Source organism: Methylocystis parvus (genome assembly GCF_049675845.1).
Classification (GTDB): Bacteria; Pseudomonadota; Alphaproteobacteria; order Rhizobiales; family Beijerinckiaceae; genus Methylocystis; species Methylocystis parvus_A.
Genome location: NZ_CP187161.1, coordinates 1,452,638 through 1,508,114, shown reverse-complemented (window position 1 = coordinate 1,508,114; position 55,477 = coordinate 1,452,638). Strand labels below are relative to the sequence as shown.

The window sequence follows — 55,477 nt, the reverse complement described above, 5'->3', positions numbered from 1 at the left end:
AGATCGACCAGGGAGATTGGGCGAAATACATCGACGCCGAGAACCGCATATTCGACTCCGTTCGGGAAAACGTAAGCCTCAAGCTCCCCGTCGAGGAACGCGTTCCCTTCAACCGATATTTTGACGGAAGTCCGGTCAATCCGGATCACTTCGTTCAGAACTGGAATCGTTCGTATCGGCTCGAGCCCCAAACAAAGCCGGTGGGCGCGGTCGTCCTGCTGCATGGACTGACGGACTCGCCCTATAGCCTGCGCCATCTCGCGCAGTTCTATTTGCAACGGGGATTCGCCGTCGTCGCGATACGCATTCCCGCCCATGGCACGACGCCGGCCGCACTGGCGGATGTCGATTGGAGCCTCTGGCTTGCGGCGACAAGACTGGCCGTCCGCGAGGCCCGTCGATTGGCTCCAGATCCCGCGCCTCTCCAAATCGTCGGTTTCTCGAATGGCGGATCGCTCGCGCTCAAATATGCGCTGGACGCGAGCGAAGATACGCGCCTTCCTCAAGCGAGCCGTCTGATCCTGATCTCCCCGATGGTGGGGATCACCGCGTTCGCGCGCTTTGCGGGCCTGGCCGGATTGCCGGCCATTCTGCCTGCTTTTGCAAAGGCCGCCTGGCTGAGCGTTCTCCCGGAGTTCAATCCGTTCAAGTACAACTCCTTCCCTGTTAACGGCGCGCGACAATCCTGGCGGCTGACAGACGCGTTGCAGAGGCAGATCGGGCGGTTGCAGCGCGAAGGCCGGCTGTCGTCGCTCCCGCCGATCCTCACTTTCCAATCCGTGCTGGATTTCACGGTCAGCACGCGCGCGATCCTCGCCGGACTTTACGATCAAATCCCCGCCAACGGCTCGGAACTGGTGCTGTTCGACATAAATCGGAGCATGAAATTCGGGCCTCTCTTTCGTGCCTCCTCTGTCGAAAAGCTTTCTGATATCGCGCCGCCGCAGGTCAGACGCTTCAGGCTGTCGATCGTCGAAAATGTCGGCGAAGGAACAGATGACGCGCAGGAGCGCGTCACAGAGACCGGCGAGTCTTCAGCGCGCATCCGCCCGCTCGGACTCAGCTATCCGAAGGGGGTTTACTCGCTTTCGCATGTCGCCCTGCCGTTTCCGCTGAACGATTCCCTGTACGGCCTCGAGCCAGATGGCGCCGAAGATTACGGCGTGCATCTGGGGGCGCTTCCATTGCGCGGCGAGCGGGGCGCGCTCGTCGTGCCGCTCGAAGCGCTGGTCCGGATGTCGTCGAATCCGTTTTTTTCGTTCCTGCTCGCCCGTGTCGGGGAGCTATTGCCGCCGCCGCAATCGAACGCGGAGGGATCCGCAGGCGCCGGCGCGCAAGCGGATCCTTTGGCTGCCGGAAAGGTCGCGCAGCCACAAGCCGATGTCGCAAAACCTCCGGCGAAAGCTGGCGCAAAGTATTGGCGGAGAACTGATCAAAAGGTGAAAAAATAGAAATTGGGATAGGTCATTGAAATTACAATATTCTGCGTCATGCGCGCCTCCCGCGGTCCAGTCTTCTCGCTGCCTGCGAACATTTGCGAGCGACGGATATCAATGCTAGAAGTGCAGGGCTAGCACTGTTCAAGCTATTGAGTTGATTGGGAGGAGAATACAAATGGACAATGAAGAAAACAGCGTCAAGATGTCCCGCCGCTCGTTCGTCGCCGCGCTCTTCGCCGCTGCGACGATCGTCCCGGTGGTCGCACTGGATGCGTCCGATGCAGAGGCTGCGGAATCCGTAGAGCGCCAGTTCACCGGCGTCCGTCACCAGCCGCGCGTGTCGCGCCCGCGCAGCCCGACGAGAGGCTCGCGCCGTCACCGTCGCGTGGCTCGCGTTCGGCATACCGGCAAGCCGCAGCCGCGCCCTGACGCCCCGGCCGCTCAGTAACCTTTTGCATCGCGCCGCCCTGCATGAGTGTGGGGGCGGCGCGATTTTTTTACCTCGCTTGGAGAAAAAAGCGCACGGGAAACGCACCGCCTGTGTCTTTTCCGGCGTCGCCAATTACGGATAAGGGCGATTATTTCGGTTGGGCGCGCGGCGCCGCTGGCGCCGTATGATGCGGCGGGTGGACCTTCAGATAGTTGTTGAGTTTTTCTTCGAGGGGCGGATCCTGTAGCAGGCCGCTCTGCACGAGGAATTCGATATTCTCCGCCTTCTTGTTCGGGTCTTCAGGCTTGATTGCTTGCATGATCAACTCGCCCTCATATTTCATATGTTCTATTTTTTGGGCGTCGCGAGCTTTTGCATTTTCGAGCTGTTCCGCGTTCCTCGTTTTTTCCTGCTCGATCTGAGCCGCCTGTTCTGAGGAGATTTTCGTTATCATGCCGCCGGCTGCGGTTATCAGCCCTGCGACAAGTGTGGCCAACACGGGTGGTTGCGCGAGAAGCGAGATCAGGTAGCTCGGCCTTCTGGCGATCTCCTCTTCCTTGATCTTTAGTTCAAGCTTCGCGGCGGCGAGTTTGACGCATTTGATTTCGGTTTCCAAATCTTCGTCGTCGGCCATCAATGTGCTCTTGTCACGGGGCGCAAGTGGAACGCGCCATAAGGGATGATCTTCCGCAGAACATAGACGGCAATCGGCGGATTGTGGAGACGAGGTTTCCCGCACTTCGGAGCGATCAGGCTGTAGTTTGAAGAATTCGTGGTTGCTCAGAAAGACCCGAACGTCGCCCCGAGCGCGATGACGGCTGCGAGCGCGATGATGGCGCCGAGGATGGCCACGACGACGATATCCAGATAGCTTTCGCTGTGCTTGCATCCGCAAATGGCGAGCAATGTTACGATCGCGCCGTTGTGCGGAAGGCTGTCGAGCGTTCCCGCGCCGATCACGGCGACACGGTGCAGCAGCGCTGGATCAATTCCCTGCTTTTCGGCAAGGCGCAGATAAGTTTCGCCGAGCGTGTCGAGAGCGATCGTCAAGCCGCCCGACGCGGAGCCGGTGAGAGAGGCGAGGATGTTTGTCGCGATCGCGAGCGAGACGAGCGGGCCGCCCTCGATCCCGAGCACCCAGTTTCGAACAGTCGCGAAAGCCGGCATGGCGGCGACGACAGCGCCGAAGCCGACGAGGCTCGCGACGCTGACGAGCGGCAGCACGGACGCTGTAACGCCGGCGTCGACACTGTCGCGAAACGCGACGAGGCGCTCCCGGTTCAGGAGGACCAGCGCGACGATCGCCACGCTGAGTGCGATGATGACCGACCACACGCCGCCAACGGCTGAGAGCGTCGTCGGACCCCAGCGCTCTTCCGAGAGGAACGAGTCGTCCATGCGCGGAATGATGCGCAGGGACATCAGCAGATTGACAGCGACGACGACGATCAAGGGCAGCGATGCGACGACGATGTTTGGTCCTGCCGCGCGCTTGCCATGCGGGAGTTCCGCAAGGTCGAACTCGCGCGCCATCGCTGCGCGCTCTCGAATGGCCTGATCCTCGGTGACGTCCACGGGCGTCGCGGCGTCGTCGCCGAAGCCTTCGCCGCGTCGGCGGGCCGACGCTTCGGCGCGCAAGAGCCACCACATGCCGAAACCGAGCATGATGAGCGAGGCGATGACGCCGAGGCCGGGAGCGGCGAAGGCGGTCGTGCCGAAGAACGGCATGGGAATCGCGTTTTGAATCGCAGGCGTCCCGGGTAGCGCCGACATGGTGAAGGTCGACGTTCCGAGCGCGATCGCCGCTGGAGCCAGGCGCCTGGGCGTTCCGGCCTTGCGGAACAATTCCTGCGCCATGGGCGCCAGAACGAAAAAGGCGACGAAAAGACTAACGCCGCCATATGTCACGAAGGCCCCTGCGAGGACGACCGAGAGAATGGCGCGCCGGGCGCCGAATTTCTCGGCCATGAAATTGGCGATGACGGTCACCGAGCCGCTATCGTCCATCAATTTGCCGAAGAGCGCGCCGAGCAGGAAGATCGGAAAGAACTGCGCCATGAAACGCGCGGCGCCGTTCATGAATGTGACCGTCCAGTGCGCGAGCAGCGGCTCGCCGGAGAAGAGCGCCGCGACGAGCGCGGCCGCCGGCGCCAGCAGCAAGACGCTCCAGCCGCGGTAGGCGAACCAGATGAGAACGGCAAGCGCGATCAATATGCCCAGGAGACCCATCGGTCATATCCCTTCAAGGAGGTTGTCCAGGTCGAGCGTCGATCGGCGCCCCAGATCGTCTCCGTGCGTCGATAGAAAGGCTTCCGCCGAGCGGCGCCCTTCGTCGCGCAGCATGCAAAGGAAATTCCATTCCGATAGGAGTTTCGACGACGCGTTGAGATCCGTCATCATTTGCGAGGCAATACGGTGGATGCGCATGTTCGCCCATCGCGCGCCCTCGCGACAGCCCGGATCGGACGCCTGACGCAGCATCGCGATCATTCGGAGTTCCTTCAGCAGAACGGCGTTGAAGGACACTTCGTTCAGCCGGTTCAAAATGCTCATCGCCGAACGCGGCTTTTCCCTACGTTCCACGGGATTGATCTGCACGAGAATGGTGTCTTGCGACTCGCATTCCCGCACGAGCGGCGTAATCGTGGGATTGCCAGAATATCCGCCGTCCCAATATTCCTCGCCATCGATTTCGATCGCCCGGAAGAAGGTCGGCAGGCAAGCGGAGGCGAGTATCGCGTCGGGCGTCAGGTCGCGGTTGCGAAACACGCGGGCGCGTCCGGTGGAAACGTTGGTCGCCGTGACGAAAATTTTTATCGGCGCGTCCGGCAGCAGCTCGAAGTCCACGACGTCGGCCAGAATTTGTCGAAGCGGGTTCCCGCTCGTCGCCACGAAGTCGTAGGGCGACACGAAGCGAGACATCATGTCCATTGCGATGAAGGCGGGCGACGAGTCGAGCGTCCAGCGTCCCAGCAAAATATCCATCGGGCTGCGCTGCAAGGGGCTGAGACGTCCTGCCTCCGAGACCCGCCGCCAGAAAAACTCCAGCGCCTCTCGCGCGCCCGAACTGCCTGCCTTCGCGTGGCCGCTGATCAGCACGGCTGCGTTCATGGCGCCGGCGGACGTCCCGGATATCCCCTCGATTTTGAGGCGTTCCTCCTGCAGCAGCCGATCGAGAACGCCCCAGGTATATGCGCCATGAGCCCCGCCGCCCTGCAGCGCGAGATCTACCGAGATGACGTCGGCTGGCATTTTTCTCCCTTCGATCGCGTCGAGGAGGTCGGTTGTCTTTCGGCAACCGGGAGGAGAGAAAATCTGACGCGGAGCGCTCCAGTCAGAACAAGCTTCCTTCGGAAATTGCGCGAAGCGCCAATCCGAGAGCGATAAGCCCCCAACCCTTGAACAGCAGGTCCACGCCAAGGAGCGTGCCGATCAGCCACGCGCCCGTGAACGGCCATCCAGAGAGGAGGAAGCCGCCAAGCATGAGCGCCAATACGCCCTGGGTCGCGTAGATCCAGAAATTGTCGATATGGGAGGCATAGGCGAAGCCGAGGATCAATATGCCCTCTACGATGAAATAAAAGGCGGCCAGCAGGGCAAGCGTTTCGGCGCCGACCATGGGCCGGGTCAACAGCATGACGCCGATGACGAAGACAAGGGCGGCCCACAGAAGATGGATTGCGAAATCGGTCCAGAAGCCCGCGGCCGCTATGGCGAACAGGAAGATGGCGATCGCGCTGGTGATCAGTATGACCCCAAGGAAACCGACAGCGACGACCGTCGCCGCACGCGCGCGAACAATGGCGAGAATGCCGAGCGCGCCAATCAGGACGCCCAGTGCGACAACCCACCCCCAGTGAATCGCGAGCAAGTCAGGAGCTTCGGAAACGAAAACGTCGAACTGGCGCTGCATATGAGTTTCCCGGATTTATTACTGTGCGATTGTTCCCCATGTAAATTACGATTACAAGTTGTTGTTCTCTATTTTTCGTTGAAGCTGATGGAAATAAGAAAGCGGCTCCTAGGCAAGTCCGCCGCGCTACCCGTCGGCGTCGAATGAAACATGCGCCGTTCTATGCGCACTCGGCGATGGCTGGGGGGGCGCGCTCAAGGCGGGTATCCAACCCCAGCCTTCGGTCCGCGTTTCTCGTAATAAAGCTCGATTTCCAGCTTCAGTATTTCCTGAAGAGCCTTCGTCATCGCGCGCGCAAAAATGGGACTTGATCCGGTCCCCAGGACGATCTCCGGCGGGAAACGTCCATCAAGAAACGCCAGCCTGGGCGGTATGTCCTGTATGATCCAATTTATGGCGTCGTCGGGGAGCTCCCTTTCCTTCAACATCTGTTGAACGGCTCCGATCAACATCGCCAACTCTGCGCTCCGCTTCATAGGTCGACCCTTGCCTGGCATGCTTGCAACTTTTCACGGGGCCGTGGCCACACACGCCCGCACAGCCTGAAGGTTCTGGTTATCAAGGCCATCCATGACGGGGGCGGAACTTTCGGGGGCGCCTTTGGCGTCGGGAAGCGAGCGGACGAGGTCCACGAGGCGGCAAGGCGCCGGCCGCCTCAACAGGCCGTCGTAAAGGGCGCGCAACTGAAGGTCGATCGCGGCCTGCTCGGGCGGCGTGCGCCCTCGAACAATGACTGTCGATGGCGGTAGAGGATCGCCTGCGTGAACAGCCGGACCGAGTGAGTAGCCGTAAGCAATCAATGGTGTTACGCGCATCGAACTTGCCCATGGAGGTATTTGACGCAAACAAGCTCGGGCGCGCTCATGGTTAAAATGTGATTAAGCTAAAATTCGAGCGTTAATTATTCTGAAACATGGTTAACGGTCCGCGCCCGATCCTGATGCCGCGATCTGCGCGCCATTAGGCGGATTGATGGGACACGCCGCAGCCAGGGCGTGGTTCATATTCGTTCGAGATGTCGACGGTCCACGCTCCAGCCCAGCGTCATCCGCCTGGCCGTCCAATATGAGCGCGGAGGCCATGAAAAAGGCCGCTACGGTCCTGCGCCCAGCATCACGCGCAGGATAAGCACAGTTCCTATGACAAGGCCGGCAAGGGCGATCGTGTGTTCGATCATTGGCGCGCACTCAACTCCATCGCCACGGCGGGTGATGAGAGAGGAAACGCAAAAGCCCGAGTAAAGTTGCGCGGCAAGCGCCGGCAAGAGCGATGGGCGCCGCCGATTTCGCCTTTGGCCGTCGGCTCCAAGCGCGGGCTTGAGCAGTCTTTAGCTCTATATGTGGGGAGATCGGATAGCTAGGAACAAAGACGCTTGCCGTGGCGATCGCATGGCGCGCCTACGAAGCAACGCTGGCCTGTCCGGCTTTTATCTTCTTGATTTTTTTTTTGGTGGAGCCAGACGGAATCGAACCGACGACCTCTTCAATGCCATTGAAGCGCTCTCCCAACTGAGCTATGGCCCCATCCTTTTTACCGGCCTCTTGGGGGAGGCTTCGGCCGACGCGCTGTCGACGGGCGGTGTATAGTTCAGGCCGGCTCGGCCTGCAAGCCCGACTTTCGATTTTATGTTGAAAAGATCACAAGCTAGGCGGCGGCCGCCGTCACGCGGTTTCTCCCCGAGGATTTCGAGGCGTAGAGCGCCTTATCGGCCCGGCGAAGCAGCGCGTCCGCATTGGCGTCGGCGCCGCGTTCGGCGAGGCCGATCGAGGTCGTGATCGGAATGGTGCGCGTCGCTTTGGCGTCGATGGGAAACTTCTCCCACTCGACCGCGGCGCGCACGCGCTCGGCCACGCGCTCCGCGACCTCGAGAGGCGTGTCCGGCATCACCACGACGAATTCCTCGCCGCCGAGGCGGCAGACCAGATCCGCGCCGCGCAGGACGCGCTTGATTCGCTGGGCGAAGGTCTTGAGCACCTCGTCGCCCGCATCGTGGCCATAGGTGTCGTTGACCGATTTGAAGTGGTCGATGTCGAGGATCATCAGCGACAAGGGCCGACCCTTGTGCGCCGCCTGATCCAGCGCATTGGCGAGATGGGTTTCGAGGAAGCGGCGGTTGTTGAGGCCGGTGAGCGCATCGACCACGGCGAGTTCGATCGCCGCCTGGACATTGTCTCGCAGGCTGTCGGTGTAGCGCTTGCGGCGCAATTGCGTGCGCACGCGCGCGACCAGTTCGTTCCTGTCGATCGGGCGCATGATGTAGTCGTTCACGCCGAGATCGAGGCCGCGCAGAACGCGCTGGCGGTCTTCCAGATCGGCGAGAATCAGGATCGGAATAGAGCGGGTCCGCTCGAGCGAGCGTAACTGGCTGCACAAGCGCAGCCCGTCGAAATCCGTAAGGTTCAGGCTCACGATCACGAGCTCGTAATTGTTCTCCGCCGCGCGGAACAGCGCCTCCTGCGGATGGCTCTCGATCTCGATATTGTGGTAGTCGCGCAGACCGGCCACGATGCGGTCGGACGAGCTGGGACGATCCTCGACGAGGAGGATGCGGCCGCGCTCGCCGTCATTGGGCTCGCGCGACGAGAGGCCGAGATTGGCGGATGTGTTGGCGCGGGCGCGCAACTCGTCGAGCATGATCTTGAGGCGCGTCAGCGACCGCACGCGGGCGATGAGGGCCATCTCGTCGACGGGCTTGGTGAGGAAGTCGTCGGCGCCGCATTCGAGGCCCCGCACGCGGTCGGCCGGCTGGTCGAGCGCCGTGACCATGACGACCGGCAGGTGCATCGTCGTCGGGTCGGCTTTCAGGCGCGTGCAGACCTCGAACCCGTCCATGCCCGGCATCATCACGTCGAGCAGGACGATGTCGCATTTCCCGTCGCGGCACAGCTCCAGCGCTTCGGGGCCGTTCGTCGCGGAGACGACGTCGAAATATTCGGCGGAAAGGCGCGCTTCCAGCAGTTTGATGTTTGGCAGCAGATCGTCAACGATCAGGACGCGTGCGGTCATATTGCTGACGTCTCCTACTTCTTTTCCGCAAGGAAAGAATTCACCGTCTCGAGGAATTTGGCCACGGAGATCGGCTTCGAGAGGTAGGCCTCGCAGCCGCCCTGGCGGATCTTTTCCTCGTCGCCCTTCATGGCGAAAGCTGTGATGGCGATGACCGGGATGTGCTTGAGCTCGTCGTCGTCCTTCAGCCAGCGCGTGACTTCGAGTCCGCTGACCTCGGGCAACTGGATATCCATAAGGATCAGGTCAGGCCGATGCTCGCGCGCCAGCGAGATCGCCTCTACGCCGCTCTTTGTGCGAAGCGTCGCGTGGCCGTTCGCCTCCAACAGATCGTTGAAGAGCTTCATATTGAGTTCGTTATCCTCTACGATGAGGACCGTCTTTTTCATGGAGCCAACTCTAGGAACGCGGCGCCTTTGAAGCGGCAAGGGGATCAAAGTCTGAGCCGTTTCATTGATCGATACCATGGGAATATTAATGAAAATCAGTCGCGAATTGCATGACTTTCATCGTCCGAAGGCGGATGAGCCGCCTGCGGACGAACTCGCCTTGCGCGCGCTCGCCTTTCTGGCGAGTGACGACGAGCGCGTCGCGCGCTTCCTTGCCCTGACCGGGCTCGACGCGGGCGACGTGCGCGACATGCTTGGCGAGCGTGGCTTTCATCTTGCGGTTCTCGATCATGTGGCGGGCGACGAAGCCATGCTTGTCGAATTCGCCGCGTCGGAGTCGCTGCCGCCCGAGTCCGTGGGACGCGCCCGGCGGGCTCTCGGCGGCGGCGACGTTTAAGCTACCGCATTCACGGTCGTTTCATTACGCTCAGGATGACGCTTCCCCGTTCTTTTGCGTGCATTCTAAATAGATCCTTAAATTCCGGCGGCGAGAGCGTCGGCTCCAGCCTTGGCGACCATGCCGTCCTCGAAGGATTGCACCCCGGAGACGCCGATCGCGCCGACGACCTGGCCTTCGTGGATGAGCGGCAACCCGCCTTCCACAGGCGTGATATGGGGCAGGCTGAGCAGCGCCACGCGGCCGCCGGCGACGGTTTCCTCCAGCGACTTGGTCGGTCGTTTGAACAGCGCCGCGGACCGAGCCTTCGCCTGGGCGATGTCGCAGGAGGCCGGCTGCACGCCGTCGAGGCGCTCCAGATAGATGGGCAATCCGGCGTCGTCGACGATCGCGATGACCACGCTCCAACCGTTCCGCTGCGCTTCCTGGGCGGCGGCCGCCGCGACGCGCTTGGCGTCGGCGAGCGTGAGGACGAACTTCATTTTCATTGTTTCTCCTTGGCGATCGACGCCGGACTTGCGCCCATTCCACGCCTCGACTAGGGAAAATTTGCGAGGCCGGGAGGGACTTCCCACGGCTGGACGGCGAGCGCAACGTGCGCCGTCAGCGCTGGGAGGCGCAAGAACGATGCTCACCATGCCCGCGCCGGAGCCGGACATTCTCGCGCGGCGGGAGGAGTTGATCGGGCGGCTGCGCGACATCCTCCCGGCGGGCAATCTCATTGTCGACGAGACGGCGCGGCGCGCCTATGAGTGTGACGCCTTCACCATGTATCGCGCGCTGCCCCTCGTTGTTGCGCTCCCCGAGACCGTGCCGCAAGTCAGCGCCATTCTCGCGCTTGCGGCCGAGATGAACGTCAAGATCGTGCCGCGCGGTGCCGGCACGTCGCTCTCCGGCGGCTCCATGCCGCTCGAAGACGGCATTCTGCTTGGCATGTCGAAGTTCAACCGCATCCTCGAGGTCGACTACGAGAATCGCTGCGCGCGCGTGCAGCCGGGCGTCCAGAACCTCGCCATTTCCAAGGCCGTGGAGGGCAGGGGCTTCTATTACGCGCCGGATCCGTCCTCGCAGATCGCCTGCTCCATCGGCGGCAATGTCGCGGAGAACGCCGGCGGCGTGCATTGCCTGAAATACGGGCTGACGACAAATAACATTCTTGGCCTCGAGGTCGTCCTGATGGGCGGCGAGGTCATTCGGCTCGGCGGCAAGCATCTCGACAGCGAAGCTTACGACGTTCTGGGGTTGATGACCGGCTCCGAGGGCCTGCTCGGCGTCGTCACGGAGGTCACTGTCCGCATCCTGCAAAAGCCGGCCGTGGCGCGCGGCCTTCTCGTCGGCTTTCCCAGCGTCACGGCCGGCGCGCGCTTCGTCGGCGCGGTGATTGCGCGGGGGATCATTCCCGGCGGCATGGAGATGATGGACAAGAAGACCATCCACGCGGTCGAGCGCTTCCAGCCCTGCGGCTATCCGCTCGACGCCGAGGCGATCGTCATCGTCGAGCTCGACGGCACGCAGGCGGAGGTCGATCATCTCGTCGGCGTGGTGGAGGACATCGCCCGCGCGGAAGGCGCGACGACGACCAAGGTCTCGCACAGCGAGGCCGAGCGTCTGCAGTTCTGGGCGGGCCGCAAGAACGCTTTTCCGGCGGTCTCCTGCATCAAGCCCGACTATCTCTGCATGGACGGCACCATTCCGCGCGCGCGCCTCCCCGAGGTGCTGGAAGGCATGGATGCGATCGCGAAACGCGAGGGGTTGCAAGTCGCCAATGTCTTCCATGCGGGCGACGGCAATCTGCATCCGTTGATCCTCTACGACGCGTCCATTGAAGGTGACGTGGAGCGCGCCGAGCGCGTGGGCTTCGACATCCTGCGCCTCTGCGTCGCCGTCGGCGGCGTGCTCACCGGCGAGCATGGCGTCGGCGTCGAAAAGCGCGACCTGATGGGCGAGATGTTCAACGAGACGGATCTGGAGCAGCAGATGCGCGTCAAATGCGCCTTCGACTCCATGAACCGGCTCAATCCGGGCAAGGTCTTCCCCACGCTGCATCGCTGCGCCGAATTCGGCATGATGCATGTCTCGGGCGGCAAGACGCCTTTCCCCGATTTGCCGAGATTTTGATGAGCGCCGCCACCCACGAGATACGCGACGCCACTGACGCGGCCGAAGCGCTGGAAGGCGCCAATGCGCGCAAGACGCCCTTCGCCATTGTCGGCGCCGGCACGAAGAAACGGCTTGGCCGACATGCGCCGCATCCGCAGGAATTGTCGACGCGCGCGCTTACGGGCGTCACGCTTTACGAGCCGGAGGAGCTTGTTATTTCCGCGCGCGCCGGCACGCCCTTGCGCGAAATCGAGACGCTGCTCGATGCGCACAATCAGCAGCTCGCCTTCGAGCCGATGGATTACGCGCCGCTCCTCGGCGGCGCGATAAAAAGCGCCACGATCGGCGGAGTCATCGCCGTGAACGCATCCGGACCGCGCCGCATCAAGGCCGGCGCCGCGCGCGACCATCTCCTGGGCTTCCACTGCGTCACGGGGCGCGGCGAGATCGTGAAGTCGGGCGGACGCGTGATGAAGAACGTCACGGGCTACGATCTCTCCAAGCTCGTCTGCGGGTCATATGGCACGCTCGCGCTTCTGACCGAGGTGACTCTGAAAGTGTTGCCCAAGGCCGAGACCGAGCAGACGCTGTTGGTTCTCGGCCTCGACGAAGCGCAAAGCCTCGCGGCCCTGCGCCGCGCCTCCGGCACGTCAAACGAAGTCTCGTCGCTCGCCCTGCTGCCGGCCGGGCGCGAACCGCTCGGCTATGGCGAGAACGCCGCCTTGCTGCGTCTCGAAGGCCCTGAGATTTCCGTCGCCACGCGCCGCGACGCGCTCATCGCCGAACTTGGCGAAACCGGCGCGCATTTCGAAACCTTGCCGCACGCAGAGTCTGTCGCGCTCTGGGCCTCGCTGCGCGACGCGGCGCCGATCGCGTCTCTGACGGGCAAGGTCTGGCGCATCTCCGTCGCGCCGACGGACGGATATAAGGTCATCGAAAAACTGCGCCGCGCAGGCGCGCCAATCCTCGCGCATTTCTACGACTGGGCGGGGGGGCTGATCTGGCTCTGCCTCGAGAGCGAAGCGGATGCTCATGAGGCGGCTGTCCGCGCCGCCATCGACGCCCATGGCGGACACGCAACGCTCATCCGCGCGTCGGACGAGGTGCGGGCGCGCGTGGAGGTGTTTCATCCGCAGCCCGCGCCGCTCGCCGCGCTCACGAAGCGCGTGAAGGAGAGTTTCGATCCCGCTCATATTCTGGAGCGCGGCCGCATGCGCGAGGCCTTCTGATGCAGACGCATTTCTCGCTCGCCGCGCTCGCCGATCCGGACATGGCGCAATCGCAGAAGATCCTGCGCGCCTGCGTCCATTGCGGCTTCTGCACCGCGACCTGTCCGACCTATCTGCTTACCGGCGACGAGCTCGACAGCCCGCGCGGCCGCATCTATCTCATCAAGGAGATGCTGGAGAATGAGCGTCCGGCCGATGCGCGCACGGCGCGGCACATTGACCGCTGCCTCTCCTGCCTCTCTTGCATGACGACCTGTCCGTCGAGCGTGCATTACATGCATCTCGTCGATCACGCGCGGGCGCATATCGAGAAGACCTATCAGCGCCCCTTCGCGGACAAAGCGCTGCGCGGCTTGCTCGCCTTCGTGCTGCCGCGTCCGGCTCTGTTCCGGGTGGCGTTGCGCGCTGCGAAACTCGTCGCTCCATTCGCCGGATTCCTGCCGCCCCGCCTGCGCGCGCTCTTCGCGCTCGCGCCCAAGACGTTGCCCGCGCCTTCTGATGTGGATAGCCCGCAGGTCTTTCCGGCGCAGGGCGAGCGCAAAATGCGCGTCGCCTTGCTGAACGGCTGCGCGCAGACGGTGCTGGACACGCGCATCAACGAAGCGACCGTGCGACTGCTGACGCGGCATGGCGTGGAGGTCGTGGTGGCGGAAGGCGCGGGCTGTTGCGGGGCGCTGCCGCATCATCTCGGCAAGGTCGACCAGTCCCACGCCTTCGCGCGCAGGAATATCGAAGCCTGGACGCGGGAGATCGAGTCAAGCGGGCTCGACCACATCGTCGTCAACACCTCGGGCTGCGGAACGAGCGTAAAGGATTACGGCTTCATGTTCCGCAACGATTCGGCGCTTGCTGAAAAAGCCGCGCGCATTTCAACGCTGACCTGCGATGTGAGCGAAATCATCGAGAAGCTCGATCTGCAATCGGGGTCGGCCCCGCGCCTCAAGGTCGCCTACCACTCCGCTTGCTCGCTCCAGCATGGCCAGAAAATCACGCGCCAGCCGGTCGAAGCCCTCGCGCGCGCGGGCTTCGAGGTCGTCGCCGTGCCGGAGGGGCACATCTGTTGCGGCTCGGCGGGAACCTACAACCTGCTTCAGTCCGAGATGGCCGACCAGCTTCGCGCGCGAAAGGTCGCCAATATAGAGAGCGTCGCGCCCGATGTGATCGCCGCCGGCAATCTCGGCTGCATGGTGCAGATCGGCGCCGGGACGGCGGTGCCGATCGTTCACACGGTCGAGCTTCTGGACTGGGCGACGGGCGGGGCGAAGCCGCAGGGGCTTCGCGGCTGAGTTGCTGCGATCGGCGGCGCCAAAACTAAGGTCCGGTTGGCGACAGACGACCGAGGCGGCCTCGTCCTTCGAGACGCGAGCTTCGCTCGCTCCTCAGGATGAGGCCTGAGTGCTCTTCGCGGAATAAGAAGCCCCTCGTGTTGGGGAGCTTGCACAGCAAGCGTCTCGAAGCAGGAGGGGCGTCTACATGATGTTGTCGGCAGACAACAATTAGCGCTTACCTCAAGAACCCCACAATATCCTTCACCGCGTTCATGTTCTCACGCGCAATCGCCCGGGCGCGTTCGGAGCCGTCGCGCAGCACCTGGTCGATATAGCCTTCGTCCGCGCGGATGCGGCGCATCTGGGCGGTGATGGGGGACAGCTTCGCGACGGCAAGATCGACGAGCGCGTTCTTGAAGGTCGAGAAATTCGAGCCGCCGAATTCGTTGAGAATGTCCGCCTTGCTGCGCCCGGAGAGCGCGGCGAATATGCCGACGAGATTGTCGGCCTCGGGGCGTCCTTCGAGACCCTTTTCCTCGGAGGGCAGGGGCTCGGGATCGGTCTTCGCCTTCTTCACCTTCTGCGCGATCTGGTCCGCGTCGTCGGAGAGATTGATGCGCGAATAGTCGGAGGCGTCGGATTTCGACATTTTCTTCGTGCCGTCGCGCAGGCTCATGACGCGCGTCGCCGGGCCGGAGATCAGCGGCTCGGGCAGGGGGAAGAAGGCGCCGCCGAAGCCGTTGCGCTCGATCGAGGCGCCGAAGTCGTTGTTGAACTTCTGCGCAATGTCGCGCGCCAGCTCCAGATGCTGCTTCTGGTCGTCGCCGACCGGCACGTGAGTCGCGCGATAAATGAGGATGTCGGCCGCCATCAGCACGGGATAGTCGAGCAGGCCCACGGAAGCGTTCTCGCGGTCCTTGCCGGCCTTGTCCTTGAACTGCGTCATGCGGTTCAGCCAGCCGATGCGGGCGACGCAGTTCAGAACCCAGGCAAGCTCGGCGTGCTCGGGCACCTGGCTCTGGTTGAAAACAATGTTCTGCTTGGGGTCGATGCCGCAGGCGAGAAAGGCCGCCGCGATCTCGCGGGTGTTGTTTCGCAGCTCGATCGGGTCCTGCGGCACGGTGATGGCGTGCAGGTCGACGACGCAATAAAGGCACTCGAAAGCCTTCTGCAATTCGACGAATTTGACGATGGCGCCGAGATAATTGCCGAGGTGCAGATTGCCGGTGGATTGCACGCCGGAAAAGACGCGCTGCGGGAAAGTGGACATGGGATGCGCCGTCGAGGTTGAGGAACTTTGGCCGGGGTTATGACAATGCCGGGCCGTCGGCGCAAGAGGCCCCTATTTGGGAGAGCCGCTCATTTCGGGCCTCCAGTACTGTTTAATCGCGGTGAGTAACTGAGCTGACGTCAGCCCAAGCAAGAACTCCGACAGAAATACGGGGGTCCCGTACATTGCAAGATTGGCCCGCAGCGCAGGCCGTTTCAGTGGGCTTGCAGCGCTGATCAACGTTTCCGGGTCTGAAACATGAATCGCCAACATGCCTTGACCGTTGACCTCGGCCCGGCTGAATCCATTTATCTGCGACCATCTTATGAGGCCGACGCCGAGCGCCGACGAATTGTCGTGAATGCCGTATTCGTCCACAACGAGGAGCGGTCGTTTGTCGCGCAGCTTATACAACGCAAACAAGCCGCAGACGCCGAAAAACGGGACGCCGACATAAGCCGCGAACTCACCCTTCAAACCGACTTAACCGTAGGGCAAAGTTCCTACCCAGAGGCATGTGGCGGCAAGTAAAAGCGAGCCGAGCGCCAGCAGAGCTAACTTCATGCGATTTTGTTGGATGACAAGAGCCATGCAATCCCCCTCTGAAATAACTCCCTCAAATTAGCGGGAGAGAGCGGGTTCGTCACGGCTCTTGCCTGTTACAGAATAAACCGGCTCAAATCCCGGTTTTTCGCCAGATCGCCAATATGCTTCTCGACAAAGGCGCCGTCGATGACGATCGTCTCGCCCGCGCGGTCGGAGGCGGTGAAGCTGATGTCGTCCAGGACGCGCTCCATCACCGTCTGCAGGCGGCGCGCGCCGATATTTTCGACGGAGGTGTTCACCGCCACAGCCACCTTTGCGATCGCGTCGATGGCCGAGGGCGCGAATTCCAGCGTTACGCCTTCCGTGCCCATCAGCGCCACATATTGCTTGGTGAGGCACGCTTCCGTTTCGGTGAGAATGCGGCGGAAATCTTCCTCGTTCAGCGAGGCGAGCTCGACGCGGATCGGCAGGCGGCCCTGCAGCTCGGGCAGCAGGTCCGAGGGCTTCGCGACGTGGAAGGCGCCCGAGGCGATGAAGAGCATGTGGTCGGTCTTCACCGGCCCGTGCTTCGTCGCGACGGTGGTGCCCTCGATCAGCGGCAGCAGGTCGCGCTGAACGCCCTCGCGCGACACGTCGGCGCCGCCGCGGCCGTCGCGCGCGCAGATCTTGTCCATCTCGTCGATGAAGACGATGCCGTTGTTCTCGACCTCATGGATCGCTTCACGGACGCTGGCCTCCTGGTCGATGAGCTTGTCGCTCTCTTCCGCGATCAGCGGCGTGCGCGCTTCCTGCACGGTGAGCTTGCGCGGCTTGCCGCGCTGCATCTTGCCGAAAATGTCGCCGAGCGAGAAGGCCGAGACGCTGCCGCCGCCGGGCATGTTCGGCAATTCGAACATGGGCATGTTGCCGCTTGACTGCTGCAGTTCGACCTCGACTTCCTTGTCCTCCAGTTCGCCGTCGCGCAGTCGTTTGCGGAAGGTCTCACGGGTATTGGGCGATGCGGCGGGGCCGACCAGCGCGTCGAGCAGGCGTTCCTCGGCGGCCTTTTCGGCGCGCGCCTGCACGTCCTTGCGGCGGCGCTCCTTCACCATGACGAGCGCGACCTCGATGAGATCGCGCACGATCTGTTCAACGTCGCGGCCGACATAGCCGACCTCGGTGAATTTCGTCGCTTCGACCTTGAGGAACGGCGCATTGGCAAGCCGCGCGAGACGCCGCGCGATCTCGGTTTTGCCGCAGCCCGTCGGGCCGATCATGAGGATGTTCTTGGGCATCACCTCTTCGCGCATCTGCCCTTCGAGCTGCAGACGGCGCCAGCGGTTGCGCAGCGCAATGGCGACCGCGCGCTTGGCGTCCTGCTGCCCGACGATGAAGCGGTCAAGTTCGGAGACGATTTCGCGGGGAGAGAAGTCGGCCATTTAGATTTTCTCCACCACGATGTTGTGGTTCGTATAGACGCAGATGTCGGCGGCGATGTTCATGGCGCGGCGCGCGATGGTCTCCGCGTCCGCGTCGGTGTCGATCAGCGCGCGGCCGGCGGCGAGCGCGTAATTGCCGCCCGACCCGATGGCCGCGACCGCTCCGCCTTCCCAGGCTTCCGGCTCCAGCACGTCGCCCGAGCCTGTCAGCACGAGCCCAACCTGCCTGTCGGCGACAAGCATCATCGCCTCCAGCCGGCGCAGATAGCGGTCCATGCGCCAGTCCTTGGCGAGTTCCACGCAGGCGCGGGTGAGCTGCCCCGGATATTGCTCGAGCTTGGTTTCCAGCCGCTCGAAAAGCGTGAAGGCGTCGGCGGTGGCGCCGGCGAAGCCTGCAATGACCTCTCCCTTGCCGAGCCGGCGCACCTTCTTGGCGTTGCCCTTCATGATCGTCTGGCCGAGGCTGACCTGCCCGTCGCCGGCGATGACGGTTTCGCCCTGTTTCTTCACCAGAATGATGGTCGTCGCATGCATGAGGGGCGACTTCTCGCGTTCGCTTTCCATTCGTGCCTTCCCGCAAATATGTCAGGCGGATGTAGGAGCTTGGCGCCGCTTGAGCAAGGGCGGGGAGGGGAGGGGCGCTCCAGCGTGAGCGTTACGGCGTGGCATGGACGAAGCCGCGCGGGGCGCTACTCTGAATTGCAGAGCCGCGGCGCGATCACGAACCAAGAATATCGCCGCGAATAAAGGAAACGCGACATGCGTAAGATCTCCATCTTCATCGCAGCGTCCATGCTGGCGACGACTGCGCCCGCGATGGCGCAAAGCGAAGAGCGCCGTGAACATAGCGCCATGCAGCATATCGGCGGCCACTGGCGTCATTCGCATCGGGACTGGAGCGAGCAGGAAGGACGCCACGTTCACAGCGTCTGCTGGGATTGGGACGCCGCGCAGGGCTGGGTCTGGACCTGCAACCGCTGATAGACGGGCCCGCCGGAAGTCGGCGGGCCGCCTCCGGCGAACCGGCGTCGCTCACTTGCCGGCAAACCTGTCCGCGATTTCCTGCGCCTCCTTCACAAGCTCGGGGAAGAAAGCCTCTTTCGGCGCGCGCTCGCCGATGCAGGCGCGATAGTCGCGATCGCCCTTCTCCTGTTCGGCGGTATAGGAATTGAAGACGTTCTCGTCCTTGGCGCCGCTCGCCTGATATTTCTTGAAGAGGGCGTCGGCCTTCTTCTCCGATTCCTTCCACACCGCGTCGCAGGCCGCGACAGGCTTGAATTTTTTGGCCTGCTCTTCGGCGATGTAGATCTTTCCGTCCTTGCGGATGGCGACGATGATTTCCTGATTGGGATTGGGGCCGATATCCTGCGCCCAGCCGCCGACGAGGGCGGCGGCGAAGGTCGCGCCCTCGGGCTTCGTTATCGGCAAAGCGGCGGTCTTGCTGAACGCGGCATCCTCCCCGACGGCGGCGGTGATGAAATCGTCGTCCGCCAGCGCCTCGTCGATCGTGGGCGGCGCCTTGCGCTTTTCCTTCCACCAATCTTCCCTGGCGAGCCATTTCGTCGTGAGCCCGTCGGTCGTCACATAGACCTGCGGGCCCTCGTCGCCGTTCATGAAGCGCAGCCCGTCGAGGCCGCCGGAGCCCACCTCATTGTCGGAGAGGCTCTCAAAGCCGATCTTCCCCTTGGCCGGGTAGGGCTTGACCGAGAGGTCGCCTATAATGGCCTGAAGCCGCTTCTCCAGATCGGCCAGCGCCTTCTGGTCGATCTTGCTCACGTCTGCGTCGGGCTTCTTCTCCTCGATCTTCTTGATCTTGGCGATAGCCGCGTCGCGGGCCGCCACGTAGTCCTCCTCGGGGGTCCCGGCGACGGCCGAAAGGCCCAGCAGGAGCGCGGGCAGGGCAAGAAGCGCTGGTCTCATATTATCCCCCCTGAAAACGGTCCATTCGCTGGACCTTTGGCGCGATCATAGGACGCGCCGCGAAAAAGTGGGAACCGGTTTTTCGCCCAGGGCGCGCGCTCGGAATCCGGCGCGCCCGCCAAATGGCCAGCGGCCCGCAGGGGCCATCCAGACGGGTGGCGCGGTTGCGACGAAATTGCTACAAGCGGCGCGCGCCCGGCTGGATCGGGCCGTGTCCTTCGGAAGGCCTTTTCTCGATGCGCAGCGCCAAAATCGAGCGCAACACCAAGGAAACCGCGATCACCGTCGTCGTCGACCTCGACGGCGCGGGGAAATCCGACATTTCGACGGGCATCGGCTTTTTCGACCATATGCTCGACCAGATCGCCCGCCACGCGCCGCTCGATCTGACGGTGCTCGCCAAGGGCGACCTGCACATTGACGGCCACCACACGGTGGAGGATGTCGGCCTCGCTCTCGGGCAGGCGGTGGACAAGGCGCTGGGCGACCGCAAGGGAATCGCCCGCTACGGCGACGCCCATGTTCCGCTCGACGAGGCGCTGACCCGCGTCGTTATCGACGTCTCGGGCCGGCCCTTCCTCGTCTACGACGTCAATTTCCCGGCCGAGCGAATCGGCGAGTTCGACACCGAGCTGATGCGCGAATTCTTCCAGGCTTTCGCCGTGCAGGCGCGGATCGGGCTGCACATCGACAGTCTGAAAGGCGTCAACAGCCATCATATCGCCGAAAGCGCCTTCAAGGGTTTCGCCCGCGCCTTCGGCAAAGCGGTCGCGATCGACCCGCGCCGCGTTCAGGGCGAGGCGCCCTCCACCAAGGGCACGCTGACCGCCTGATCGGCGGTCGGCTCGAGCGTCCAGACGAGGAGGGGAGGCCATGGCCGTTTTCACCGTTCATCTGCCGCCGGCCGGCGAGGCCGAGCCGGAGAAGATCAGGTTCTTGCGCGAAGGTTATTCCTGGCCGGCTTTCATCTTCGGCCCCTTCTGGCTGCTCTGGAAGCGCGCCTGGGTCGCCGCCATTGGCTGGACGCTGCTCCTCGTCGCCATCGGCGCCGCGGGCTATGTGTTCAAGATGCCGAAGGACGCGACGTCCTTCATCGGTTTGGCCGCCGCCCTGATTCTCGGCTTCGAGGGCGACCGCGTCATTGCATGGTCCTTGCGTCGGCACGGCTATGAGGAGACGGACGTGGTGATCGCCGACAATGTGGAGGAGGCCGAGGAGGTCTATTTCGGCCGCCGGCGCGCATCCTCGCCCCAAACGCTTCCCGCGGAGAGCGGCGCTTGACGACAGTCGTCATCGATTACGGTTCCGGCAATCTGCATTCGGCGCAGAAGGCCTTCGAGCGCGCCGCCCGCGAGGCGGGTCTCGACGGCGCCATCAATGTCACGAACGACCCCGACGCGGTGCGTAAGGCCGAGCGCGTCGTGCTGCCGGGCGTCGGCGCCTTCGCGGATTGCCGCGGAGGTCTGCTCGCTCTGCCGGGTCTCTATGACGCGCTTCAGGAAGCGACGATCCAGCGCGGCCGGCCGTTCCTCGGCATTTGCGTCGGCATGCAGCTCTTGGCCGCGCGCGGCCTTGAGCATGGCGAGACGCCGGGCATGGACTGGATCGGCGGCGACGTCGTCGCGATCGAGCCGAAAGACCCGTCGCTCAAAATCCCGCATATGGGCTGGAACACGCTGTCGCTGACGCGCGCGCATCCGGTTTTCGACGGCATCCCGACGGGCGAGACGGGCCTGCACGCCTATTTCGTCCATTCCTATCATCTGACGCCGGCGGACCCCGCCCATGTGCTCGCGACGACCGATTACGGCGCGCCGCTCACGGCGTCCGTCGCGCGCGACAATCTCGTCGGCGTGCAGTTCCATCCCGAAAAGAGCCAGAGGCTCGGCCTCGCGCTCATCGCCAATTTCCTGAGGTGGCGCCCGTGATTCTGTTTCCCGCGATCGATCTGAAAGAAGGCCAGTGCGTCCGTCTCGCGCAAGGCGACATGGACCGCGCCACGGTCTTCAACGACGATCCCGCCGAGCAGGCCCGCGCCTTCGAGCGCCAGGGCTTCGAATATCTGCATGTGGTCGATCTCGATGGCGCCTTCGCCGGCGCGCCGCGCAACGCGGCGGCCGTCGAGGCCATTCTCGGCGCGCTGACCATTCCGGTGCAGCTCGGGGGCGGCATTCGCGACATGCGCACGCTCTCCGGCTGGCTCGACAAGGGCGTCACCCGCGTCATCATCGGCACGGCGGCGGTGAAGGACCCGTCCTTCGTGCGCGAGGCCGCGCGGCTTTATCCAGGCCGCGTCGCGGTCGGCATCGACGCCAAGGACGGCATGGTCGCCGTCGACGGTTGGGCGAAGACGACGCGCATGTCGGCGCTCGATCTCGGCAAGAGCTTCGAGGATGCTGGCGTCGCGGCCATCATCTACACCGACATCGCGCGCGACGGGATTCTGACGGGCCTGAACATCGAGCAGACGCTCGCGCTCGCCAATGCGCTGACGATCCCCGTCATCGCCTCCGGCGGCCTCGCGTCCCTCGCGGATATCGAGCGCCTCGTGCAGCCGGACTGCGCCAAGCTCGCCGGCGCCATTACGGGCCGCGCGCTTTATGACGGGCGGCTCGATCCGGCGGAAGCGCTGGCGTTGATCAAGAAGGCGCGCGCGTGATGAGTCCAACCGCCAAGATCGTGGTTGACGCCCCTCGCGCTTCGAGACGCTTGCTGCGCAAGCTCCTCAGCATGAGGGGCTCCTTTGACCTGCGTCGCACGCTTAGGCCTCATCCTGAGGAGCGAGCGAAGCTCGCGTCTCGAAGGACGAGGCCGCCTCGGGCGTTGACTCGCGACCTGCGGGCCACTCGCATAACGCGTGAGGTCGCCTGATGCTCAAAGCACGCGTCATTCCCTGCCTCGACGTGAAGGAAGGCCGCGTCGTCAAGGGCGTCAATTTCGTCGATCTGCGCGACGCCGGCGACCCGGTCGAATGCGCCATCGCCTATGACGCCGCCGGCGCCGACGAACTCTGCTTCCTCGACATCACCGCCAGTCATGAAAATCGCGGCATCCTGCTCGACGTCGTGCAGCGCACGGCGGAAGCCTGCTTCATGCCGCTCACCGTCGGCGGCGGCGTGCGGACGCTGGACGACATTCGCAATCTGCTCCTCGCCGGCGCAGACAAGGCGTCGATCAACACGGCCGCCGTGTCAAACCGGCAGTTCGTGCGCGAGGCGGCGGAGAAGTTCGGCGCGCAATGCATCGTCGTCGCCATCGACGCGAAGCAGGTCGGCCCCGGCAAATGGGAAATCTTCACCCATGGCGGCCGCCGTCCCACCGGCATCGACGCGGTGGAATACGCGCGCGAAGTGACGGCGCTGGGCGCGGGCGAAATCCTGCTCACCTCGATGGATCGAGACGGCGCGAAGATCGGCTTCGACATTGCGCTGACGCGCGCCGTGGCGGACGCCGTGACCGTGCCGGTGATCGCCTCGGGCGGCGTCGGCAATCTCGATCACCTCGTCGCCGGCATTCGCGAGGGCCATGCGACGGCGGTGCTGGCCGCATCGATTTTCCACTTCGGCGAATATACGATCCCGCAAGCGAAGCGGCACATGGCGGCGGCGGGACTGCCGATGCGGCTCGATGGTTTGGAGGCGGCGTGATGATTGAATGTGTTGCCACGGGACACGCCCCCTCCCTGTCCCTCCCCCGCAAGCGGGAGAGGGAACGCTCGCGATTAACGCTGTCGATGAAGGCCGCGCTGTGCTCCCTCTCCCGCAGAGCGGGGGAGGGTTGGGGAGGGGGCCAATGACCTTCACCCTCGACGACCTCGCCGCGCTCATCAAATCGCGCCGCAGCGACAGCGCCTCCAATTCCTACACCAAGCAGCTCTTCGATGCGGGCGTGCCGCGTATTTCGAAGAAGTTCGGCGAGGAAGCGTTCGAGGCCGTCATCGCGGCGATGGAAGGCGACAACAAGGCCCTCACCAGCGAAGCCGCGGACGTGCTTTATCATCTGCTGGTGCTGCTTGAAGCCCGCGATGTCGCGCTGACAGACGTCATCGCCGAGCTCGGCCGCCGCACCTCGCAATCCGGCCTTGCGGAGAAGGCGTCGCGCGGAGCGCCGAAATGAGCGATTTCGGCGCACAGGAAAACGGCTTGATCTCCCCCTATCGCCGTTTCACGCGCGCCGAATGGGCCTCGCTTCGCGCCGATACGCCGCTGACGCTGACCATCGACGATCTGACGCGCCTCAAATCCGTGGGCGACCCGATCTCGCTGGAAGAAGTCATCGAAATCTATCTGCCGCTCTCGCGCCTGCTCGCGCTTTACGTCGCGGCGACGCAGGGGCTCTTCAAGGCGACGCAGCGCTTCCTGGACGCCGAGGACGGCAAGGTGCCCTACATCATCGGCGTCGCGGGTCCGTCGCCGTCGGCAAATCCACGACGGCGCGCATCCTCAAGGCGATGCTCTCGCGCTGGCCCAATACGCCGAAAGTCGAGCTCATCACGACCGACGGTTTTCTTCTCCCGAACGCCGTTCTCGAGCGCGAAGGCCTGATGGAGAAGAAGGGTTTTCCCGAAAGCTACGACAATCGCGCGCTGCTGCGATTTCTCTCCGCCGTGAAGGCGGGCCAGCGTCATGTCTGCGCGCCGGTCTATTCGCATCTCGTCTATGACGTGGTGCCGAACGAAACGACCTGCGTCGACGGCCCGGACATTCTCATTGTGGAGGGGGTCAACGTCCTCGCCGCGCGGCCGTCGCGCCAGCCGCGCGACATTCCTTTCGTCTCCGACTTCTTCGACTTCTCCGTCTATCTCGACGCGAGCGAAGAGCAGTTGGAGCGCTGGTATGTCGAGCGTTTCCTTCGTCTGCGCGAGACGGCCTTCAAGGACCCGCGCTCCTATTTCCGCAAATACGCCGATCTTTCCGACAAAGAGACGGTGCGTGTCGCCAAGGACATCTGGACGCGCATCAATCTCGAAAACCTGCGCAGCAACATCGCCCCTACGCGCCCGCGCGCAAGCCTGATTTTGACGAAGGGCGCTGATCACAAGATCGAGGAAGTGGCGCTGCGGAAGCTTTAACCTTTCGGCGCTTGCGCAAGTCGTCGCCCGCAACCCGCGTTTACCCTAACGATTAGCTGTCTTGCCTAAAAGGCAAACTGCTCAGCTGTTTGAAGCGGCGCCGGCTCCATAGGATGTCCGCGGCAATTCTTACGCGGGGGGCAGCCCGATATGAAGAAGTTATTCCACCTGATCCTGTTTGCAGCGCAAGCGGTCGGCGTCACGTCCGCGATGGCGGATTTTTCGCACAAGGCGGCTCCCTCGGAGGCGCTGATCGCCCGCACCTCGAAAACATTTATCTTCACTTTCAATGACAACGTTCCAGCGTATCTGGTCGAGTTCAAAGCCGCGCAGATCGCCGCCCGCCACAATGCGAATATCGCTTTTGTTTACAAGAACGCGCTGAAGGGCTTCGCCGCCGAGATCAGCGATGTCGAAGCGGCGAAAGTTCCCCAGAACTTTCCAGATGTCGTCTCGTTCGAGCGCGATGCAATCGTGACGACGGCGGCGACGGTTGCCGGGACGACGGCGTCGACCTGGGGCGTCACGCGCGTCGGCGGCTCGCAGCCTGCCACGGCGTATGCAAAAGCCTGGGTCATCGATACGGGCGTGCAATATAAGCATCCTGCGCTCGTCGTCGACGAGGCGAACGCCTATTCGGCCATAGCGGGAAAAAATGCCGACGATGAAAACGGACACGGAACGCATGTTTCGGGCACCATCGCCGCCAACGGCTGGGCCAATGCCGCGGGCGTCGCGATTTATGGCGTCGCTGCGGGCGCGGCCATCGTGCCGGTCCGCGTCCTCGACGCCACGGGCTCAGGCTCGCTTTCCGCGGTGGTGGCTGGCGTCGATTATGTGACGGGCAAGCGAAAGACACTTTGTCCAAAAGGCTATGCGCCCGGCCCCTGCGCGGCCGAGGGATGGGTCGTCAATATGAGCCTCGAGCTTCCTGCGAACATTTTCACCAAGTCCCTCGATACAGCTGTGACGAACGCGGCGAATGTCGGCGTCAGATTCGCTGTTGCGGCGGGTAATTCTGCGCTGAAGGCGACTACAGCGACGCCTGCGCGAGTGAACCACGCCAATGTCTTCACAGTCTCGGCCTCCTGGAACAAAAAACGCCTCTCCCCGCGTTCGGGGAGCGAGCGCGTTCCCGACGGTTCGGCGAGCGTCGGTCGTCGATGGTGCCTTCGGCGGAAATCTCCACCGTCGCCCCATCCACGACGCGCTTCGAGCGCGCCGCGCGCCACGCGCTTCAGCGGACGGGCGCCATAGGCCGGGTCGTAGCCCTTCGCGGCGAGCCAATCGCGCGCCTTCGTATCCAGATGCAGGGTGATCTTGCGATCCTCCAGCAGCTTCTGGAGGCGCTCGACCTGGATATCGACGATCGCGCCCATGTCCTCGCGCGCTGCAGGCGGTGGAACAGGATGATCTCGTCGACGCGGTTCAGGAACTCCGGCCGGAAGTGCGAGCGCACCACCGACATGACCTCTTCATGTACCGCCCGTCTCTTCGCCTTCCTTCTGCTCGACGAGGTACTGCGCGCCGATGTTCGACGTCATGCACGATCAGCGTGTTCTTGAAGTCGACCGTGCGGCCCTGGCCGTCGGTCAGCCGACCGTCGTCGAGCACCTGCAGCAGCACGTTGAAGACGTCCGGATGCGCCTTCTCGATCTCGTCGAACAGCACGACCTGATAGGGCCGGCGACGAACCGCTTCCGTCAGCGCGCCGCCTTCCTCATAGCCGACATAGCCGGGAGGCGCGCCGATGAGGCGGGCGACCGAGTGCTTCTCCATGTATTCCGACATGTCGATGCGCACCATCGCCGTCTCGTCGTCGAAGATGAAGTTCGCGAGCGCCTTGGTCAGCTCGGTCTTGCCGACGCCCGTCGGGCCAAGGAACATGAACGAGCCGATCGGCCGGTTCGGATCCTGAAGCCGGCGCGCGCGCGGCGCACCGCGGTCGAAACCGCGATCCACCGCCTCCTTCTGCCCGACGACGCGCTTGCCGAGTTCGTCTTCCATCTTCAGCAGCTTCTCGCGCTCGCCTTCGAGCATCTTGTCGACCGGCACGCCCGTCCAGCGCGACACGACCGCCGCGATGTGTTCGGCGTCACGGCCTCCTCGACGAGCGCGCCCTTGCCCTCGGCCGCCTCCACGTCGCTGAGCTTCTTTTCGAGGTCCGGGATGACGCCATAGGTCAGTTCGCCCGCGCGCTGATATTCGCCGCGGCGCTGCGCCTGGGCGAGTTCGTTGCGCGCATGCTCCAGCTGCTCCTTCAGCTTCTGCGCTGCCGAGCTTGTCCTTCTCCGCCTGCCAGCGCGCGGTCAGCGCCTCGGATTTCTCCTTGAGATCCGCCAGCTCGCCTTCGAGTTTCGCGAGACGATCCTTGGACGCCTGATCGGTCTCCTTCTTCAAGGCCTCCTGCTCGATCTTGAGCTGCATGATGCGCGATCGAGTTCGTCCAGCTCCTCGGGCTTCGAGTCGATCTGCATGCGCAGGCGCGACGCCGCCTCGTCGACAAGATCGATCGCCTTGTCGGGCAGGAAGCGGTCGGAGATGTAGCGGTTCGACAGCGTCGCCGCCGAGACGAGCGCGCTATCGGTGATGCGCACGCCGTGGTGCAGCTCGTATTTCTCTTTCAGCCCGCGCAGGATCGAGATCGTGTCCTCGACCGTCGGCTCGTCGACGAAGACCGGCTGGAAGCGACGGGCGAGCGCCGCGTCCTTCTCGACATGCTTGCGATATTCGTCGAGCGTGGTCGCGCCGACGCAATGCAGCTCGCCGCGCGCGAGCGCAGGCTTCAGCAGGTTCGCCGGCGTCCATCGCGCCGTCCGCCTTGCCGGCGCCGACGAGCGTGTGCATCTCGTCGATGAACAGGATGACATTGCCTTCGCCGCCGTGACCTCATTCAGCACGGCCTTCAGGCGCTCCTCGAACTCGCCGCGATATTTCGCGCCGGCGATGAGCGCGCCCATGTCGAGCGCAAGCAGCTTCTTGTCTTCGAGGCTTTCCGGCACGTCGCCATTGACGATGCGCAGGGCGAGGCCTTCGACGATCGCCGTCTTGCCGACGCCGGGTTCGCCGATCAGCACGGGATTGTTCTTCGTGCGGCGCGACAGCACCTGCACGGTGCGGCGAATTTCTTCGTCGCGGCCGATGACCGGATCGAGCTTGCCTTCGCGCGCCGCTTCCGTCAGATCGCGGGCATATTTCTTCAGCGCGTCATACTGGTTCTCTGCGTTGAAGCGCTGTCGGCCGTGCGGCCCTTGCGCAGATCCTCGATGGCGGCGTTGAGCGTCTGCGGCGTCACGCCCGCGTCGCGCAGGATCTTCGCGGCCTCCGTATCCTTCTCCATCGCGAGCGCCAGCAGCAGGCGCTCGACGGTGACGTAAGAATCGCCCGCCTTCTGCGCGATCTGCTCGGCATTGGCGAAAAGCCGCGCCGTCGCGGGCGCGAGATAAAGCTGCCCGGCGCCGGCGCCGCCGACCTTGGGGAGCTTGGCGAGCGCGGCTTCGACCTTCGCCAGCGCCTCGCGCGAGCGCCCGCCCGCGCGGTCGATCAGACCGGCGGAGAGACCCTGCTCGTCGTCGAGCAGCACCTTGAGAATATGCTCGGGCGTAAATTGCTGATGGCCTTCGCGGGTGGCGAGGCTCTGCGCGCTCTGCACGAATCCGCGCGCGCGTTCGGTATATTTCTCGAAATTCATTCTTTCCCCTCTCGACCTTCGGGGCGCGTCCTCATCAAGAGCGATGCGCCCAGCGTCATGGATTTGCGGTCCCTTTCGGCGACCCTCATGGGCGATATGGGGAGGGCGCCCCGGAGTTGAAGGGGGTATGGCGCGCAAGCGTGGCAGGGTAGGGTGCGGCGAACCGGCGCGGGATAAAGCTCAGGGCACTCAAGTTGAACGAACTCGAAATCGCGAAAGCCAAGGCGGCCGCCGCCTACAACGCGGCGGCCGATTATTTCGACCACCCCGTCAGCTCCTTCTGGCATCGTTTCGGCCGCCGCACGGTCGAGCGCCTTGGGCTCCGGCCGGGCGAGGCCGTCCTCGACGTCTGCTGCGGCAGCGGCGGCTCCGCTCTGCCCGCCGCCGAGGCCGTCGGGCCGGATGGGAAGGTCGTCGCGGTCGATCTCGCCGAGCGGCTCGTCGCCCTCGGGGCGGCGAAGGCGCGCGAGAAGGGCCTCGCCAATCTCGACTTCCGCACGGGCGACATGCTGGCGCTCGGTTATCCCGACGCGAGCTTCAACGCCCTCATCTGCGTCTTCGGCATCTTCTTCGTGCCGGACATGGTCGCCGCGACGAAAGAACTCTGGCGCATGCTGCGCCCCGGCGGGCGCCTCGCCATCACCACCTGGGGGCCGGACCTCTTCGAGCCCGCCAACGGCGCCTTCTGGGAAGCCATCAAGGAGGAGCGCCCCGACCTTGTGAAAGGCTTCAACCCCTGGGAGCGGATTTCGACGCCCGCGGGCCTGCGCGAGATGCTCGGGCAGGCGGGGATCGCGGAAGCGGAGATCGTCGCGGAAGAAGGGAGCCACGCCATCGCGTCGCCGGAGGATTGGTGGCTGGTCGCCATGGGGAGCGGCTATCGCGGGACGCTCGCGCAGCTCGACGCGGAGACGTTCAAGCGGGTGCGCGAGAGGAATTTGGCGCGGCTCGGGGGGTGCGAAGCGATTGCGACGAGCGTGGTTTATGCCGTGGCTGAGAAGTAAATCTGCCAGCCGGGGTTCGGCGACCGGGATTTTTGTGTTGGGGGATTTGCTGGAGAAGTTTGCTGTTGCTGCATCGCCCCCCACCCCTGCCCCTCCCCGCCACTTCGTGGGGGGAGGGAGGGATGCGGCGCCATTGGGGATCGCGATCGAGCAATATCATCCGTCTCGATCGTGAGCCGCCTCCCTCCCCCCTTGCGGGGAGGGATTAAGGGTGGGGGGCGGCGCGGTGATGTGGGCGCCGTCCGCGAGCCGGCACGCTTGACAAAAACCAGCGCCTCCCGCCTTGAGGCCCGAACCAATCCCGGAGCCCCGAATGCGCGTCGCCAGACTCTATCGCTATCCCGTCAAGGGCCTCTCGCCGGAGCCGCTCGATTCGGCCGAGCTTCCCACCGGCGGCTATTTCCCCTGCGACCGGCTCTTCGCGCTGGAGAACGGCCCCTCGGGCTTCGACCCGGCCGCCCCCGAGCATCAGCCCAAGATCAAGTTTCTCATGCTCATGAAGAACGCCGCGCTGGCCGGACTTGCGACGCGCTATGACGCGGTGTCCGGCGTGTTGAGCATCTCGCAGGGCGGGCGCGAGGTCGCGATGGGCGATCTGCGCAAAGCGGAGGGCCGCGCGGCCATCGAGCGTTTCCTGAGCGATTTCGTCGGCGCGCCCGAAGTTCGCGGCCCTGTGAAACTGCTCGAAGCGCCGAACGGGTTTCGCTTCACCGATTCGAAATCCGGCTTCGTCTCTCTCATCAATCTCGCCAGCGTTGACGCCATCGAGAAAGCGCAAGGCGCCAAAATCGATCCGCTGCGCTTTCGCGGCAATCTCTATGTCGAGGGGGCGCAGGCTTGGGCGGAGGCGGACTGGCCGGGGAAGAGGCTGAAGATCGGCGGCGTGACGCTCGAAGTGCTGAAGATGACGGACCGTTGCGCCGCGACGGGCGTGGAGCCGGGAACCGGCAGGCGCGACATGGACGTCGTGCAGACGCTGCGCATGAATTTCGGCCATATCGATTGCGGCGTCTACGCGCGCATCGAGAAGGGCGGGCGGATCGCCGTCGGAGACGCGATATCTCTGGCCTGAAACGAAAAGAGCCGCCCGGCGAAGGGCGGCTCTCGAAATTCTCATTCAGCGATCAGAAGCGATCCGGCTCGAAAGGCAGCTCGCTCGGGGCGGGCGCCTCTTCGCGGGCTTCGCCGGCGCCTTCCTCGACCTGCGCGCGGGCCGGACGGCGGCGGCGGCGCGAGGAGAGGTGGAAATTCACGCCCTCATGCTCGCGGGCCGGCTGACGCTCGGCCGCCGGGGAGAAACCGGCCTCCGGCGCCTCCGCCTCGGCGACGACCGGACGGGCCGGCGGCGCGGTGATGAAGGAGGGCAGGCCCGCCGCCGGTTCATCGCTCGCCTCGGGGGCGGGGCGCTGGAAGCGGCGGTCGCGATTGCGCTCGAAGCGGCGAGGGTGATCGCCCCCCTCGGCGTTGCGCTCGCGGAAGGGCGGACGCTCGGGACGCGGCGGACGCTCGCCGCGCTCGGGGCGATCCCCGCGCTCCGGCCGCTCGCCGCGCATGTCGACCCGCATCTCGCCGATCGGACGCTCCTCATAGGGCTGCGGCTGGGGCTGGGGCTGCGCGAAATGCGGTTGCGGCTGGGGCTGCTGCTGCATGAACGGCTGTTGCGGCTGCTGATAGACCGGCTGCGGCAGGCGCTCGGAGAGCGGCGCGAAACGGTCGGGCAGGGCGGCGAAATCGTCGTCGTCATCCACGTCGACCTCCGCTTCCATCTGCGGGCGGCCAAAACCGTTCGCCTGCTGCTGCGCCTGCTGGGCGGCCGCGATCAGGCGGAAATAATGCTCGGCGTGCTGCAGCAGGCTCTCGGCCATGATCGTGTCGCCGGAGGACTGCGCGTCGCGCGCGAGCTGCAGATATTTCTCGGCGATATGCTGCGCAGTGCCGCGGATCTTCACGTCCGGACCGTTCGACTCATAGGAGCGGGTCAGCGGGTTCGGCCCTTTGCGGCCGCTGCGCCCCCGCATGCGCTTGTTCTGTCCTGGTCTCATCCACTCCCCCGAAAGCTTCGCGCGCCGCGCGCGCCAATGACGCCAAACTGGTCGGGTCGACGCCGCGCCGTTCCGCCGAAAAAGACCGTCGGGCCTGCGGCCAGCCGCCGCGCGCTCAAAACGATCGCTTGTGAGAGCGCCTGGCCGCGCTCTCGTTCAATTCCGAGTCCTGCCGGTTGCCGCTGCGAGATCCTCAACAAGCGTTCGTCGAAAGCCGACCTTCTTCACGGTCGTTCCATGCGAACGCGGCGGGCTTCGGCAGTCGCGCATCTGAAAGGGATGCACGCCGCGACGATCGACGTGGCCTTACTCCGCCGGGATCATGCAGCTTACACGCCAGCCTTTGCCGGCCCTTCCTGGGAGACCGCTCGCGAGGCGGGCCCGGACATTCGAGATCCCCATCTCGATTTCGTTCAGCTGATATAGGTCGAACTATAGAGGCTGCACCCCCCAGAGCCAAGTGCGGCGTTGCATCGGCGTTAGCGAAAACCAAAAACTGTGCTCAATATGTCACGACCGAGCAGCCGCCGGGCGCGCCGCCACGACGCGCTCATGCCCGCCCGCGTCGCGGCCCACGCGGACAACGCCAAACCCCTTGTCGCCGAAGAGCGCGGCGACGCTCACCGCCTGGTCATGCCCCACCTCGAAAGCGACAAGACCGTCCGGTTTGAGCAACCTTGGCGCGTCCGCGACAATCTCGCGGTAGCAATCCAGTCCGTCGGCTCCACCGTCCAGCGCAAGCGCCGGATCGTATAGCCGCACTTCCGGATCGAGCGCGGGAATGTCCCCCGCGCGAATATAGGGCGGGTTCGAGACGATGACGTCGTAACCGCCGGAAAGCGCCTCGCCCCAGCGGCCGCGAACGACGCGGGCGCGCGTGGCGAAGCCGCAGCGCGAGAGATTCTCCGCGGTCGCTGCGCAGGCGTCCGCGGAGAGATCGACGGCGACGCCCCGCGCGCGCGGCAATTCGCTGAGCAGCGCGCAGAGAATCGCGCCCGAGCCGCAGCCAAGATCGAGAATCTCGAGCGGCGCGTCGCGCTTCTCGATCAACGCCAATGTCGTCTCGACGAGCGCTTCGGTGTCGGCGCGCGGATCGAGCACGTTGGGCGCGACGACGAGGTCGAGCGTCCAGAAGCCGCGTTCGCCAAGAATGCGCGAAACGGGCTCGCGCGCGGCGCGTCGCGCGGCGTAGCGCGACAGACGGTCTGCTTCGCTTTCTGCCAGCGGCGCCTGCGGCGACATGGCGAGCTGCAGGCGCGTCAATCCGGCGGCGGCGCGCAGCAAGGCGCGGGAGTCGTCCTGCGCTTCCTCCGGCGCGACGCCGCTGGCGACGAGATAGGCCGCGACCTCGGCGATCGCCTGCGCGCGCGAGGTCGTATGCTCGGGCTGGGCAGGGGCGGTTGCGGGGGCGCGGCTCACTTGCGGTTACGCGCCTTTCGCGAGGAGGGCGGAAAGTCGCTTCGCGAAGGCGGACGGATCGACCGGCTGTTCGCCGTCCGCGACGCGTGCGAGGTCGAGCAACAGATGCATGCCGTCCGCCGCGCCATCGCGGCCCTTGTCGCGCAGGCTCGTCACGAGCGCGGCGACGGCTGGATGCTTGGCGTTGATCTCGAGCACCGGCTTGCCCAAGAGGCCTTTCTGTCCGCTTTCGGCAAGAATGCGCGCGAGCTGGCGGTCGAGGCCCTGATCGGACGCGACGAGACAGGCGGCGCTTTCGGTCAGGCGCGTCGAGACGCGCACATCGTCGACCGAATCGGCAAGCGTCTCCTTCAGCGCCGCGACGAGATCGCCGACGTCGGCCGCAGGCTGCGCTTCGTCCTTCGCCTCCTCCGCGAGTGGAATGAGATCGATATCGGCGGCGCCCTGCGTCACGGACTTGAAGGGCTTGCCTTCATAGCCCAGCGCGCTCGTCACCCAGAAGGCGTCGACCGCGTCGTCGAGCAGGAGAACCTCGACGCCGCGCGCGCGGAAGCCTTCGACCTGCGGGCTCGCGGCGAGGCGTTTCGCGTCGTCACCCGTGATGTAATAGATCGCCGTCTGATTCTCGCGCAGATCGGCGACGTAATCCTTCAGCGTGCGCGTCTTGCCGTCCGATTTCGTCGAAGCGAAGCGAGCGATGGCGAAGAGATCGTCGCGGCGGCTCGGGTCTTCGTGCAGACCCTCCTTCAGCACGGCGCCGAAGTTCTCCCACACGGTCGCGAACTTCTCCGGCTCGTTCTCCGCGAGCTTCTTCAGATCGCCGAGAATGCGCGTCGCGACGGCCTTGCCGATCGAGGCGATGACGGGGCTCTTCTGCACCATCTCGCGCGAGACGTTGAGCGGAATGTCGGCGCTGTCGACGACGAGGCGCACGAAACGCAGAAAGGCCGGCAGCAACTCGACGTCGCGCGAGATGAGCACGCGGCGCACATAGAGCTTCGACTTGCTCTTGCGCGAAGGCTCGAAGAGATCGAACGGCCGCGCGCTCGGCACAAAGGCGAGCACGGTATATTCGGTGCGACCCTCGGCGCGCCAATGCGCCGTCAGCGCCGGCTCATCGAAGCCGCCGGAAAGCTGGCGATAGAAATCCGTATACTGCTCTTGCGTGATCTCGGATTTGGGCTTGGCCCAGAGCGCCATGCCGTCCGCGATTCGGCGCGGCTCCTTGCCGGGCTCCTCGACGAGGTCGATCGGAACCGACACGGCGCCGGAATGCTCGCGCACGATGCTCTCGATGCGCCAGGGCTCCAGAAACTCGTCGCTCTCGGCGTTGAGATGCAGCGTCACGCGCGCGCCGACCAATGGCGCGTCTTCGATATCGAGCGGGGCGATGGAATAGGTTCCCTTGCCCTCGGACGACCACAACCACGCTTCGCCTTCCCCGGCGCGGCGCGTCGCAACCTCGACGAGGTCGGCGACCATGAAGACGGAATAGAAGCCGACGCCGAATCGGCCGATGAGCGAGGAGCCTTCGCCCTCCTTCTCCTTGCCGAGCTTTTCAAGGAAAGCGCGCGTTCCCGAATTTGCGATCGCGCCGAGCGCGCTGATCAGTTCGTCGCGCGACATGCCGACGCCATTGTCGGCGACGGTCAGCAGGCGCTTTTCCTTGTCGAGCGTGATCGTGACGAGGGGCGCGCCCGCCTGCGCGGCGAGCTTTTCGTTAGAAAGCGATTCGTAGCGAAGTTTCTCGCAGGCGTCTGCGGCGTTGGAGATCAGCTCGCGCAGGAAGACGTCGCGCTCCGAATAGACGGAGTGCGTCATCAATTCGAGGAGCTGCGCGACATCCGCTTCGAAGCCGAATTGTTGCGGCGCGTCGGCGGTAGCAGCGTCTTGGGTCATGGAGTCTCCAAATGCGGTCGCGCTCCCTTGCGGGAGCGCCTGATTAAAAAGGGAAACGAGGCGGTCTTGCGACCGCGCCTCCTCAATTTGTCATTGACGCGCATAATGCAAGGCTGGTTGGCGGATCGTGGAAGAAGCTGTCCCCGCAAAGACAGGGTCGGCTCGGGATTTCTCCCGGCCGACCCGTCCATCGCTACGACCTCATCGACTTGCGAACACGCGATCCCGGGGGGCTGGGGGGCTGACGAAAACCGGAAAAGCGCGCGAAAGCCGGCCGTGGCAATGAAGACAGATATTGGCCTGCGCGTTTGACGTGCAAGGGGCCCAATAGGGGCGAAAATGTGAATTTTGCTTGTAGAGGCTAAGGTTAAGAAGCGCGCTGCCGTTTTGTGTCGCGCCGGCGCGAGAGAAGGCTTGCCCTAAGGCCATCATCGCGCAAACATGACAGAAAGTTGGAGATGACGCGCATGGCGGAGTCGGAGACGACAGAGCCCAGCCGATACAGACCCGCCCTGACCGTGGTGGCCGGCTCCTCAAGACCAGGACAGGCCGATAGCCAGACAGGGCGGGGAGAGAGCAGCGCAAGCCCGCAGGTTTCCTTCGACCGGCGCGAGCTGAATCAGCTCTTCAATCTCTATGGCGCAAAGGTCGCTTCGGGGGAGTGGCGCGATTACGCCCTCGATTTTACGCCGGCCAAAGCCGTCTTCTCGGTCTTCAGGCGCACAAGCGAGGCGCCGCTTTATCGAATCGAAAAAAGCCCGGAACTCGCCCGCAAGCAGGGAGCCTACGCCGTGATCGCCGCCGGCGGCCTCGTCATGCGCCGCGGGCACGATCTCGGCCGCGTGCTGAGAGTACTGGACAAGGGCCTGCGCATCGTCGGCGCGGAGTAGGGCGACAAAAAAGCCCCGCCGAAGCGGGGCTTTTCCAGGCGTAAAACCGCTTATTCGCTACGCTGGTTGCCCAGCAGGAACATCAGCGACTGGAACATGTTGATGAAGTCCAGATAGAGCGACAGCGCGCCGAACACGCTCATCTTCTGGGCGGCCTCATGGCCCGCGCCTTCATAATACATGTCCTTGATGTTCTGCGTGTCCCAGGCGGTCAGGCCCGAGAAGATCAGGACCGACAGGATCGACAGCGCGAACTGAAGGCCGGTCGACTGCAGGAACAGGTTGACGACGCCGGCGATCACGAGACCCCAGACGCCCATCACCAGGAAGGAGCCGAAGGCCGAGAGGTCGCGTTTCGTCATGTAGCCATAGAGGCTCAGGCCGCCGAAGGCCGCCGCCGTGATGAAGAAGACGCGGGCGACGGATACGCCGGTGAAGACCAGCAGGATCCACGACATCGACAGGCCCATCAACGCCGAGAAGGCGAGGAAAAGGTTGCGCGCCGTGGCGGCCGACATGGTCGAGGCGCGCGCGCCGATGAAGAAGACGAAACCGAGCGGCGCGAACATGATCAGGTAACGCAGGGGCGTCGTGTAGATCATCGTGCCGAAGGGCGACAGGGCGACGATCTTCCCGCCGACGAATTGCGGCGCGGCCAGCATGAAGGCGCCCAGCGCGACGAGGCCGGTCACGGCGAGGCCAAGCGTCATGTAATTATAGACGCCGAGCATGTAAGCGCGCAGGCCCTCGTCGATCTCGGCCGTGGTCGACCGGGCGGCCCCGCGGCCATAGCCGAAGCTCGTGTTGCGGTCGTAATGAGACATAGCGATCCTCTCGATCTCCGAGGCCGGCGCGCGGCTTGCCGCCATCGCCCGTGGCCTCAACCATTATGGCTTCCAGCAATATGGCTTGGGCGGTATTGCGAGGCAATACGCCGGCGGATGAACTCTTGTTAAGGTGATACTAGGCTTAAAGGAGCGTTCCCGCCCGCCCCGGCGCTTTTCGGACTTGTGCTCGGGCGGCGCGCTCTTCGCATCTGCACAATCGCCCTGGCGAGGCGGCCGCTATCCCTTGCGTCTCCGAATAAAGGCGCTGGTCGCCGCCCGGCGGCGGGCCATGCGCCCGACTGTTGGTTATGTTGCACAGCAGGATAGATGACCGATTGTCGCACCCTTGCTCATGGAAAGGAATGCGATAACATCGATCCAACGGCGTCGCCCGCCTTCCGGGAGGGTGAGGAATTTGCGCGACGCAACTGCTAATTCCTGACAGTCGCGTGTCTTTGCGCACGAAGACCAGGAGGAGAAGATGAGTGACGATGCTTCGACTTCGATTTCCGCAATCATGAAGCCCATGAAGCTCCTCGCCGTCGCCGCCAGCCTCGCCTTCGTGGCGTTGACGGCGAGTCCGGCTGCGGCCCATGGCAGGCTCGGGGCGGCGGAAGGCCGCTGCCGCCTTTTCATCGGGCCGGACATCATGAACTTCACGGGCTATCTGCCCGAGGCCTCCAAGAACGAGTTTTGCGAGGACATTCCCTCCACCGGACCCATGATCATGGTACTCGATGCGGAGCAGCAAGAGCTTCGCGACATGAAGATCGAGCTGCGCATTGTCAGGGATGTCGGCGGCGAGGCGAAGGAGAACGAGAATCTCGAGGCTGTGACGGTGGCGTACCAGCCGCCCAAGGTCTATCCGAACGGAACGGTCAACTTCGAACATAATTTCAAGGAGGGCGGCTACTTTGTCGGCATCGTGACCGTGACCGGCGAGCACGGCGAAAACTGGGTGTCGCGTTTCCCCTTCTCGGTGGACCGCACATTCATGCGCGATCTGCCGATCTATCTGACGATGGCGTTGGGCGTGATCGCGGCCTTCGTCATCTATCTGGTGCATCGCCGGCGTAATCCGCCGCCGCAGATTTCGACTGCCGCGATGGCGTTCAAGACCCCGCCTATTCCGCCGGTGGGAGATTCGGACGACGACTCCGCCTCCGCTGTACAGACCGGGGAGTCGAGCGAGTCCGAGGGAACCAAGGACGACGCGGCGCCAAAGCGCGACGACGACGACGATATCGACAAATACAAGACGGCCGCGGAGTAGGGCCTTTTCTCTACAGCCCTTTCGAGGACCGCCGCCCTTTCGGGCGGCGGTTTCGTTTTATTCCCCGCCGTCGATCTGACGGCCGATGATCGCGATGGCGCGCTCATACACCTGGGCCGCGTTCCAGGCCTGGATGGCCGCGAAATTCGGCTCGCCCGGCTGATAGCCCGCGCCAGCCTGCCAGCCATGGGCGTGCAGGAAATTCGCCGTGGACATCAGCGCGGCCTGGGCGTTGTCGAGGTTCCCGACGCCATATTGCTGGATGTTTTTGGGCAGGAACTGCGTCTGCCCGATCTCGCCATGCATAGAGCCGCGCGCGTTCGGCGACAGCCGGCCATGGTCGATCAGCTCCAGCGCCGAATAAAGCTGGTCGGTGAAATATTCCGAGCGGCGGCAGTCATAGGCGAGGGTGGCGACAGCCGAGAGGGCGTGCTGATTGCCATGAACGGCGCCGAAGCCCGTCTCCATGCCCCAGATGGCCAGCAGCGGTCCCGGCGGCACGCCGTAGCGGCTCTCGATGGACTGGAAGAGGCCAGACATGGAGCGCTTGAGCTGACGCCCCTTGGCGACGATGGCGTTCGCGCCGCGCTTCTGCATGAAGCCTTCGAGCGACAGATGGAAGCTCTTCTGACCACGGTCGGCGCCGATGGTCGCGGAATTGTAGTGCGTGTTCATCAGCGCGTCGATGCCGGCGGAGCCGACGCGGCCGCGCGCCTCTTCGGCGAATTCCTGCTTCCAGGCTTCGAAGCCGCCGGCGCCGTTGCCGCAGCGGGCGGCCTGCGCCGGCGCCGCGCCAAGTATTGCCGCGGCGATAGCGAGCGCCGCCGCGCCGGCTAGGGAAAATCTTTTCATCGGCCTCCTCCTGGGGCGTTTTGCAAAACGCCGCGAGCCTAACCAATTTTGGCGCCGCGGCAACCACAGCCTCGCGGGGCGCTGTCTGTTCGTATAATGTTCTTGCGCGCGAATTCACGCGCCGCTACGATGGCTGAGTTTAAGCTGCGTTTATTTGGAGCGTTTGGCATGGCGGTTCGGGTGGCGACGGTCGCGTTCGAAGGCGTGGAGGCGCGCCCCGTCGACGTGCAGGTGCAGATTTCCCCCGGATCGGTGGTGTTCAACGTCGTGGGCCTTGGCGACAAGGCCGTGGCCGAATCACGTGAACGCGTGCGCGCCGCTCTGATCGCTTCTGGCCTCGCGCTGCCCGCGAAGCGCATCACCGTCAATCTCGCGCCCGCCGACATGCCGAAAGAAGGGAGCCATTACGATCTTCCGATCGCGCTCGGCGTGATGGCGGCGATCGGCGCGATTCCCTCGGATGCGCTGGAGGGCTTCGTCGTCCTCGGCGAACTCGCCCTCGACGGGACGCTGACGCCGGTGACTGGCGTGCTCCCGGCGGCTATGGCCGCGAACGCCCGCGGGCAGGGGCTCATTTGCCCGAAGGAATGCGGCCCCGAGGCCGCCTGGGCGTCGCGCGAGATGGAGGTGCTGGCGCCGCGCTCTCTCATCCAGCTCGTCAACCACGTCAAGGGAACGCAGGCGCTCGCGCGGCCGGAGCCCGCCGTGCGCGCCCGCGCCGTAGACCTCCCCGACCTCGCCGACATCAAGGGGCAGGAGAGCGCCAAGCGCGCGCTGGAGATTGCGGCGGCGGGCGGCCACAATCTCTTGATGAGCGGCCCGCCCGGCGCGGGCAAGTCCATGCTCGCGGCGCGGTTGCCGTCTATTCTGCCGCCGCTGACGCCGCGCGAATTGCTCGAAGTCTCGATGATCCATTCCGTGGCGGGGCAGATCGCGGGGGGAGAGCTGACCGACCGCCGGCCGTTTCGGGCGCCCCACCACTCCGCGTCGATGCCTGCGCTGGTCGGCGGAGGGACGCACGCCAGGCCGGGCGAGATTTCGCTTGCCCATAACGGCGTGCTGTTTCTCGACGAATTGCCGGAGTTCCAGCCGCAGGTGCTCGACAGCCTGCGCCAGCCGCTCGAAACCGGCGAGGTCGCCGTTTCGCGCGCCAATCACCGCGCGGTTTATCCGGCCCGCTTTCAACTGGTCGCGGCCATGAATCCCTGCCGTTGCGGCCACGCGCTCGATCCCGGCTACGCCTGCCGGCGCCAGCCGAATGAGCGCTGCGTCGCGCAATATCAGTCGCGCCTCTCCGGCCCGCTGCTCGACCGTTTCGATTTGCAGATCGAAGTGCCGGCCGTCACCGCGGCCGACCTCGTGCTGCCGCCGCCAGCCGAAGGCTCGCGGGAGGTCGCCGCCCGCGTCGCCCGCGCCCGCGCCTTGCAGCGCGAGCGTTACGAGGCGCTGGAGCTCCCCGCCGTCGCCGCCAACGCCGCCGCCCCGGCGGCGGTGATCGAGCGCGTGGCCAAGCTCGACGGGCCGGGGACGGCGCTGATTCGCGAGGCCTCGGATCGTTTCGCGCTGAGCGCGCGCGGCTTCCACCGCGTGCTCAAGCTCGCCCGCACCATCGCCGATCTCGACGGCTCGGAAGAGGTGACGCGCCCGCATCTCGCCGAGGCCTTGTCGTATCGCGCCGGGCTTTCGGCGGGACGCGTCGCGGCGTGAGGCGGCTTGGGCGCCTGGTTCCCCTAAGCTGCGTGGAATTGCTCGTAAGGGCCGAGAACCGCCAGATCGACGAGAACATCGAGCGGCGACGGCCAATTTACGTGGAGCATACGCCGCCGTTAGGCGAAACATTGATGGCGGCGTCGCCGAGATGGAAGCTGGATTCTTCCTCGGGACCAAAGAGCCCCTGGCCGACCTTCGCTTCGGCCGCCGACATGACGACGACCGACTTCTTGCTGATGGCGGGCTGGATATCCCAGTTGAAATTCATGCGGACATGGCCATTCAGGCCACGATAAAGAATGCGAATGGCTCTCGACATGATGAATCCTCTTGGTTGAAAGCATTTCCAGAAAGCAGGCGCGAGCCCGCGCGGATTGATAATGTTCAGCGCCGCAGATCGTTGCCTGATTGGCTCGCTTATTGAGAGGTGACGGAGGAAAATTTTATCAATTTTTCTTGGTTATTATTCGCTGGCGTGCGGAGTTCCTGTTCATGAGCGCTTCGGAATCCTTGATCCTCATTGCCGCGCAGCTGGCGGTCCTGCTGCTGGCGGCGGCGATTTTTTTCGCCCTCCGGAAAGGTCTGCAAAAAAAGCCCGCCGACGTCGAAGCCGAGATGGAGCGTCTGCGCGACGAAATCTGGGAGCTTCGCGCGGCCGCCGACGCGCGCGACAAGGCGGAGGCGGCGAGCCTCGCCAAGTCGCGCTTCCTCGCGACCGTGAGTCACGAAATCCGAACGCCGCTCAACGGCGTGATGGGTCTTGCGCAGCTTCTCGCCATGACGCGGCTCGACGCCGAGCAGGCGAGCTATGTCGAGGCGATCAACGATTCCAGCCGCTCGCTCGCCCAGCTCATCGACGACATTCTGGATTTCTCGAAGATCGAGGCCGGCAAGCTCGAATTGCGCCACGAGATCTTCGCCCTCGCGCCGCTCGTCGAGGGCGTCGTCGAATTGCTGGCCCCGCGCGCTTTCGCGAAAGGATTGGAGATCGCCAGCGTCATCGCGCCTGACGTCCCGCGCGAGATCGAGGGCGATCCGTCGCGGCTACGGCAGGTGCTCGTCAACCTCATCGGCAACGCCGTCAACTTCACCGAAACGGGCGGCGTGGGACTGCGCCTTTCCCGAGACGGCGAGACGATCCGCTTCGAAGTGCGCGACACCGGGCCCGGCGTTCCGCAAAGGGCGCGCGAGGCGATCTTCGAAGAGTTCGAGCAGGGCGACGCCTCCGCCACGCGGCGCCATGGCGGCACGGGCCTCGGCCTCGCCATTTCGCGCCATCTTGTCGCCCAGATGGGCGGCGCGCTGGGCCTGACGGAAACCTCCGACAAGGGGTCGACTTTCTCTTTCACGCTCCCGGCGCCGTTGGATGCGCAGGCGGCGCGAAGGACGCTTGCCGGATTGAGCGCGCTCGTCGTCGGCGCAAGTCGCTTCGAGGCGCCTTATCTCGCTGAAAGCCTGCGTTCGGCCGGCGCGCAGGCGGCGGTGGCCGAGAGCGAGCGGACGGCGCTGGCGCGGCTCGCGGAGCGCGGGGCGTTCGACGCCGTCATCGTCGATTGCGCGCTCGGGGCAGAGGGCGCCGCGACTCTCGCGGCGGCGGCCCGCACGGCCGGAGCGCGCCGGCTTTTCCTGCTCTTCTCGCCGCTGGAGAGGCGCGCTTTCGGCGAGGCGGCGCTGCGCGATTTCGACGGCTGGCTGGTCAAGCCCGTCCGCAGCGCCTCGCTCGTGTCGCGCCTTTCGCAGGGGCTTCGCCAATCGGCGGTCGATGCGCCCAGGGCCGCGCCGCCGGAGCCCGTTCAGTCACTCGCCGGGCTGAAGGCGCTCGTCGCGGAGGACAATGAGATCAACGCGCTCATTCTCATGCGCCATCTCGGCAAGCTCGGCGCGGAAGCCGCGCGTGCGCGCAACGGGGCCGAGGCCGTCGTCATGGCCGCAGCGCAAGCCTACGACGTCATCGTCATGGATCTCTTCATGCCCGAACTCGACGGAGGTGAGGCGACCCGTCGCATTCGAGAGGCCGAAGCCCGCGCCAGAACGGAGCGCACGCCAATTCTCGCGCTAACGGCCAGCGCTCAGGAGGAGGACGAACGCGCCGCCCGCGCCGCCGGCGTCGACGCCTTTTTGACGAAGCCCGTGGATTTCGCGGCGCTCGCCGCGACAATCGAAGAGCTGCGCCTCGCGCCGCGCGAACCGGAGCGGCGCGGCGCCTCGCTGGCTTAAGTCTCCAGCGGCGCGATGGTCCCGAACCGGCCAGCGCGATAGTCGTCAAACGCTTCCTTGAGTTCGGCCGGGCTATTCATGACGAACGGGCCTTGCTGCGCGACCGGCTCGTCGATGGGTTCGCCGCTCAGAAGCAGCAGCTTTGCGTCGCCTTGCGCGGCGAAGGCGACCGCGCCGCCATGGGCTTCGAAAACGATTGTCTCGCCCGCCCGCACATGGCCTTCGCCATTGACGACGATCGGGCCGTCGAGGACGGCGACGACGAGATTGTGACCCTCTGGCAGATTGAACGTCGCGTTCTTCCTGTCGTCGATGCGAACATCCCATATGTTCATCGGCGTCGCCGTCTGCGCCGGTCCCCTGAAGCCGGCGAATTCGCCCGCAATCACCCGCACGAGCCCGACATCGTCATTCAGTTCGACGCGTGGAATGTCGTCGTCGCGCAAGGTCTGGTAGCGCGGCCGCGTCATCTTCAGACGCGCGGGCAGATTGACCCATAGCTGCGCGATCTCAAACCGCCCGCCACGCCGGGCGTAGGCCTCGGCGTGATATTCCTCGTGGAGCACCCCGGCGCCCGCTGTCATCCACTGAACGTCGCCGGGACCGATGACCCCGCCCGCGCCGGTCGAATCGCGATGCGCCACTTCGCCGTCATAGACGATGGTCACGGTCTCGAAGCCGCGATGCGGATGCTGACCTACGCCGCGCCGCGCCTCGGTGGGCGCGAAGTCGAAAGGAGCCACATAGTCGCAAAGCAGGAAGGGGCTGACGCGTCGCCCCTGCGCGTGGTGAGAGAAGAGGGTGCGGACGGGAAAGCCGTCGCCGACCCAATGAACGCTCTCCGGCGCGGGATGGACGCCGCTGATTTTTCTCATCGCCTGCTCCTTCGGCCCCGCCCCACGGCGGCGACCGTCCTCCCCTTATCTCGTGCGCCTGGGACCAAGTTCAAATGATCCCGGGCTCCGTCGCTTGACGGCGCCGCCCGAAGCGACAAGAAGCGCTCAAGGCAATCGAAGGGGAATTTGATGGACTGGATCATTCTGTTGATCGGCAGCGTCTGCGAAGTTGGCTGGCTCGTGGGCATGAAATACGCCGACGGATTCACGCGCCTCTGGCCGACGGTCATCATGCTGTTTTTCATGATCGCCAGCGTGGGCTGCCTCGGCCTCGCGGTGAAGACGATCCCCGCCGGAACGGCCTATGCGGTCTGGACCGGCGGCAGCATCGCCGCCGTCGCGATCGTCGGCGTGCTTCTCTTCCACGAGCCGGCGACGCCGCTGCGCCTCGCGTCCTTCGCGCTGATCGTCGCTGGAATGGTCGGGCTCAGAATAAGCGGGGTGCAATAGCCGAAGCGGCGGCTTCGCGCCGCCGCTTCGCGCAGAGTTTAGAAATAGCTCTCCAGCGTTCCCCGCCGCCGCACGTCCAGCGTCGCGCAATGGAAGGCGCCGCCGAAAGCCGCGTAATGCAGGAACGGCACGGGAATGGGCTCGTACCCCCACTTCTCGACCTGCCGCATCATGTTCACGTGGTGCGGGTCGACGATCATGCGCTTCTCGTCGACCATCAGAATATTCATGCTCAGCCATTTGCCGCACATGGACGTGATCTTGAGAATGCGGTCGTCGATGGGCGTCGGCTCCGGCGCGACGAGAATGTCCCATTTCTTGAGGATGTCCGGCAGTTCGTCCGGATTGATGTATTCCGGATTGATGAGGAGGCGGCCCGGCCCCAGCGGCAGGATCGTCGTGTCGATATGCATGGGATTGGGGCAGCGGCTCTTGATCTCGTGTATCCGGTAGCCCGGCCCGAGATGGCGGCGCAGCCAGTCGACGCCCATGGCGTTGGTGACGTTGGAGCGCGTGACGAAAATGTCCCGGCCGCAACGGAAGAAATCGGCCGCGTCGAAGACCGGCTCGAACTCGGTGAGAATGTAGCGGATCGGCTCGCCTTTTTCGGGCAGCGTAAAATTGGGGTCGAAGAGCTCGTCGGTCAGTTGCGGCTTGGGCGCCGAGGTCCATCGCGCGCCGCGGCGGAAATAGTCCTTCAGAATGCGCCGGTAGCTGTGCGTCTCGAAATAGCGGCAGGGCCAGGCCATGGGCGTCTCGAGAATCTCGTCGCCGAAGACGAGCATCGAGTCGCGCGGGCACGAATTGCAGAAGCCGCGGGACGACCAGTAGGGCGTCGAGAACTTCGCCTTGTGCGGGAAGGGGTCGGGCCGCGTCACTGTGACGCCGAGCTGTTCCAGCACCTTGATGAAATTGTCGAGCTCCTCCTGCGCCGGCTCGACCATGAATTTGGGGAATTTGAAACCCGCCGCCAGAGCCTGGGCGCGCGCCGCCATGCCGGGAATGTTGCAGGTCACGACCGGGTGGTCCGACGGGATTGTCGAGCCCTCCAGGCGGCCAACGATGATTTCCTCCAGAGGGTCCCACTCATTATGAGAGTTGACCGGGCATTCGGCCGTGACGCCCTCTGGAAGCGGCGCGTGAACGTTCATGCAATTAGCCCCGTTGCTGATACTATCTATAAATTGGCCGCCACTTGGCTCGACCGCGGCTGAATATGTCGCTCCTTCGGCGACTTTCCAACACTCTTGCAATTTTTCCCGGTTTGCCTCATAAGCCGCGCTCCTGAACCGCCCGGCCAGTGATGGGCTGCCGTGGCGGTTCTTTTCGCTCGCGCGAAGCGCGCCTTTAAGAGCCAGTCGGGTCCGGCGCGTCAAGAATCAACAGGGCCAAGGCCCAGGAGAGCAAAATGCCCAAGCTGAAGACGAAATCCGGCGCGAAAAAGCGCTTCAAGATCACCGGGACCGGTAAAGTGGTCTACGCCCAGCAGGGCAAGCGCCACGGCATGATCAAGCGCACGAACAAGCAGATCAGAAACCTGCGCGGGACGAACGTTCTGTTCAAAACCGACGGCGACAACATCAAGAAATACTTCCTGCCGAACGGCTAAGCGCCCCGCAATACCAGCAGAATTCTGAAGGAGTTTCGTCATGGCTCGCGTCAAACGGGGCGTTACGTCCCACGCCAAGCACAAGAAAACGCTCAAGGCCGCCAAGGGCTTCTACGGCCGCCGCAAGAATACGATCCGCACCGCCAAGGCGGCCGTCGATCGCTCGATGCAGTATGCGACGCGCGACCGCAAGGCCAAGAAGCGCACCTTCCGCGCCCTGTGGATCCAGCGCCTCAACGCCGCGGTGCGCGAACACGGCCTGACCTATTCGCGCTTCATCGACGGTCTCGCCAAGGCGGGCGTCGAGGTGGACCGCAAGGTCCTGTCCCAGCTCGCCATCGAGCAGCCGGAGGCTTTCGCGGCCATCGTGGCCCAGGCCAAGTCGGCTCTGCCCCAGGCCGCCTAATTAGCTGATTAGGCTGGATGTTCTAAAAGCGCTCGCTGGCGACGGCGGGCGCTTTTTTGATTTATTCCAAAATTCTCGGATCAAATGAACGCTTTCGGATGTTGCTCCTGCAGGAAGGCAAGACAGGAGTAAGGCAGATGAAAGGCAAGTCTAGGCGGGCCGCTGTCGCCGCCGCTTTGAACAAACTGCTCGAAGCCGTTCGAGACTCGCTTCCGGGTCCGGCGCCGGTTCTTCGACCCATTCCCGTCCGTCGCCCAGCCGCGCCGCCGCGACGCGTGTAGGATGACAGCATTCCCCCACGCTCTCGCCTGCGCCGGCCGGCCGTTCTTCGCCCTTGGAGGCCGATAGAGGTCCAACGGTCGCCAACCCGGCGCAGGCGCAACGTCTTTTGCTGGAAATCCATTCCCGCGACGCAAACGTTATGACTTGCCGGCGCGTATTCTCGTCGCCTCTCGCCGCAAGCGCGCCGCAGCGCTACGTTGGCTTCATAGAAATGCGAAATGTTGATCCGCCCGGATGATTGCCCTTCGCGTCGCGAAGCAACGCGCGGGCGGCCTGGCGTTTTCGGCCCGGAGAGTTTTGCGATGGCGGATGCTTATGACCTTGTCGTTGTTGGGGGCGGGCCGGGGGGCTATGTCGCGGCGATCCGCGCCGCGCAGCTCGGGCTGAAAACGGCCGTCGTGGAGCGCGAACATCTCGGCGGCATCTGTCTCAATTGGGGCTGCATTCCCACAAAGGCGCTGCTGCGCTCCGCCGAAGTCTATCGTCTGGCGAAAGATGGCGCGCGCTATGGCGTCACGGGCGCGGCGCCGGGTTTCGACGCCGCGCGCATCGTCGCGCGCTCGCGCGAAGCGGCGGGACGCCTCAATGCGGGCGTCGGCTTTTTGCTCAAGAAGAACAAGGTCGACGTCATCTGGGGCGAGGCGACGCTCGCGGGCCAAGGCGAAGTGAAAGTCGGCGCGCCGACGAAGCCGCCTGTCACGCCGCAATTGCCTGCCCCGAGAAACACGTTGGGCGAGGGCGTCTATCAGGCGAAGCACATCATCGTCGCCACGGGCGCCCGCCCGCGTCCATTGCCCGGTTTGGAGCCGGACGGACGGCTGATCTGGACCTATTTCGAGGCCCTGAAGCCGGAGCGCTTTCCGAAATCCCTGCTCGTTGTCGGCGCCGGGGCCATCGGGGTGGAGTTCGCCTCGTTCTTCCGGACCTTTGGCGTCGATATGACGCTGGTGGAGGCGCTGCCGCAGATCCTCCCCGCGGAAGACTCGGAGATCGCGGCCCTCGCGCGCAAGAGTTTCGAGAAGCAAGGCATCGTCATCAAGACCGCGACGACGGTGACGGCGCTGGAGATGAAGGCCGACAGCGCCGTCGCGACGTTGAAAGGCGCCGATGGCGCAGGCGAAACGGTGGAAGTCGAGCGCGTGCTCTCGGCGGCGGGCGTCGTCGCCAATGTCGAGAAGCTCGGGCTTGAAACGCTCGGCGTCGCGATCGAGCGGGGCGTCATCAAGACGGATGGTCTCGGGCGCACCAATGTGCCGGGCGTCTACGCCATCGGCGACGTCGCCGGCGGGCCGATGCTCGCGCACAAGGCCGAACATGAAGGCGTCATCTGTGTCGAGGCGATTGCGGGGCTGAACCCGCATCCCTTGGACAAGTCGCTCGTGCCCGGCTGCACCTATTGCCATCCTCAGGTGGCGTCGGTCGGCCTGACGGAAGAAAAGGCGAAGGCGGCGGGCTACGACATCCGCGTCGGGCGCTTTCCCTATCTCGGCAACGGCAAGGCCGTCGCGCTCGGCGAGCCCGAGGGTCTCGTCAAGACAATCTTCGACAAGAAAACGGGGCGGCTCCTCGGCGCGCATCTCGTCGGCGCCGAGGCGACGGAGCTCATCCAGGGTTTCGTCATCGCGATGAATCTGGAGACGACGGAAGAGGAGCTGATGCACACGATCTTCCCGCATCCGACTCTCTCCGAGACGATGCATGAGAGCGTGCTCGACGCCTTCGGGCGGGTGATCCACGTATAGTTCTCTCCCCGCGAAAACGGAGAGAGGGCGCTTGAAGTTGCTTGAACGCAGCGCCTGCGCCTCTATTTCAGCTTCAGTCTGTTCCGGAAAAGGCTAAAGCCCGTGCGCCTGATCGCCCTTGCTTCGAGCGTCGCTTTCTCACTCTACGCAACCGCCGCTTATGCGATGCTCAAACAAGGCGACGCGGCGCCGGATTTTTCCGTTCAGGCGGCGCAGGGCGGCAAGGACTTCACCTTCTCTCTGAAGGAAGCGCTGAAGAAAGGCCCCGTCGTCCTCTATTTCTATCCAAAGTCCTTCACCAGCGTCTGCACCGAGGAGGCGCATGAATTCGCCGAGGCGATGGATCAGTTCGCGGCGATGAACGCCTCCGTCATCGGCGTCTCCGGCGACGGGATCGAGACGCAGCGGGAGTTCTCGACGAAGGAATGCCGCGACAAGTTCCCCGTCGGCGCCGATCCGGGCTTCAAGGTCATCAAGGCTTATGACGCGTCCTTCGATCTGCCGCTTGCCGGGTCGATGTTCGCGAGCCGCATTTCCTATGTGATTTCGCCGGATGGGAAGATCCTGTCGGCCGTTTCCGACTCCGGCGCGACGAAGCATATTCAGAGCGCGCTCGAGGCCGTGAAGAAGTGGAAAGCTGGCGCGAAATGAAAAAGGCCCGCGAAGCGGGCCTTTCTGCTTAAGCGCTCTTCTCCGGCAGGTTCAGCCGGATATGCAGTTCGCGAAGCTGCTTCATCGTCGCTTCGCCCGGCGCGCCCATCAGCAGGTCTTCCGCGCGCTGGTTCATCGGGAAGAGCGTCACCTCGCGAAGGTTCTCCTCCTCCGCGAGCAGCATCACGATGCGGTCGACGCCGGGCGCGATGCCGCCATGGGGCGGGGCGCCATACTGGAAGGCGCGATACATGCCGCCGAATTTCTCGATCAGCACGTCCTCGCCATAGCCCGCGATCTCGAAGGCCTTCTTCATGATCTCGGGGCGGTGGTTACGGATCGCGCCCGACGAGAGCTCCACGCCGTTGCAGACGATGTCGTATTGATAGGCGAGGATGTCGAGCGGATCCTTCGTCTCCAGCGCCTCCATCCCGCCCTGAGGCATGGAGAAGGGGTTGTGCGAGAAGTCGATCTTCTTGTCGTCCTCGTTCCACTCGTACATCGGGAAATCGACGATCCAGCAGAATTCGAATACGTCGGTCTTCGAAAGGCCGAGCTCCGTGCCGATGCGAATGCGCGCCATGCCGGCGAGCTTCGCGGCCGGGGTTTCGGCGCCGGCCGAGAAGAACACCGCGTCGCCCGCCTTCACGCCGGCCTTGGCGGCGATGGCCCACAGCACTTCGCTAGGGACAAATTTCGCAATCGGTCCTTTGCCAACAAGTCGCACAATCTCATGTGCCCGTTCGGGACTTATCTGCCAAATATCGACCTTGGATACGAAGAGATGAGCCTTCGACGCGGCAGGGTCATCTGCAAGGTCTCCAAGCGGACTGTCTCCTTCCTCGAAGATGATGTAGCCGAGGCCCGGCGCGCCTTCCGAGCGCGCCCAGTCATTGAGCTTGTCGAAGAAGCTGCGGGGCTGCGTCGCCGCGCCCGGCGCGGGAATGGCGCGCACGGTCTTGCCCTTGAAGGCCTTGAACGAAACGCTCTCGCCCTCGAACTCCTCCGAGACATCGACGATGATGAGCGGGTTGCGCAGGTCCGGCTTGTCCGAGCCATATTTCAGCATGGCCTCGCGGAAGGGGATGCGCGGGAATTTCTGCGTCACGGGCTTGCCGTTCGAGAACTCCTCGAAGACGCCGCGCAGCACGGGCTCCATGGCCTCGAACACGTCTTCCTGCGTGACGAAGCTCATCTCCACGTCGAGCTGATAGAACTCGCCGGGCGAGCGGTCAGCGCGCGCGTCCTCGTCGCGGAAGCAGGGCGCGATCTGGAAATAGCGGTCGAAGCCCGCGACCATCAAGAAGCTGCTTGAACTGCTGCGGCGCCTGCGGCAGCGCGTAGAACTTGCCGGGATGGAGGCGCGACGGAACGAGGAAGTCGCGCGCGCCTTCCGGCGATGAGGCGGTGAGGATCGGCGTCTGGAATTCGAAGAAGCCGCCGGCCTTCATGCGCGAGCGGATCGAGTCGATGATGCGGCCGCGCAGCATGATGTTGGCGTGCAGCTTCTCGCGGCGCAGATCGAGGAAGCGGTATTTGAGGCGAATGTCCTCGGGATAGTTCACGTCGCCGAAGACCGGCATGGGCAGTTCGCCCGCGGGGCCCAGCACCTCGATCTCGCCGACATAAATTTCCACCATGCCCGTCGGCATGTCCGGGTTCTCGGTGCCGGCCGGGCGCTTGCGCACCTCGCCGTCGAGACGGACGACCCATTCCGAACGCAGCTTCTCGGCCTGGGCGAAAGCCGGCGAATCGGGGTCCACCACGCATTGGGTGAGGCCGTAATGGTCGCGCAGGTCGATGAAGAGCACGCCGCCATGGTCGCGGATGCGGTGGCACCAGCCGGAGAGGCGGATTTTCTGGCCGGCGAGGGCCTCGTTGGGCTCTCCGCAGTTATGCGAACGGTAGCGATGCATGGGCCGCTTTCGGTCTGAAACGTAGGGGAATGCCGGAAGGGCCGGCGCGTGGGCGCCAAGAAGCGCAATGGCCTCGCCGCTGTCAAGCGCCGGGCGGCGGCCCCGAGGGGGCAGGGGCGCCCCTTACTTCTTGAAAAACGCCTCGGCGGCGGCGCTGGCGGCCTGCTTGGACGTCACCGCCGCTTCGAGGCGCGCGATCTCCTCCCGCAGCGCCTCGATCCGGGCCTCCAGCTCGGCGACCGAGAGCAAATCGAGCGGCTGGCCGATCTCAAAGGAGGCGGGAGGGCGCGGGGCGTCTTCGTCCTTGCTCATTTTTCCTGCGTCAAGCTTCGGTTAAGGCAAAGGTGATCAGATTCCGAATGTGACGTTTCAATTGCGGGTCGTCCACGGATGCACCTGGTTATTTCAATCCCGTTTTTTATCGCATCCTTCCTGGCGTGGAACAGGGTGCGGGGATTTCTTGCGCCCGGCTCCCACGCAGATTTTCGCCCGCTCTTTCGGCGCGATCCGCTGTTCTCCCTCGCGCATTGGCTCGACTTTCAGAACGTCACGGAGATCCAGTTCGTCGTCTATACGCTGGTCGCCGGCCTTTTCCTCGCCGCGCTGGGGTTCTTCTGCGACGGGATGCTGAAGGGCAGGGGCTTCGGCGCATCCGGCAACGCTTCGCTGTTGCTCACCGGCATCTTGTCCGCCGCCTGGGCTTGGAGCGTCTGGGCCCCCTATCCCTACCAGAGCAGCGTCGCGCCCATGGTTTTCGCCGCCGCGCTGGGCGGCGGGCTCGTCCTGCTTTTCGCCGCGGAACTCAAGCATGTGCTCGTCGACAAGCTGGACGATCTGGGCAGCGGCGCGTTGACGCCTTCTTCCCCGAGAAAGCCGCGCCCGCGGCCGCGCACGGCTGAGGACGTTCTCGGGCGGCGCGCCGGCAAGGCGTCCTGCGGCAATCTCGCCGGGCGGCGATGAGCCTTCTCCACGCATTCTTTACGCGCCCCCTACTAGCCTTGGGGGTCACTCGGACGGGCGCAAAGGCGCCGCCGACGCCAACCTATTGCCGCCGCGGAGAATTTGCATGAACCGTTTTCTCTGGTCGCTCGTCACCCTGCTGCCGCTTCTCTTTTGGGACAAATTCAGCAGGTTCCTGTTCGCGCCCGCCGACCCGTCTCAGGCTCCCGCCGCCCGGCCGGCATTGGCGCGGGGCGTCGCCGATTTCGCCACGGCCCACGGACTGAGCGAAACGGCCGTCGCCGCAATTACGCTCGCCGCGCTCGCCTATTCCACGATTTTCGGCCTCGCCACCCATCTAATGCTCGCCGAGAAGGGGCTCGGCCCCAGGCTCAACGGGCTTGTGGGAATGGTCGGCGGCGCCGGCGTCGTCGCGCTCTGGCTTTTGCTGGCGCCCAAAGCCGCCTTTTCCTATTCCGCGCTTTTCTTCGCCGCGATCGTCGGCTCCACGGTCGTTCTGGCCGCCGCCTGCGTGGTCAAGGCGATCGTCTTTGCGCGCGTCGACGATTATTTCAGCGGCGCTTCCACGCCCCAGCGCGGAGCTTCCTCGGCGAGGGTCGCAGCCGTCGCCGCGCGCCGTCGTTGAAGGCCCAGCGGACCACGCCCGCAGCCGCCTGAAAAATCAGCTCTCGCCGCGACAATTGTTTAGGCCTATCTGCTATTGTGCGCCCGCGAAGCCGAACAGGGTTCGGGCGGCCGGGGCTTGACCCGGCGTGAGACCGTCATTGACGGAAGACGAGAGCGATGACCAAGTGGGTCTATAGTTTCAGCGCAGGCAAGGCCGAAGGCTCGGCCGCAATGCGGGACCTCCTCGGCGGCAAGGGCGCGAATCTCGCGGAAATGGCGTCCCTGGGCCTGCCGGTCCCGCCCGGTTTCACCATCACGACCGAGGTCTGCGCTTACTTTTACGCCAATGCGCGCAGCTTGCCCGCGGATCTCGAGGCCCAGGTCGACGCCGCGATGGCGGAGATCGGCCGCGTCGCCGGCCACGCCTTCAACGATGGCAAATGGCCGCTGCTCGTCTCCGTGCGCTCCGGGGCGCGGGCCTCGATGCCCGGCATGATGGACACCGTGCTCAATCTCGGCCTCAACGACGAGACCGTGGAGGCGCTGTCGGCCTATTCCGGCGACCCCCGCTTCGCATGGGACTGCTATCGCCGCTTCATCGAAATGTATTCTTCCGTCGTGCTCGGCGTCGAGCATCACATCTTCGAGGAAGCGCTCGAGGAGCAGAAGGAGGCCAAGGGCCTCACGCTCGACACGCAACTGAGCGCCGACGACTGGCGCGCCGCGGTCAAACAGTTCAAGGGCATTGTCGAGGCGAATGCGGGCGTTGAATTTCCGCAGGACCCGCGCGTGCAGCTCTGGGGCGCCATCAAGGCGGTCTTCGCCTCCTGGATGAACCACCGCGCCGTCGTCTATCGCCATCTCCACAACATTCCCGAGGCGTGGGGCACGGCGGTCAACGTGCAGGCCATGGTTTTCGGCAATATGGGCGCGACCTCCGCGACCGGCGTCGCCTTCACGCGCAATCCCTCGACCGGCGTGAAGGAGCTTTACGGCGAATATCTCCTGAACGCGCAGGGCGAGGACGTCGTCGCCGGCCTGCGCACGCCGCAGCCCCTGACGGAAATTGCGAGCCGCGCCTCCCCGGGCGAAAAGATTTCGCTCGAGGCCGTCATGCCCAAGGTCTTCAGCGAATTCACGAAGATCGCCGACAGTCTCGAACGCCACTACCGCGACATGCAGGACATGGAGTTCACCGTCGAGCGCGGCAAACTCTGGATGCTGCAGACGCGCGGCGGCAAGCGCACGGCGCGCGCGGCCCTGAAGCTCGCCGTCGACATGGCGAATGAAGGCCTCATCACGCGCGAAGAGGCGCTGCTGCGCGTCGAGCCGACCTCGCTCGATCAATTGCTGCATCCGACGATCGACCCCGCCGCGCGGCGCGACATTCTCGTGACCGGCCTGCCCGCTTCGCCCGGCGCCGCCTTCGGCGAGATCGTGTTCAATCCCGAAGAAGCGGAGACGCTCGCGGCCTCGGGGCGTAAGGTCATTCTCGTGCGCACGGAAACGAGCCCCGAGGACATTCACGGCATGCACGCCGCCGAGGGCATTCTCACCGCGCGTGGCGGCATGACGTCTCACGCGGCCGTCGTCGCGCGCGGCATGGGCAAGCCCTGCGTCACCGGCGCGGGCGCGCTGCGCATCGATTACGACGAGCAGTGCTTCACCGTCGCCGGCAAGCGTTTCGTCAAGGGCGACAAGATCACGATCGACGGCTCAGCCGGCCATGTGATTGCGGGCGAAGTGAAGATGCAGCGGCCCGAACTCACCGGCGAATTCGCCGTGCTGATGGGCTGGGCCGATCAGGTGCGCCGCCTGAAAGTTCGCGCCAACGCGGAGACGCCGTCGGACGCGCGCGCCGCGCGCCGCTTCGGCGCCGAGGGCATCGGCCTTGCGCGCACGGAGCATATGTTCTTCGAGGGCGAGCGCATCGTCGCCGTGCGCGAGATGATCCTCGCCGACGACGCGGAAGGCCGCAAGACGGCGCTCGCCAAGCTCTTGCCGATCCAGCGCGAGGACTTCAGGCATCTCTTCGAGATCATGGCGGGCCTTCCTGTCACGATCCGCCTGCTCGATCCGCCGCTGCACGAATTCCTGCCGCACACGGATTCGGAGATGGCGGCGGTCGCGCGCGCCATGGGCGCGGACCCCGTGAAGCTGCGCCGCCGCGCGTTGCAGCTTTCGGAGTTCAACCCGATGCTGGGTTTCCGCGGCGTGCGTCTCGCCGTTGTGTTCCCGGAGATCGTCGACATGCAGGCCCGCGCGATTTTCGAGGCGGCGATCGAGGCGAGCCTGTCGACGGGCGAACCGGCGCAGATCGAGATCATGGCTCCGCTCGTCTTCACGCGCGCCGAACTCGATCTCGTGAATGCGCGCGTCGAGGCCATGGCGAAACTCGTCGAGGACGAGACGGGCATCCGCCCGCGCTACCATATTGGCACGATGATCGAGCTGCCGCGCGCCGCTTTGCGGGCCGGGGAGATCGCGCCGTCGGCTGACTTCTTCTCCTTCGGCACGAACGACCTGACGCAGACGACGCTCGGCATCTCGCGCGACGACTCAGGCTCGTTCCTCAACGCCTATGTCGAGAAGGGCCTGCTGCCGCACGACCCCTTCGTGTCGATCGATCAGGAAGGCGTCGGCGAACTCGTCGCGCTCGGCTGCGAACGCGCCCGCAAGGCGAAGCCGGACATCGCGCTCGGCGTTTGCGGCGAGCATGGCGGCGACCCGGCGTCAGTGGCGTTCTTCGACAAGATCGGGCTGGACTACGTTTCCTGTTCGCCTTTCCGCGTGCCGATCGCAAGGCTGGCGGCGGCGCAGGCGGCGTTGGGGAAGAAAGCCGAAGGAACGGCCTAAGCGACGCCGGCAATCGGCGTTACGCAAGATAAACGCCCGCGCGCCAGGGAGCGCGCGGGCATATGCATTCATTGAATCATTTTTACCGTGCGGCCGACTTCGGGCGCGCCCTGTTCGCCTTGCGGCGCGATCCAATCAGGCACCCAGGTGAGGGCGACGACGACGAACGCCGCGAAAGCTGAAATCCAGATGACGGATTTGCTGACTTCTTCGCCACTGTGGACAGATATCGCCATATCAGAATCCTCCTTGATGCTGATAAGCCCCGCCGCGATTGCGCTTGCATCGAAGTCGCAATCTCGAACGCAGCGGGCCTGCCCTTCAGGATTTAGCCAGGCTGTCATCCGCGACAAGAGGTCGCACCCAATTTTTTCAGGGGCCTCCGCGAGGGATGTCAGGAGCTCTCCAGCTCCTCCTTAATGTGGTTCGCCTCGAAGCGACGAACGATCAGCCGCACCAGATAGAGCCCGAATTCTGGGTTCTGGAAATAAAGCTGCTCGAACTGCTCATAAGTGATGGTCAAAAGACGCACGTCGCTCAGGCACTTGGCGGTCGCGGTCCGCTTGCCGGACTTCGTAAAGAGCGCCATCTCGCCGAAGATCGCGCCCGGCTCCAGTATGACCCCCCGCTCGACGATCTCGATTTTTCCTTCGACGAGAACATACGCCTCGTTTCCTGCGTCGCCCCTCTTGAAGACGAAGTCCGTCGCCCGGATGCTCTCGGGATGCATGAAGGGCTTCAGCCATTCGATGTTCAGATCGTTGGCGTTGGCCTCGCGGACGCTGTCGATGAGGCGTCGCATTTCGCGCAGGCGCGAAAAATTGAGGGGGAAATTGATGGCGTGTTTCGCGATGGTCGGCAGGTTGCCTGTCGCGAGCCCGAG

At 64.5% G+C, this 55,477-nt stretch carries 52 protein-coding genes, 1 tRNA gene and 3 pseudogenes (2 of these 56 cut by a window edge); 29 read left to right on the top strand and 27 right to left on the bottom strand.

Annotation, left to right across the window (positions count from 1 at the left end):
- Window positions 1–1,451, top strand: the 3' portion of a protein-coding gene (locus ACPFMJ_RS07860) for an alpha/beta hydrolase (protein ID WP_424363257.1). Its footprint begins 130 nt before the window's first position; 1,451 of the gene's 1,581 nt are visible here — the last part of the coding sequence; its start codon lies beyond the left edge, outside the window; its stop codon occupies window positions 1,449–1,451.
- A 163-nt stretch (window positions 1,452–1,614) separates the two neighbouring features.
- Window positions 1,615–1,887: a hypothetical protein gene (locus ACPFMJ_RS07855; protein WP_424363256.1), complete on the top strand. Its 273-nt coding sequence runs from the start codon at window positions 1,615–1,617 to the stop codon at window positions 1,885–1,887.
- A gap of 130 nt (window positions 1,888–2,017) precedes the next feature.
- On the opposite strand, the gene ACPFMJ_RS07850 is transcribed toward ACPFMJ_RS07855, so the two are convergent.
- The 8 genes from ACPFMJ_RS07850 to ACPFMJ_RS07815 form a co-directional block, all read right to left on the bottom strand.
- Window positions 2,018–2,503 carry a hypothetical protein gene (locus ACPFMJ_RS07850; RefSeq protein WP_424363255.1) on the bottom strand — a complete coding sequence of 162 codons (486 nt, stop codon included), beginning with the start codon at window positions 2,501–2,503 and terminating at the stop codon, window positions 2,018–2,020.
- Window positions 2,504–2,649: 146 nt separating this feature from the next.
- A complete protein-coding gene (locus ACPFMJ_RS07845) occupies window positions 2,650–4,098 on the bottom strand; it encodes a GntP family permease (RefSeq protein WP_424363254.1) in 1,449 nt (482 codons plus the stop codon).
- A gap of 3 nt (window positions 4,099–4,101) precedes the next feature.
- Window positions 4,102–5,121 carry a patatin-like phospholipase family protein gene (locus ACPFMJ_RS07840; protein WP_424363253.1) on the bottom strand — a complete coding sequence of 340 codons (1,020 nt, stop codon included), beginning with the start codon at window positions 5,119–5,121 and terminating at the stop codon, window positions 4,102–4,104.
- Window positions 5,122–5,203: 82 nt separating this feature from the next.
- Window positions 5,204–5,782 (bottom strand): HdeD family acid-resistance protein, encoded by a 579-nt coding sequence (locus tag ACPFMJ_RS07835; protein WP_424363252.1) that lies wholly within the window; start codon window positions 5,780–5,782, stop codon window positions 5,204–5,206.
- Between the two features lie 194 nt (window positions 5,783–5,976).
- Window positions 5,977–6,240 carry a hypothetical protein gene (locus tag ACPFMJ_RS07830; protein ID WP_424363251.1) on the bottom strand — a complete coding sequence of 88 codons (264 nt, stop codon included), beginning with the start codon at window positions 6,238–6,240 and terminating at the stop codon, window positions 5,977–5,979.
- A gap of 989 nt (window positions 6,241–7,229) precedes the next feature.
- Window positions 7,230–7,305 (bottom strand) — tRNA-Ala (locus ACPFMJ_RS07825).
- Between the two features lie 121 nt (window positions 7,306–7,426).
- The gene (locus ACPFMJ_RS07820) at window positions 7,427–8,788 is read right to left on the bottom strand and encodes a PleD family two-component system response regulator (RefSeq protein WP_424363250.1); all 1,362 of its coding nucleotides are present in this window, start codon (window positions 8,786–8,788) and stop codon (window positions 7,427–7,429) included.
- Window positions 8,789–8,802: 14 nt separating this feature from the next.
- Window positions 8,803–9,177, bottom strand: a complete 375-nt coding sequence (locus ACPFMJ_RS07815) for a response regulator (protein WP_424363249.1) — start codon at window positions 9,175–9,177, stop codon at window positions 8,803–8,805.
- A 64-nt stretch (window positions 9,178–9,241) separates the two neighbouring features.
- Between ACPFMJ_RS07815 and ACPFMJ_RS07810 the strand changes: the two genes are divergently transcribed.
- Window positions 9,242–9,574, top strand: coding sequence for a DUF3572 domain-containing protein (locus ACPFMJ_RS07810; RefSeq protein ID WP_424363248.1), 333 nt, complete (start codon window positions 9,242–9,244; stop codon window positions 9,572–9,574).
- A gap of 77 nt (window positions 9,575–9,651) precedes the next feature.
- Here ACPFMJ_RS07810 and ACPFMJ_RS07805 read toward each other — a convergent pair whose 3' ends face one another.
- The gene (locus ACPFMJ_RS07805) at window positions 9,652–10,062 is read right to left on the bottom strand and encodes a GlcG/HbpS family heme-binding protein (RefSeq protein ID WP_424363247.1); all 411 of its coding nucleotides are present in this window, start codon (window positions 10,060–10,062) and stop codon (window positions 9,652–9,654) included.
- Window positions 10,063–10,201: 139 nt separating this feature from the next.
- Here ACPFMJ_RS07805 and ACPFMJ_RS07800 point away from each other — a divergent pair, with 139 nt between their 5' ends.
- From ACPFMJ_RS07800 to glcF, 3 genes are read left to right on the top strand one after another with little or no spacing between them, the layout of a single operon-like run.
- Entirely contained in the window at window positions 10,202–11,692 is a 1,491-nt protein-coding gene (locus tag ACPFMJ_RS07800; protein ID WP_424363246.1) for an FAD-linked oxidase C-terminal domain-containing protein, read from the top strand.
- Window positions 11,692–12,903 carry a glycolate oxidase subunit GlcE gene (glcE, locus tag ACPFMJ_RS07795; protein WP_424363245.1) on the top strand — a complete coding sequence of 404 codons (1,212 nt, stop codon included), beginning with the start codon at window positions 11,692–11,694 and terminating at the stop codon, window positions 12,901–12,903. The genes ACPFMJ_RS07800 and glcE overlap by 1 nt, the downstream gene beginning before the upstream one ends.
- Window positions 12,903–14,189: a glycolate oxidase subunit GlcF gene (gene glcF / locus ACPFMJ_RS07790; protein ID WP_424363244.1), complete on the top strand. Its 1,287-nt coding sequence runs from the start codon at window positions 12,903–12,905 to the stop codon at window positions 14,187–14,189. The genes glcE and glcF overlap by 1 nt, the downstream gene beginning before the upstream one ends.
- A gap of 217 nt (window positions 14,190–14,406) precedes the next feature.
- Here the strand turns inward: glcF and trpS are convergent, their stop codons facing one another.
- The 4 genes from trpS to hslV form a co-directional block, all read right to left on the bottom strand.
- On the bottom strand, window positions 14,407–15,441 hold the full coding sequence (gene trpS / locus ACPFMJ_RS07785; protein WP_424363243.1) for a tryptophan--tRNA ligase: 1,035 nt from the start codon (window positions 15,439–15,441) through the stop codon (window positions 14,407–14,409).
- A 72-nt stretch (window positions 15,442–15,513) separates the two neighbouring features.
- Window positions 15,514–15,918, bottom strand: coding sequence for an STM3941 family protein (locus ACPFMJ_RS07780; protein ID WP_424363242.1), 405 nt, complete (start codon window positions 15,916–15,918; stop codon window positions 15,514–15,516).
- Window positions 15,919–16,100: 182 nt separating this feature from the next.
- Window positions 16,101–17,405, bottom strand: coding sequence for an ATP-dependent protease ATPase subunit HslU (hslU, locus tag ACPFMJ_RS07775; RefSeq protein WP_424363241.1), 1,305 nt, complete (start codon window positions 17,403–17,405; stop codon window positions 16,101–16,103).
- Window positions 17,406–17,969 carry an ATP-dependent protease subunit HslV gene (hslV, locus tag ACPFMJ_RS07770; RefSeq protein WP_424363240.1) on the bottom strand — a complete coding sequence of 188 codons (564 nt, stop codon included), beginning with the start codon at window positions 17,967–17,969 and terminating at the stop codon, window positions 17,406–17,408.
- 195 nt (window positions 17,970–18,164) lie between these two features.
- Here hslV and ACPFMJ_RS07765 point away from each other — a divergent pair, with 195 nt between their 5' ends.
- Complete coding sequence (locus tag ACPFMJ_RS07765) at window positions 18,165–18,386, top strand: hypothetical protein (protein ID WP_424363239.1); 222 nt, start codon at window positions 18,165–18,167, stop codon at window positions 18,384–18,386.
- A 51-nt stretch (window positions 18,387–18,437) separates the two neighbouring features.
- Here the strand turns inward: ACPFMJ_RS07765 and ACPFMJ_RS07760 are convergent, their stop codons facing one another.
- Entirely contained in the window at window positions 18,438–19,325 is an 888-nt protein-coding gene (locus ACPFMJ_RS07760; protein ID WP_424363238.1) for a hypothetical protein, read from the bottom strand.
- Window positions 19,326–19,561: 236 nt separating this feature from the next.
- Between ACPFMJ_RS07760 and hisB the strand changes: the two genes are divergently transcribed.
- The 8 genes and pseudogenes from hisB to ACPFMJ_RS07720 all read left to right on the top strand — a co-directional run bounded on the left by hisB (window position 19,562) and on the right by ACPFMJ_RS07720 (window position 25,653).
- On the top strand, window positions 19,562–20,158 hold the full coding sequence (hisB, locus tag ACPFMJ_RS07755) for an imidazoleglycerol-phosphate dehydratase HisB (protein WP_424363237.1): 597 nt from the start codon (window positions 19,562–19,564) through the stop codon (window positions 20,156–20,158).
- A 40-nt stretch (window positions 20,159–20,198) separates the two neighbouring features.
- Window positions 20,199–20,606: a DUF2628 domain-containing protein gene (locus ACPFMJ_RS07750; protein ID WP_424363236.1), complete on the top strand. Its 408-nt coding sequence runs from the start codon at window positions 20,199–20,201 to the stop codon at window positions 20,604–20,606.
- A complete protein-coding gene (hisH, locus tag ACPFMJ_RS07745) occupies window positions 20,603–21,253 on the top strand; it encodes an imidazole glycerol phosphate synthase subunit HisH (protein ID WP_424363235.1) in 651 nt (216 codons plus the stop codon). The genes ACPFMJ_RS07750 and hisH overlap by 4 nt, the downstream gene beginning before the upstream one ends.
- Complete coding sequence (gene hisA / locus ACPFMJ_RS07740) at window positions 21,250–21,984, top strand: 1-(5-phosphoribosyl)-5-[(5-phosphoribosylamino)methylideneamino]imidazole-4-carboxamide isomerase (RefSeq protein ID WP_424363234.1); 735 nt, start codon at window positions 21,250–21,252, stop codon at window positions 21,982–21,984. The genes hisH and hisA overlap by 4 nt, the downstream gene beginning before the upstream one ends.
- Before the next feature lie 211 nt (window positions 21,985–22,195).
- On the top strand, window positions 22,196–22,972 hold the full coding sequence (gene hisF, locus ACPFMJ_RS07735) for an imidazole glycerol phosphate synthase subunit HisF (RefSeq protein ID WP_424363233.1): 777 nt from the start codon (window positions 22,196–22,198) through the stop codon (window positions 22,970–22,972).
- A gap of 145 nt (window positions 22,973–23,117) precedes the next feature.
- Entirely contained in the window at window positions 23,118–23,441 is a 324-nt protein-coding gene (locus tag ACPFMJ_RS07730; protein WP_424363232.1) for a phosphoribosyl-ATP diphosphatase, read from the top strand.
- A pseudogene (gene coaA / locus ACPFMJ_RS07725) lies at window positions 23,438–24,396 on the top strand (type I pantothenate kinase). The gene ACPFMJ_RS07730 and the pseudogene coaA overlap by 4 nt, the downstream one beginning before the upstream one ends.
- A 150-nt stretch (window positions 24,397–24,546) precedes the next feature.
- On the top strand, window positions 24,547–25,653 hold the full coding sequence (locus tag ACPFMJ_RS07720) for a S8 family serine peptidase (RefSeq protein ID WP_424363231.1): 1,107 nt from the start codon (window positions 24,547–24,549) through the stop codon (window positions 25,651–25,653).
- Here the strand turns inward: ACPFMJ_RS07720 and clpB are convergent.
- A pseudogene (clpB, locus tag ACPFMJ_RS07715) lies at window positions 25,608–28,087 on the bottom strand (ATP-dependent chaperone ClpB); the annotation flags it as partial. The gene ACPFMJ_RS07720 and the pseudogene clpB overlap by 46 nt on opposite strands.
- Window positions 28,088–28,281: 194 nt before the next feature.
- Between clpB and ACPFMJ_RS07710 the strand changes: the two are divergent.
- Both ACPFMJ_RS07710 and ACPFMJ_RS07705 read left to right on the top strand, forming a co-directional pair.
- Window positions 28,282–29,091, top strand: coding sequence for a class I SAM-dependent methyltransferase (locus ACPFMJ_RS07710; protein WP_424363230.1), 810 nt, complete (start codon window positions 28,282–28,284; stop codon window positions 29,089–29,091).
- 313 nt (window positions 29,092–29,404) lie between these two features.
- On the top strand, window positions 29,405–30,163 hold the full coding sequence (locus tag ACPFMJ_RS07705) for an MOSC domain-containing protein (RefSeq protein ID WP_424363229.1): 759 nt from the start codon (window positions 29,405–29,407) through the stop codon (window positions 30,161–30,163).
- A gap of 52 nt (window positions 30,164–30,215) precedes the next feature.
- On the opposite strand, the gene ACPFMJ_RS07700 is transcribed toward ACPFMJ_RS07705, so the two are convergent.
- From ACPFMJ_RS07700 to htpG, 3 genes are all read right to left on the bottom strand, one after another.
- Window positions 30,216–31,133, bottom strand: a complete 918-nt coding sequence (locus tag ACPFMJ_RS07700) for a DUF4167 domain-containing protein (RefSeq protein ID WP_424363228.1) — start codon at window positions 31,131–31,133, stop codon at window positions 30,216–30,218.
- Between the two features lie 510 nt (window positions 31,134–31,643).
- Entirely contained in the window at window positions 31,644–32,552 is a 909-nt protein-coding gene (gene prmC / locus ACPFMJ_RS07695; protein WP_424363227.1) for a peptide chain release factor N(5)-glutamine methyltransferase, read from the bottom strand.
- 6 nt (window positions 32,553–32,558) lie between these two features.
- Complete coding sequence (gene htpG, locus ACPFMJ_RS07690; protein ID WP_424363226.1) at window positions 32,559–34,451, bottom strand: molecular chaperone HtpG; 1,893 nt, start codon at window positions 34,449–34,451, stop codon at window positions 32,559–32,561.
- A gap of 467 nt (window positions 34,452–34,918) precedes the next feature.
- On the opposite strand from htpG, the gene ACPFMJ_RS07685 reads away from it, so the two are divergent.
- On the top strand, window positions 34,919–35,341 hold the full coding sequence (locus tag ACPFMJ_RS07685; protein ID WP_424363225.1) for a DUF2794 domain-containing protein: 423 nt from the start codon (window positions 34,919–34,921) through the stop codon (window positions 35,339–35,341).
- 50 nt (window positions 35,342–35,391) lie between these two features.
- On the opposite strand, the gene ACPFMJ_RS07680 is transcribed toward ACPFMJ_RS07685, so the two are convergent.
- Window positions 35,392–36,165 carry a Bax inhibitor-1/YccA family protein gene (locus tag ACPFMJ_RS07680; protein ID WP_424363224.1) on the bottom strand — a complete coding sequence of 258 codons (774 nt, stop codon included), beginning with the start codon at window positions 36,163–36,165 and terminating at the stop codon, window positions 35,392–35,394.
- 484 nt (window positions 36,166–36,649) lie between these two features.
- Between ACPFMJ_RS07680 and ACPFMJ_RS07675 the strand changes: the two genes are divergently transcribed.
- A complete protein-coding gene (locus tag ACPFMJ_RS07675) occupies window positions 36,650–37,441 on the top strand; it encodes a hypothetical protein (RefSeq protein ID WP_424363223.1) in 792 nt (263 codons plus the stop codon).
- A 57-nt stretch (window positions 37,442–37,498) separates the two neighbouring features.
- Here ACPFMJ_RS07675 and ACPFMJ_RS07670 read toward each other — a convergent pair whose 3' ends face one another.
- Window positions 37,499–38,293, bottom strand: a complete 795-nt coding sequence (locus ACPFMJ_RS07670; protein ID WP_424363222.1) for a lytic murein transglycosylase — start codon at window positions 38,291–38,293, stop codon at window positions 37,499–37,501.
- 168 nt (window positions 38,294–38,461) lie between these two features.
- On the opposite strand from ACPFMJ_RS07670, the gene ACPFMJ_RS07665 reads away from it, so the two are divergent.
- Window positions 38,462–40,000, top strand: coding sequence for a YifB family Mg chelatase-like AAA ATPase (locus ACPFMJ_RS07665; protein ID WP_424363221.1), 1,539 nt, complete (start codon window positions 38,462–38,464; stop codon window positions 39,998–40,000).
- A 97-nt stretch (window positions 40,001–40,097) separates the two neighbouring features.
- Here the strand turns inward: ACPFMJ_RS07665 and ACPFMJ_RS07660 are convergent, their stop codons facing one another.
- On the bottom strand, window positions 40,098–40,322 hold the full coding sequence (locus ACPFMJ_RS07660) for a hypothetical protein (protein ID WP_424363220.1): 225 nt from the start codon (window positions 40,320–40,322) through the stop codon (window positions 40,098–40,100).
- A 173-nt stretch (window positions 40,323–40,495) separates the two neighbouring features.
- Here ACPFMJ_RS07660 and ACPFMJ_RS07655 point away from each other — a divergent pair, with 173 nt between their 5' ends.
- Entirely contained in the window at window positions 40,496–42,220 is a 1,725-nt protein-coding gene (locus ACPFMJ_RS07655) for an ATP-binding protein (protein WP_424363219.1), read from the top strand.
- On the opposite strand, the gene ACPFMJ_RS07650 is transcribed toward ACPFMJ_RS07655, so the two are convergent.
- On the bottom strand, window positions 42,217–43,095 hold the full coding sequence (locus ACPFMJ_RS07650) for a pirin family protein (protein WP_424363218.1): 879 nt from the start codon (window positions 43,093–43,095) through the stop codon (window positions 42,217–42,219). The two genes, ACPFMJ_RS07655 and ACPFMJ_RS07650, sit on opposite strands and share 4 nt — an antisense overlap.
- A 150-nt stretch (window positions 43,096–43,245) precedes the next feature.
- On the opposite strand from ACPFMJ_RS07650, the gene ACPFMJ_RS07645 reads away from it, so the two are divergent.
- Entirely contained in the window at window positions 43,246–43,566 is a 321-nt protein-coding gene (locus tag ACPFMJ_RS07645; protein ID WP_424363217.1) for a DMT family transporter, read from the top strand.
- A gap of 38 nt (window positions 43,567–43,604) precedes the next feature.
- On the opposite strand, the gene ACPFMJ_RS07640 is transcribed toward ACPFMJ_RS07645, so the two are convergent.
- Window positions 43,605–44,717, bottom strand: coding sequence for an amidinotransferase (locus tag ACPFMJ_RS07640; RefSeq protein WP_424363216.1), 1,113 nt, complete (start codon window positions 44,715–44,717; stop codon window positions 43,605–43,607).
- Between the two features lie 257 nt (window positions 44,718–44,974).
- On the opposite strand from ACPFMJ_RS07640, the gene rpmI reads away from it, so the two are divergent.
- From rpmI to ACPFMJ_RS07620, 4 genes are all read left to right on the top strand, one after another.
- On the top strand, window positions 44,975–45,175 hold the full coding sequence (gene rpmI / locus ACPFMJ_RS07635; RefSeq protein ID WP_036287582.1) for a 50S ribosomal protein L35: 201 nt from the start codon (window positions 44,975–44,977) through the stop codon (window positions 45,173–45,175).
- Window positions 45,176–45,215: 40 nt separating this feature from the next.
- On the top strand, window positions 45,216–45,581 hold the full coding sequence (rplT, locus tag ACPFMJ_RS07630; protein ID WP_424363215.1) for a 50S ribosomal protein L20: 366 nt from the start codon (window positions 45,216–45,218) through the stop codon (window positions 45,579–45,581).
- 584 nt (window positions 45,582–46,165) lie between these two features.
- Entirely contained in the window at window positions 46,166–47,605 is a 1,440-nt protein-coding gene (gene lpdA / locus ACPFMJ_RS07625; RefSeq protein ID WP_424363214.1) for a dihydrolipoyl dehydrogenase, read from the top strand.
- 102 nt (window positions 47,606–47,707) lie between these two features.
- Window positions 47,708–48,256 (top strand): peroxiredoxin, encoded by a 549-nt coding sequence (locus tag ACPFMJ_RS07620; protein ID WP_424363213.1) that lies wholly within the window; start codon window positions 47,708–47,710, stop codon window positions 48,254–48,256.
- 28 nt (window positions 48,257–48,284) lie between these two features.
- Here ACPFMJ_RS07620 and aspS read toward each other — a convergent pair.
- Window positions 48,285–50,172 (bottom strand): annotated as a pseudogene (gene aspS, locus ACPFMJ_RS07615) (aspartate--tRNA ligase).
- Window positions 50,173–50,295: 123 nt separating this feature from the next.
- On the bottom strand, window positions 50,296–50,484 hold the full coding sequence (locus ACPFMJ_RS07610; protein ID WP_424363212.1) for a DUF1192 domain-containing protein: 189 nt from the start codon (window positions 50,482–50,484) through the stop codon (window positions 50,296–50,298).
- 135 nt (window positions 50,485–50,619) lie between these two features.
- Between ACPFMJ_RS07610 and ACPFMJ_RS07605 the strand changes: the two genes are divergently transcribed.
- From ACPFMJ_RS07605 to ppdK, 3 genes are all read left to right on the top strand, one after another.
- The gene (locus ACPFMJ_RS07605) at window positions 50,620–51,132 is read left to right on the top strand and encodes a hypothetical protein (protein ID WP_424363211.1); all 513 of its coding nucleotides are present in this window, start codon (window positions 50,620–50,622) and stop codon (window positions 51,130–51,132) included.
- A gap of 106 nt (window positions 51,133–51,238) precedes the next feature.
- Window positions 51,239–51,757 carry a hypothetical protein gene (locus tag ACPFMJ_RS07600; protein ID WP_424363210.1) on the top strand — a complete coding sequence of 173 codons (519 nt, stop codon included), beginning with the start codon at window positions 51,239–51,241 and terminating at the stop codon, window positions 51,755–51,757.
- A gap of 158 nt (window positions 51,758–51,915) precedes the next feature.
- Window positions 51,916–54,594, top strand: coding sequence for a pyruvate, phosphate dikinase (gene ppdK / locus ACPFMJ_RS07595; RefSeq protein WP_424363209.1), 2,679 nt, complete (start codon window positions 51,916–51,918; stop codon window positions 54,592–54,594).
- 68 nt (window positions 54,595–54,662) lie between these two features.
- Here ppdK and ACPFMJ_RS07590 read toward each other — a convergent pair whose 3' ends face one another.
- Both ACPFMJ_RS07590 and ACPFMJ_RS07585 read right to left on the bottom strand, forming a co-directional pair.
- The gene (locus ACPFMJ_RS07590; RefSeq protein ID WP_424363208.1) at window positions 54,663–54,947 is read right to left on the bottom strand and encodes a hypothetical protein; all 285 of its coding nucleotides are present in this window, start codon (window positions 54,945–54,947) and stop codon (window positions 54,663–54,665) included.
- A gap of 41 nt (window positions 54,948–54,988) precedes the next feature.
- Window positions 54,989–55,477, bottom strand: the 3' portion of a protein-coding gene (locus ACPFMJ_RS07585) for a Crp/Fnr family transcriptional regulator (RefSeq protein ID WP_424363207.1). The gene runs 183 nt beyond the window's last position; only the last 489 of its 672 coding nucleotides appear in the window; the start codon falls outside the window, past its right edge — the gene reads right to left on this strand; it ends in the stop codon at window positions 54,989–54,991.

Excerpts from the sequence above, each read along its gene's own strand:
- ACPFMJ_RS07855 (WP_424363256.1), top strand. The coding sequence starts at position 1,615 with ATGGACAATGAAGAAAACAGCGTCAAGATGTCCCGCCGCTCGTTCGTC.
- ACPFMJ_RS07850 (WP_424363255.1), bottom strand. The coding sequence starts at position 2,503 with ATGGCCGACGACGAAGATTTGGAAACCGAAATCAAATGCGTCAAACTC.
- ACPFMJ_RS07845 (WP_424363254.1), bottom strand. The coding sequence starts at position 4,098 with ATGGGTCTCCTGGGCATATTGATCGCGCTTGCCGTTCTCATCTGGTTC.
- ACPFMJ_RS07840 (WP_424363253.1), bottom strand. The coding sequence starts at position 5,121 with ATGCCAGCCGACGTCATCTCGGTAGATCTCGCGCTGCAGGGCGGCGGG.
- ACPFMJ_RS07835 (WP_424363252.1), bottom strand. The coding sequence starts at position 5,782 with ATGCAGCGCCAGTTCGACGTTTTCGTTTCCGAAGCTCCTGACTTGCTC.
- ACPFMJ_RS07820 (WP_424363250.1), bottom strand. The coding sequence starts at position 8,788 with ATGACCGCACGCGTCCTGATCGTTGACGATCTGCTGCCAAACATCAAA.
- ACPFMJ_RS07815 (WP_424363249.1), bottom strand. The coding sequence starts at position 9,177 with ATGAAAAAGACGGTCCTCATCGTAGAGGATAACGAACTCAATATGAAG.
- ACPFMJ_RS07805 (WP_424363247.1), bottom strand. The coding sequence starts at position 10,062 with ATGAAAATGAAGTTCGTCCTCACGCTCGCCGACGCCAAGCGCGTCGCG.
- ACPFMJ_RS07800 (WP_424363246.1), top strand. The coding sequence starts at position 10,202 with ATGCTCACCATGCCCGCGCCGGAGCCGGACATTCTCGCGCGGCGGGAG.
- glcE (WP_424363245.1), top strand. The coding sequence starts at position 11,692 with ATGAGCGCCGCCACCCACGAGATACGCGACGCCACTGACGCGGCCGAA.
- glcF (WP_424363244.1), top strand. The coding sequence starts at position 12,903 with ATGCAGACGCATTTCTCGCTCGCCGCGCTCGCCGATCCGGACATGGCG.
- trpS (WP_424363243.1), bottom strand. The coding sequence starts at position 15,441 with ATGTCCACTTTCCCGCAGCGCGTCTTTTCCGGCGTGCAATCCACCGGC.
- hslU (WP_424363241.1), bottom strand. The coding sequence starts at position 17,405 with ATGGCCGACTTCTCTCCCCGCGAAATCGTCTCCGAACTTGACCGCTTC.
- hslV (WP_424363240.1), bottom strand. The coding sequence starts at position 17,969 with ATGGAAAGCGAACGCGAGAAGTCGCCCCTCATGCATGCGACGACCATC.
- ACPFMJ_RS07765 (WP_424363239.1), top strand. The coding sequence starts at position 18,165 with ATGCGTAAGATCTCCATCTTCATCGCAGCGTCCATGCTGGCGACGACT.
- ACPFMJ_RS07760 (WP_424363238.1), bottom strand. The coding sequence starts at position 19,325 with ATGAGACCAGCGCTTCTTGCCCTGCCCGCGCTCCTGCTGGGCCTTTCG.
- hisB (WP_424363237.1), top strand. The coding sequence starts at position 19,562 with ATGCGCAGCGCCAAAATCGAGCGCAACACCAAGGAAACCGCGATCACC.
- ACPFMJ_RS07750 (WP_424363236.1), top strand. The coding sequence starts at position 20,199 with ATGGCCGTTTTCACCGTTCATCTGCCGCCGGCCGGCGAGGCCGAGCCG.
- hisF (WP_424363233.1), top strand. The coding sequence starts at position 22,196 with ATGCTCAAAGCACGCGTCATTCCCTGCCTCGACGTGAAGGAAGGCCGC.
- ACPFMJ_RS07730 (WP_424363232.1), top strand. The coding sequence starts at position 23,118 with ATGACCTTCACCCTCGACGACCTCGCCGCGCTCATCAAATCGCGCCGC.
- ACPFMJ_RS07720 (WP_424363231.1), top strand. The coding sequence starts at position 24,547 with ATGAAGAAGTTATTCCACCTGATCCTGTTTGCAGCGCAAGCGGTCGGC.
- ACPFMJ_RS07705 (WP_424363229.1), top strand. The coding sequence starts at position 29,405 with ATGCGCGTCGCCAGACTCTATCGCTATCCCGTCAAGGGCCTCTCGCCG.
- ACPFMJ_RS07700 (WP_424363228.1), bottom strand. The coding sequence starts at position 31,133 with ATGAGACCAGGACAGAACAAGCGCATGCGGGGGCGCAGCGGCCGCAAA.
- htpG (WP_424363226.1), bottom strand. The coding sequence starts at position 34,451 with ATGACCCAAGACGCTGCTACCGCCGACGCGCCGCAACAATTCGGCTTC.
- ACPFMJ_RS07685 (WP_424363225.1), top strand. The coding sequence starts at position 34,919 with ATGGCGGAGTCGGAGACGACAGAGCCCAGCCGATACAGACCCGCCCTG.
- ACPFMJ_RS07680 (WP_424363224.1), bottom strand. The coding sequence starts at position 36,165 with ATGTCTCATTACGACCGCAACACGAGCTTCGGCTATGGCCGCGGGGCC.
- ACPFMJ_RS07675 (WP_424363223.1), top strand. The coding sequence starts at position 36,650 with ATGAGTGACGATGCTTCGACTTCGATTTCCGCAATCATGAAGCCCATG.
- ACPFMJ_RS07670 (WP_424363222.1), bottom strand. The coding sequence starts at position 38,293 with ATGAAAAGATTTTCCCTAGCCGGCGCGGCGGCGCTCGCTATCGCCGCG.
- ACPFMJ_RS07665 (WP_424363221.1), top strand. The coding sequence starts at position 38,462 with ATGGCGGTTCGGGTGGCGACGGTCGCGTTCGAAGGCGTGGAGGCGCGC.
- ACPFMJ_RS07660 (WP_424363220.1), bottom strand. The coding sequence starts at position 40,322 with ATGTCGAGAGCCATTCGCATTCTTTATCGTGGCCTGAATGGCCATGTC.
- ACPFMJ_RS07655 (WP_424363219.1), top strand. The coding sequence starts at position 40,496 with ATGAGCGCTTCGGAATCCTTGATCCTCATTGCCGCGCAGCTGGCGGTC.
- ACPFMJ_RS07650 (WP_424363218.1), bottom strand. The coding sequence starts at position 43,095 with ATGAGAAAAATCAGCGGCGTCCATCCCGCGCCGGAGAGCGTTCATTGG.
- ACPFMJ_RS07645 (WP_424363217.1), top strand. The coding sequence starts at position 43,246 with ATGGACTGGATCATTCTGTTGATCGGCAGCGTCTGCGAAGTTGGCTGG.
- ACPFMJ_RS07640 (WP_424363216.1), bottom strand. The coding sequence starts at position 44,717 with ATGAACGTTCACGCGCCGCTTCCAGAGGGCGTCACGGCCGAATGCCCG.
- rpmI (WP_036287582.1), top strand. The coding sequence starts at position 44,975 with ATGCCCAAGCTGAAGACGAAATCCGGCGCGAAAAAGCGCTTCAAGATC.
- rplT (WP_424363215.1), top strand. The coding sequence starts at position 45,216 with ATGGCTCGCGTCAAACGGGGCGTTACGTCCCACGCCAAGCACAAGAAA.
- lpdA (WP_424363214.1), top strand. The coding sequence starts at position 46,166 with ATGGCGGATGCTTATGACCTTGTCGTTGTTGGGGGCGGGCCGGGGGGC.
- ACPFMJ_RS07610 (WP_424363212.1), bottom strand. The coding sequence starts at position 50,484 with ATGAGCAAGGACGAAGACGCCCCGCGCCCTCCCGCCTCCTTTGAGATC.
- ACPFMJ_RS07600 (WP_424363210.1), top strand. The coding sequence starts at position 51,239 with ATGAACCGTTTTCTCTGGTCGCTCGTCACCCTGCTGCCGCTTCTCTTT.
- ppdK (WP_424363209.1), top strand. The coding sequence starts at position 51,916 with ATGACCAAGTGGGTCTATAGTTTCAGCGCAGGCAAGGCCGAAGGCTCG.